At 72.6% G+C, this 57,127-nt stretch carries 52 protein-coding genes (1 of these 52 cut by a window edge); 27 read left to right on the top strand and 25 right to left on the bottom strand.

The features are described 5' to 3' along the window. The 3 genes from AC0AIB_RS16060 to AC0AIB_RS16050 all read right to left on the bottom strand — a co-directional run. On the bottom strand, nt 1–565 hold the 5' portion of the coding sequence (locus AC0AIB_RS16060; RefSeq protein ID WP_328339207.1) for an RNA polymerase sigma-70 factor. The gene continues 392 nt to the left of window position 1, outside the view; the window shows 565 of its 957 coding nt (coding positions 1–565); its start codon is at nt 563–565; its stop codon lies off the left edge, out of view. Between the two features lie 95 nt (nt 566–660). Beyond that, nucleotides 661–1,134 (bottom strand): carboxymuconolactone decarboxylase family protein, encoded by a 474-nt coding sequence (locus AC0AIB_RS16055; RefSeq protein ID WP_465096973.1) that lies wholly within the window; start codon nt 1,132–1,134, stop codon nt 661–663. 115 nt (nt 1,135–1,249) lie between these two features. Next, nucleotides 1,250–1,843 (bottom strand): TetR/AcrR family transcriptional regulator, encoded by a 594-nt coding sequence (locus AC0AIB_RS16050; protein WP_442930491.1) that lies wholly within the window; start codon nt 1,841–1,843, stop codon nt 1,250–1,252. Between the two features lie 58 nt (nt 1,844–1,901). Here AC0AIB_RS16050 and AC0AIB_RS16045 point away from each other — a divergent pair, with 58 nt between their 5' ends. After that, nucleotides 1,902–2,804 (top strand): oxidoreductase, encoded by a 903-nt coding sequence (locus tag AC0AIB_RS16045; protein ID WP_328339201.1) that lies wholly within the window; start codon nt 1,902–1,904, stop codon nt 2,802–2,804. Nucleotides 2,805–2,854: 50 nt separating this feature from the next. On the opposite strand, the gene AC0AIB_RS16040 is transcribed toward AC0AIB_RS16045, so the two are convergent. After that, nucleotides 2,855–3,874, bottom strand: coding sequence for an aldo/keto reductase (locus AC0AIB_RS16040; RefSeq protein WP_465096972.1), 1,020 nt, complete (start codon nt 3,872–3,874; stop codon nt 2,855–2,857). 149 nt (nt 3,875–4,023) lie between these two features. Between AC0AIB_RS16040 and AC0AIB_RS16035 the strand changes: the two genes are divergently transcribed. Continuing rightward, entirely contained in the window at nt 4,024–4,605 is a 582-nt protein-coding gene (locus AC0AIB_RS16035) for a TetR/AcrR family transcriptional regulator (RefSeq protein ID WP_328348897.1), read from the top strand. 55 nt (nt 4,606–4,660) lie between these two features. Here the strand turns inward: AC0AIB_RS16035 and AC0AIB_RS16030 are convergent, their stop codons facing one another. Continuing rightward, nucleotides 4,661–5,713, bottom strand: coding sequence for a hypothetical protein (locus tag AC0AIB_RS16030; protein ID WP_328339197.1), 1,053 nt, complete (start codon nt 5,711–5,713; stop codon nt 4,661–4,663). Between the two features lie 108 nt (nt 5,714–5,821). Here AC0AIB_RS16030 and AC0AIB_RS16025 point away from each other — a divergent pair, with 108 nt between their 5' ends. Continuing rightward, nucleotides 5,822–6,448, top strand: a complete 627-nt coding sequence (locus tag AC0AIB_RS16025; RefSeq protein ID WP_328339195.1) for a TetR/AcrR family transcriptional regulator — start codon at nt 5,822–5,824, stop codon at nt 6,446–6,448. A gap of 198 nt (nt 6,449–6,646) precedes the next feature. On the opposite strand, the gene AC0AIB_RS16020 is transcribed toward AC0AIB_RS16025, so the two are convergent. From AC0AIB_RS16020 to AC0AIB_RS15970, 11 genes are all read right to left on the bottom strand, one after another. Continuing rightward, nucleotides 6,647–7,348 (bottom strand): hypothetical protein, encoded by a 702-nt coding sequence (locus AC0AIB_RS16020; RefSeq protein ID WP_328339193.1) that lies wholly within the window; start codon nt 7,346–7,348, stop codon nt 6,647–6,649. Further along, nucleotides 7,339–8,304, bottom strand: coding sequence for an NAD-dependent epimerase/dehydratase family protein (locus AC0AIB_RS16015; protein ID WP_328339191.1), 966 nt, complete (start codon nt 8,302–8,304; stop codon nt 7,339–7,341). The genes AC0AIB_RS16020 and AC0AIB_RS16015 overlap by 10 nt, the downstream gene beginning before the upstream one ends. Further along, complete coding sequence (locus AC0AIB_RS16010; protein WP_465096971.1) at nt 8,301–9,680, bottom strand: nucleotide sugar dehydrogenase; 1,380 nt, start codon at nt 9,678–9,680, stop codon at nt 8,301–8,303. Before AC0AIB_RS16010 ends, AC0AIB_RS16015 begins: the two co-directional genes overlap by 4 nt. Before the next feature lie 55 nt (nt 9,681–9,735). Then, entirely contained in the window at nt 9,736–10,632 is an 897-nt protein-coding gene (locus tag AC0AIB_RS16005) for an NAD-dependent epimerase/dehydratase family protein (RefSeq protein ID WP_465096970.1), read from the bottom strand. After that, nucleotides 10,629–11,423: a nucleotidyltransferase family protein gene (locus AC0AIB_RS16000; protein WP_328348896.1), complete on the bottom strand. Its 795-nt coding sequence runs from the start codon at nt 11,421–11,423 to the stop codon at nt 10,629–10,631. Before AC0AIB_RS16000 ends, AC0AIB_RS16005 begins: the two co-directional genes overlap by 4 nt. A gap of 48 nt (nt 11,424–11,471) precedes the next feature. Then, a complete protein-coding gene (locus AC0AIB_RS15995; protein ID WP_328339185.1) occupies nt 11,472–12,998 on the bottom strand; it encodes a hypothetical protein in 1,527 nt (508 codons plus the stop codon). After that, complete coding sequence (gene pelF, locus AC0AIB_RS15990) at nt 12,998–14,833, bottom strand: GT4 family glycosyltransferase PelF (RefSeq protein ID WP_465096969.1); 1,836 nt, start codon at nt 14,831–14,833, stop codon at nt 12,998–13,000. Before pelF ends, AC0AIB_RS15995 begins: the two co-directional genes overlap by 1 nt. 46 nt (nt 14,834–14,879) lie before the next feature. Next, a complete protein-coding gene (locus AC0AIB_RS15985) occupies nt 14,880–17,015 on the bottom strand; it encodes an Agd3-related carbohydrate-binding protein (RefSeq protein WP_465096968.1) in 2,136 nt (711 codons plus the stop codon). Between the two features lie 896 nt (nt 17,016–17,911). Continuing rightward, nucleotides 17,912–19,117, bottom strand: coding sequence for an MFS transporter (locus AC0AIB_RS15980; protein ID WP_465096967.1), 1,206 nt, complete (start codon nt 19,115–19,117; stop codon nt 17,912–17,914). 178 nt (nt 19,118–19,295) lie between these two features. Next, entirely contained in the window at nt 19,296–19,955 is a 660-nt protein-coding gene (locus AC0AIB_RS15975) for a DUF3515 family protein (RefSeq protein ID WP_465096981.1), read from the bottom strand. A 51-nt stretch (nt 19,956–20,006) separates the two neighbouring features. Then, a complete protein-coding gene (locus AC0AIB_RS15970) occupies nt 20,007–20,240 on the bottom strand; it encodes an Lrp/AsnC ligand binding domain-containing protein (protein ID WP_067305404.1) in 234 nt (77 codons plus the stop codon). A gap of 120 nt (nt 20,241–20,360) precedes the next feature. Between AC0AIB_RS15970 and AC0AIB_RS15965 the strand changes: the two genes are divergently transcribed. Continuing rightward, nucleotides 20,361–21,299 carry a thiamine-phosphate kinase gene (locus tag AC0AIB_RS15965; protein WP_328339177.1) on the top strand — a complete coding sequence of 313 codons (939 nt, stop codon included), beginning with the start codon at nt 20,361–20,363 and terminating at the stop codon, nt 21,297–21,299. A gap of 22 nt (nt 21,300–21,321) precedes the next feature. Continuing rightward, nucleotides 21,322–21,783 carry a GNAT family N-acetyltransferase gene (locus AC0AIB_RS15960; RefSeq protein ID WP_328339176.1) on the top strand — a complete coding sequence of 154 codons (462 nt, stop codon included), beginning with the start codon at nt 21,322–21,324 and terminating at the stop codon, nt 21,781–21,783. A 90-nt stretch (nt 21,784–21,873) separates the two neighbouring features. Here AC0AIB_RS15960 and rpmB read toward each other — a convergent pair whose 3' ends face one another. Then, nucleotides 21,874–22,065, bottom strand: coding sequence for a 50S ribosomal protein L28 (gene rpmB, locus AC0AIB_RS15955; RefSeq protein WP_007456456.1), 192 nt, complete (start codon nt 22,063–22,065; stop codon nt 21,874–21,876). Between the two features lie 248 nt (nt 22,066–22,313). Here rpmB and AC0AIB_RS15950 point away from each other — a divergent pair, with 248 nt between their 5' ends. Both AC0AIB_RS15950 and recG read left to right on the top strand, forming a co-directional pair. Next, complete coding sequence (locus AC0AIB_RS15950) at nt 22,314–23,960, top strand: DAK2 domain-containing protein (RefSeq protein WP_328339174.1); 1,647 nt, start codon at nt 22,314–22,316, stop codon at nt 23,958–23,960. Next, nucleotides 23,957–26,161 (top strand): ATP-dependent DNA helicase RecG, encoded by a 2,205-nt coding sequence (gene recG / locus AC0AIB_RS15945; RefSeq protein ID WP_328339172.1) that lies wholly within the window; start codon nt 23,957–23,959, stop codon nt 26,159–26,161. The genes AC0AIB_RS15950 and recG overlap by 4 nt, the downstream gene beginning before the upstream one ends. A gap of 1,247 nt (nt 26,162–27,408) precedes the next feature. On the opposite strand, the gene AC0AIB_RS15940 is transcribed toward recG, so the two are convergent. Further along, nucleotides 27,409–28,698, bottom strand: coding sequence for a cell wall anchor protein (locus tag AC0AIB_RS15940; protein WP_465096966.1), 1,290 nt, complete (start codon nt 28,696–28,698; stop codon nt 27,409–27,411). Between the two features lie 298 nt (nt 28,699–28,996). On the opposite strand from AC0AIB_RS15940, the gene rsmD reads away from it, so the two are divergent. From rsmD to mutM, 8 genes are all read left to right on the top strand, one after another. Then, nucleotides 28,997–29,560, top strand: a complete 564-nt coding sequence (rsmD, locus tag AC0AIB_RS15935) for a 16S rRNA (guanine(966)-N(2))-methyltransferase RsmD (RefSeq protein WP_328339168.1) — start codon at nt 28,997–28,999, stop codon at nt 29,558–29,560. Continuing rightward, nucleotides 29,557–30,042 (top strand): pantetheine-phosphate adenylyltransferase, encoded by a 486-nt coding sequence (gene coaD, locus AC0AIB_RS15930; protein ID WP_328339166.1) that lies wholly within the window; start codon nt 29,557–29,559, stop codon nt 30,040–30,042. The genes rsmD and coaD overlap by 4 nt, the downstream gene beginning before the upstream one ends. A 144-nt stretch (nt 30,043–30,186) precedes the next feature. After that, the gene (locus tag AC0AIB_RS15925; protein ID WP_328339164.1) at nt 30,187–30,684 is read left to right on the top strand and encodes an SPFH domain-containing protein; all 498 of its coding nucleotides are present in this window, start codon (nt 30,187–30,189) and stop codon (nt 30,682–30,684) included. 110 nt (nt 30,685–30,794) lie between these two features. Beyond that, nucleotides 30,795–31,358 carry a YceD family protein gene (locus AC0AIB_RS15920; RefSeq protein ID WP_328339162.1) on the top strand — a complete coding sequence of 188 codons (564 nt, stop codon included), beginning with the start codon at nt 30,795–30,797 and terminating at the stop codon, nt 31,356–31,358. 5 nt (nt 31,359–31,363) lie between these two features. Then, a complete protein-coding gene (gene rpmF, locus AC0AIB_RS15915) occupies nt 31,364–31,537 on the top strand; it encodes a 50S ribosomal protein L32 (protein WP_088646032.1) in 174 nt (57 codons plus the stop codon). Nucleotides 31,538–31,645: 108 nt separating this feature from the next. Beyond that, on the top strand, nt 31,646–32,686 hold the full coding sequence (locus AC0AIB_RS15910; protein WP_465096965.1) for a phosphate acyltransferase PlsX: 1,041 nt from the start codon (nt 31,646–31,648) through the stop codon (nt 32,684–32,686). After that, nucleotides 32,683–33,495: a ribonuclease III gene (rnc, locus tag AC0AIB_RS15905; protein ID WP_328339155.1), complete on the top strand. Its 813-nt coding sequence runs from the start codon at nt 32,683–32,685 to the stop codon at nt 33,493–33,495. Before AC0AIB_RS15910 ends, rnc begins: the two co-directional genes overlap by 4 nt. Further along, a complete protein-coding gene (mutM, locus tag AC0AIB_RS15900; RefSeq protein ID WP_328339153.1) occupies nt 33,488–34,345 on the top strand; it encodes a bifunctional DNA-formamidopyrimidine glycosylase/DNA-(apurinic or apyrimidinic site) lyase in 858 nt (285 codons plus the stop codon). Before rnc ends, mutM begins: the two co-directional genes overlap by 8 nt. Here the strand turns inward: mutM and AC0AIB_RS15895 are convergent. Next, on the bottom strand, nt 34,335–35,264 hold the full coding sequence (locus AC0AIB_RS15895) for an endo alpha-1,4 polygalactosaminidase (protein ID WP_465096964.1): 930 nt from the start codon (nt 35,262–35,264) through the stop codon (nt 34,335–34,337). The two genes, mutM and AC0AIB_RS15895, sit on opposite strands and share 11 nt — an antisense overlap. Nucleotides 35,265–35,375: 111 nt before the next feature. Further along, nucleotides 35,376–36,740 (bottom strand): CAP domain-containing protein, encoded by a 1,365-nt coding sequence (locus AC0AIB_RS15890; RefSeq protein ID WP_465096963.1) that lies wholly within the window; start codon nt 36,738–36,740, stop codon nt 35,376–35,378. 375 nt (nt 36,741–37,115) lie between these two features. On the opposite strand from AC0AIB_RS15890, the gene AC0AIB_RS15885 reads away from it, so the two are divergent. From AC0AIB_RS15885 to AC0AIB_RS15875, 3 genes are all read left to right on the top strand, one after another. Continuing rightward, the gene (locus AC0AIB_RS15885; protein WP_067305353.1) at nt 37,116–37,310 is read left to right on the top strand and encodes a hypothetical protein; all 195 of its coding nucleotides are present in this window, start codon (nt 37,116–37,118) and stop codon (nt 37,308–37,310) included. Nucleotides 37,311–37,633: 323 nt separating this feature from the next. Beyond that, complete coding sequence (gene smc / locus AC0AIB_RS15880) at nt 37,634–41,242, top strand: chromosome segregation protein SMC (RefSeq protein ID WP_465096962.1); 3,609 nt, start codon at nt 37,634–37,636, stop codon at nt 41,240–41,242. Continuing rightward, nucleotides 41,242–41,859, top strand: a complete 618-nt coding sequence (locus AC0AIB_RS15875; RefSeq protein WP_328339145.1) for an HAD family hydrolase — start codon at nt 41,242–41,244, stop codon at nt 41,857–41,859. Before smc ends, AC0AIB_RS15875 begins: the two co-directional genes overlap by 1 nt. 90 nt (nt 41,860–41,949) lie before the next feature. Here AC0AIB_RS15875 and AC0AIB_RS15870 read toward each other — a convergent pair whose 3' ends face one another. The 5 genes from AC0AIB_RS15870 to AC0AIB_RS15850 all read right to left on the bottom strand — a co-directional run bounded on the left by AC0AIB_RS15870 (nt 41,950) and on the right by AC0AIB_RS15850 (nt 46,946). After that, nucleotides 41,950–42,471 (bottom strand): DinB family protein, encoded by a 522-nt coding sequence (locus tag AC0AIB_RS15870; protein ID WP_465096961.1) that lies wholly within the window; start codon nt 42,469–42,471, stop codon nt 41,950–41,952. Between the two features lie 69 nt (nt 42,472–42,540). Then, nucleotides 42,541–43,032, bottom strand: a complete 492-nt coding sequence (locus AC0AIB_RS15865) for a universal stress protein (protein WP_465096960.1) — start codon at nt 43,030–43,032, stop codon at nt 42,541–42,543. A 3-nt stretch (nt 43,033–43,035) separates the two neighbouring features. Continuing rightward, the gene (locus tag AC0AIB_RS15860; RefSeq protein ID WP_465096959.1) at nt 43,036–44,655 is read right to left on the bottom strand and encodes an MDR family MFS transporter; all 1,620 of its coding nucleotides are present in this window, start codon (nt 44,653–44,655) and stop codon (nt 43,036–43,038) included. A 116-nt stretch (nt 44,656–44,771) separates the two neighbouring features. Then, entirely contained in the window at nt 44,772–45,209 is a 438-nt protein-coding gene (locus tag AC0AIB_RS15855) for a MarR family winged helix-turn-helix transcriptional regulator (RefSeq protein WP_328339136.1), read from the bottom strand. A gap of 24 nt (nt 45,210–45,233) precedes the next feature. Next, nucleotides 45,234–46,946, bottom strand: a complete 1,713-nt coding sequence (locus AC0AIB_RS15850) for a DUF7800 domain-containing protein (RefSeq protein ID WP_328339134.1) — start codon at nt 46,944–46,946, stop codon at nt 45,234–45,236. 147 nt (nt 46,947–47,093) lie between these two features. Between AC0AIB_RS15850 and ftsY the strand changes: the two genes are divergently transcribed. The 9 genes from ftsY to AC0AIB_RS15805 all read left to right on the top strand — a co-directional run bounded on the left by ftsY (nt 47,094) and on the right by AC0AIB_RS15805 (nt 57,126). After that, entirely contained in the window at nt 47,094–48,275 is a 1,182-nt protein-coding gene (gene ftsY / locus AC0AIB_RS15845) for a signal recognition particle-docking protein FtsY (protein ID WP_328339132.1), read from the top strand. Between the two features lie 7 nt (nt 48,276–48,282). Beyond that, nucleotides 48,283–49,146, top strand: coding sequence for an aminoglycoside phosphotransferase family protein (locus tag AC0AIB_RS15840; RefSeq protein WP_328339130.1), 864 nt, complete (start codon nt 48,283–48,285; stop codon nt 49,144–49,146). A gap of 345 nt (nt 49,147–49,491) precedes the next feature. Next, nucleotides 49,492–50,904, top strand: coding sequence for an ammonium transporter (locus tag AC0AIB_RS15835; protein WP_328339128.1), 1,413 nt, complete (start codon nt 49,492–49,494; stop codon nt 50,902–50,904). Between the two features lie 24 nt (nt 50,905–50,928). Continuing rightward, nucleotides 50,929–51,267, top strand: coding sequence for a P-II family nitrogen regulator (locus AC0AIB_RS15830; protein WP_067307311.1), 339 nt, complete (start codon nt 50,929–50,931; stop codon nt 51,265–51,267). Between the two features lie 13 nt (nt 51,268–51,280). Then, on the top strand, nt 51,281–53,605 hold the full coding sequence (locus AC0AIB_RS15825; RefSeq protein ID WP_328339124.1) for a [protein-PII] uridylyltransferase: 2,325 nt from the start codon (nt 51,281–51,283) through the stop codon (nt 53,603–53,605). A gap of 222 nt (nt 53,606–53,827) precedes the next feature. Beyond that, entirely contained in the window at nt 53,828–55,384 is a 1,557-nt protein-coding gene (ffh, locus tag AC0AIB_RS15820; RefSeq protein WP_328339123.1) for a signal recognition particle protein, read from the top strand. A 65-nt stretch (nt 55,385–55,449) separates the two neighbouring features. Further along, the gene (locus AC0AIB_RS15815; protein WP_328339122.1) at nt 55,450–55,635 is read left to right on the top strand and encodes a hypothetical protein; all 186 of its coding nucleotides are present in this window, start codon (nt 55,450–55,452) and stop codon (nt 55,633–55,635) included. Nucleotides 55,636–55,638: 3 nt separating this feature from the next. After that, nucleotides 55,639–56,028, top strand: a complete 390-nt coding sequence (locus AC0AIB_RS15810; RefSeq protein WP_465096958.1) for a Uma2 family endonuclease — start codon at nt 55,639–55,641, stop codon at nt 56,026–56,028. A gap of 18 nt (nt 56,029–56,046) precedes the next feature. Then, nucleotides 56,047–57,126, top strand: a complete 1,080-nt coding sequence (locus AC0AIB_RS15805) for an amidohydrolase family protein (RefSeq protein ID WP_465096957.1) — start codon at nt 56,047–56,049, stop codon at nt 57,124–57,126. The last annotated feature ends 1 nt before the right edge of the window (nt 57,127 follow it).

Genomic DNA, 57,127 nt, shown 5'->3' with positions numbered 1-57,127 from the left:
GTTCGTCGACGTTGCCGTCGGTCAGCGCGTCGAAGAACCGGGTCGCCAGCCTCTGCCGTTCCTGGCGGTCCGCCTCGAAGCGCGGCTGCCCGGCCGCCATGTGCCGGCGTGCCCGTACCAGCAGTTGCCGGCATGCCGGCTCCGATCGGCCGACCGCGCCGGCGATCTCGTCGAACCCGAAGGCGAACACGTCCCGCAGCACGAACACCACCCGCTCCAACGGGCTGAGCCGCTCCAGCAGCAGCAACGCCGCCATCGACACCGAGTCGGCCAGCTCCACCGACCGTGCCGGGTCCTGGTACGGGTCGTGCAGCAGCGGCTCGGGAAACCACGGGCCCACGTACTCCTCCCGCCGCCTCCGCGCGGAGCGCAACACATCGATCGAGAGTCGGGTCACCGTGGTCGACAGGAAAGCCCTGGTCGACGTGGGCCGGGTCGCTGAGCCGTCAAAGCGCAGCCAGGTTTCCTGCACCGTGTCCTCGGCCTCACCCACACTTCCCAGGATCCGATAGGCGATCGAGAACAGCAGCGGTCGCAGTTCCTCGAACTCCTCGACCTTGGTCACGCGGAACCCCTCCCACCCACTCGTGTGCACCTGCGCGGGCTCCGAGCCCGGTGGCCCGTAGTCGGGACACCGGGCCGGTGGCTGCTGTGGTGCGTTCAGTGGAACTGTCCGGGCTGGTAGGCGCCGGCCGGCTGCCGGGTGATGATGTTCATCCGGTTCGCCAGGTTCATGAACGAGACCAGGAACACCAGCGCGACCAGTTGCTCGTCGTCGTAGTGCTTGGCGGCGTCCGTCCACACCTCGTCGCTGACCCCGCCGGCCGCGTCCGCCACCCGGGTTCCCTCCTCCGCCAGTGCCAGCGCGGCCCGCTCGGCCTCGGTGAACACCGTGGCCTCCCGCCAGGCCGCGACCAGGTTCAGCCGCACCGACGTCTCGCCCGCCGCAGCGGCGTCCTTGGCGTGCATGTCGACGCAGACGGCGCAGCCGTTGATCTGGCTCACGCGCAGCGCCACCAACTCCTGGGTGGCGGTCGGCAGCGGTGACTCCTTCAACGCCTTGCCCGCCGACATCATGTGCTTGAGGGCCCTGCCGGCGGTCGGGGCGGCGAGGAAGTTCAGTCGGGCGTCCATGATGTGCTCCTCTGCGGTCGTTCATGGCTACACCCCCTGAGACGGGGCAGCCCACCGCCCAGTGACATGTCCGAACGTGACCCGCATCTCCCCGCTCGGCGGCTGACGTCGCCCGCTAACGGGGGCGGGACCCCCGCATGAACTGGTCGACGGCGGTCTGGGTGATCCCGTCGAGCAGCTCTGCTGCCACCAGGTTGCCGTTGACCAGGGTGGCGATGCCCTGCAACGTCGCGAACAGCACGATGCCGGCGCGGTCCGGGGGGCCGGGCTCCAGCAAGCCCTGGGCCTGCCCCTGGGCGATCAAATCGTCCATCAGCCCGAACGGCCCGGCGGCGGCGACGACGAGATGGTCGGCCCCCTGGCGGTGCTTGGCCGTGAACATCAGCTCCAGCAGCGCGGCGTCCTCGGTGGCGAACCGCAGGTAGGCGGCGGCCATGGCGTGCAGGCGCGGCCCGAAGTCGTCCCCGGCGGCGGCGAGCGCCGCACACAGTTCGGCGTGCAGCCGGGCGAAGCCGGCCTCGGCGAGGGCGTCGAGCAGCGCCTGCCGGTCGGGGAAGTGCCGGCGTGGCGCGGCGTGGCTGACGCCGACCTCCCGGGCCAGTTCACGCAGCGAGAGCTGGCCCGCGCCGTGTTGACGCAGGCTGCGCTCGGCCGCCGCGAGCAGCGTCGAGCGAAGGTTTCCATGGTGGTACGCGGGCACGACGGTCATCGTAGTCGACAAAAAGTCGTCGTTGCATACATTGTTGTCGCCGGCTACATTGTTTTCCATGACAACATTCACGCCCGCCCAGGTTCCCGCCATGACCGGCCGTACCGTCGTCGTGACCGGGGCGAACAGCGGCATCGGCCGGATCGCCGCCCGGGTGCTCGCCGCCCGGGGCGCCCACGTCGTGCTCGCCGTCCGGGACACCGCGAAGGGCGCTGCCGCCGCCGCGACCATGACCGGCGAGGTCGAGGTCCGCCGGCTCGACCTGGCCGACCTCGCCTCGGTCCGGGCGTTCGCCGAGGGCTGCACCGGGCCGATCGACCTGCTGATCAACAATGCCGGGCTGATGATCCCGCCGCTCGGCCGTACCGCGGACGGGTTCGAGCTCCAGTTCGGCACCAACCACCTCGGCCACTTCGCGCTCACCAACCTGCTGCTGCCGCAGATCCGGGAGCGGGTGGTGACCGTCTCCTCCAGCGGGCACCGGGCCGGGAAGATCGACTTCGACGACCCGAACTGGGAGCGCCGGTCCTACCGGGCGTTCCCCGCGTACGCGCAGTCGAAGCTGGCGAACCTGTTGTTCACCGCGGAGCTGCACCGCCGCCTCACCGAGGTCGGCTCGCCGGTGCGGGCGACCGCCGCCCACCCCGGCCTGGCCGCCACCAACCTGCTCGGGCACCTCGACCACGACCGCTCCCTGTGGAACCGGCTCCAGACGACCCTCGTCAACCGCTTCGCCCAGAGCGAGGCGGACGGCGCGCTGCCCACCCTCTACGCGGCGGTGGCCGACATCCCGGGCGGCAGCTACGTCGGGCCCGACGGATTGCTCGAAGGGCGCGGTGCGCCCAAGCTCGTCGGCCGGTCGAAGGCAGCCCGGGACGGCGCTACCGCCCGTCGCCTGTGGACGGTCTCCGAGGAGCTGACCGGCGTCACCTTCCCACTCGCCGCCCGGCCCACCCGGTAGGCGGTGCGAGTCGGAGCCCCGCGCCGCAGGTGGATCGAGCGGGTGACCGCTCAGCGGCGGCGCAGCGTCGGGTCGAGCAGGGCGGGCGGGGCGTCGTGCTTCTCGTCCGGGGCCAGGTCGACGCCGGGGGCGACGATCGCGTCGATCGCGTCGAGCACGTCGGCGGTGAGCACGGTGTCGGCGGCGGCGAGCTGGCTGCGCAGGTGGTCCGGCGTGCGGGGACCGATGATCGCGCTGGTCACGGCGGGGTGCGCGGTGACGAAGCCGAGCGCGAGCTGGATCAGGGTCAGCCCGGCCCCGTCGGCGACCTTGGCCAACTGCTCGACGGCGTCGAGCCGGGCCCGGTTGGCGGCGACGGTGAGGTCGAAGCGCTGCGGCAGGACGTCGGCGCGGTGGGTGGCGATCTCCCGGCCCGCCCGGACCGCGCCGGACAGCCAGCCCGAGGCGAGCGGGCTCCAGGCGAGCACGCCCAGCCCGTACTGTGCGGTGACGGGCAGCACGTGCGTCTCGATGCCGCGTTGCAGGATCGAGTAGCTGGGCTGCTCGGTGACGTACCGGCTCAGGCGGTGCTCCCGGGCGGCCCACTCGGCCTGCACGATCCGGTACGCCGGAAACGTCGAGCTGCCGAAGTAGCGGATCTTGCCGGCCCGCTGGAGGTCGGTCAGCGCGGACAGCGTCTCCTCGTCGCTCGTGGTCGGGTCCCACCTGTGGATCTGGTATAGGTCGACGTGGTCGACGCCGAGCCGGCGCAGGCTGTCGTCGAGCGCGGTGACCAGCCAACGCCGCGAGCTGCCCTGGTGGTTGCGCTCGTCGCCCATCGGCATGCTCGCCTTGGTGGCCAGCACGACGTCGTCGCGGCGGCCGGCGATGGCCCGGCCGACAAGTTCCTCCGACTCGCCCTGGCTGTACCGGTCGGCGGTGTCGATCAGGTTGATCCCTCCCTCCAGGGCGGCGTCGATGATCGCGGTGGCCTCGTCCTGGCCGGTCCGACCGATGGCGCCGAAGTTCATCGCGCCGAGCGCGAGGGTGCTGACCTGCACGCCGGTGCGGCCGAGGGTGCGGTACTGCATGGCTGTTCCTCCTGGGGATGACGGCGGCCGTCCCCGCGCTGGCGGTCGGCCGGCCGGTTCTGGCATCATGACTCAAGCGGAACAATGTTCCGCTAAGAACTATACGGAACCATGTTCCGCTTGCCAAGGAGGGTGGAGGCGTGGGCGCGATGACCGGCCGCGACGGGGGAGCGGCGTCGCCGGCCCCACGCAAGCGGGCCGACGCCCGGCGTAACGAGGCGACGCTGCTGGAGGCCGCCGCCGCGGCCTTCCTCGCTGTCGGCGTCGACGCGCCCGTCCGCGACATCGCCGCACGGGCCGGCGTCGGCGTCGGTACGATCTACCGCCACTTCCCGACCCGGGCGGACCTCATCGTCGCCGTCTACCGGCACCAGGTGCAGGCGTGCGCCGAGGCCGCGCCGGCCCTGCTCGCCACCAGCGGTACGCCGCACGCCGCCCTGGCCACCTGGATCGACCTGTTCGTCGACTTCCTGGTCACCAAGCACGGCCTGGCCGGGGCGCTGCAGTCCGACGACGCCGCCTTCGAGACGCTGCACGGGTACTTCCTCGACCGGCTCGTCCCCGCGTGCGCCCAGCTGCTCGACGCCGCCGCCGAAGCCGGCGAGATCCACCCCGGCCAGAACGCCCAGGAGTTCCTGTTCGCCGTCGGCAACCTCTGCGCCGGCCGCGCCCCCTACTACGACGCACGCCGCATGGTCGGGCTCCTCGTCGCGGGGCTGCGCCTGCGCTGAGGGGGCAGTGCCCAGTGGCCCGGACACTTGCCCCCTCTGGCCGGGCGTCGTCCGTTCAGCCGCGCCGACCGGCCGACGCGGGTGGGCGGGAGTAGTGCTCGGCGACGGCGGCGAACGCGGCCTTCGGCTCCCAGGGAAGGCCGGGATACGTCTCGCCGGTGCGGCCGTCGAGCACCTTGACGATTCCGGGGCTGGCGAGGTCGAGGTCGTCCCGGGGATCGCCGTCCGGCCGGTGCGGCAGGCTGGGTAGCGCGAAGAGGTGGACGAAGGCGCTGTCGACGCCCTCGCTGTCGAAGATGTCGAGCAGTTCGCGCAGGTATGCGGCCTGACCGTCCTCGTCGCGCTCGTACACTCCGTCCAGTCGCCGGGGCTTCCCGCTGGTCGCGTCGTACTCGATGATCTCCATGCTGCGTGGTGCGACTTCGCCCGCGCCGCGCCAGGTCGCGGTGCCGAAGCCGGTGACGGCGACCGGCTTGGGCTGGTCGACCAGCCGGCGTACGCCGTCGCGGAACTGGTCGGCGACCTCGGCGGACCGGATGAGTTCGACGGTCACCACGTCGAACAGGTCCCAGTCGACGCCCTCGAACGGGATCGCGGCGTAGGTGACCTTGCCGTGGAAGCGTTCGCGGACCGCCGCCACTGTGGTGCGCAGGAACTTGTCGAGGCGGACGCGGACCTCGGCGATGCGCTCGGCGCGGCCGTTCGGGTCGGTAAACAGGTGGTGGAGGCGGTCCGCGAGACGCTCCCCGGCGATGAAGCCACGGTTCATGATGCTCAGCTCGGCGCCGGTGACGAACACGACCTCGGCCCCCGTCGCGCGGAGCCGCTCGGCCCGCTCGGCGCAGTCGAGGAACAGCGCGCGGATCAGGTCGGGTTCCAGCTCCAGTGGATACGGCGAGAACCAGACCTCCAGGCCGAGTTCGGCGGCGGTGCGGGCGGCCGACTCCAGCCGCCCGGGATCGCCGCCGACCAGGTGTACGGCGGTGCAGTGCAGGTCGTCCCGAATGATGGCCAGTTCCCGGCGGACCACCTCGGGGTCCCAGTGCGGTACCGAACTGACGCCGTCGGTGACGAAGCCGGTGTCGTAGGCCATGCCCTTGGCGCGCATGTCGGCCCCTTTCGATCGTGGTGCTCCAAGACGGTTCGGAGGAACCGTAGCACAAACTTGCGCGCACGCAAGTTTGCGTGCACGTACCGAGTGTGCGAAAGTGGCACCGTGAGCAGTCCATCGACGCTGCGGGAACGGAAGAAGCGGGCCACCCGGGAGGCGCTCCAGTCGGCGGCCCTGCGCCTCGCGCTGGAACGCGGGCCGGACAACGTCCGCGTCGAGGAGATCGCCCAGGCGGCGGGCGTGTCGCCCCGGACCTACAACAACTACTTCCCGAGCCGGGAGCAGGCGATCGTCGCCGGGGTCGCTGCGGACCGCGCGGCCGGGATCGCGGGGGCCGTGCTCGCCCGGCCGGCCGGGGTCGGCCTCGGTGACGCGGTCATCGACGCCGTCGTGGGCCTGTACACCGACCCCGGCGACCATCCCCCCGCCGCGCTGCTGATGATCGCCGCCAGCCCCGCGCTGCGCGCCTGCTACGTCGACGCGGTCACCACGATCGACGAACCGCTCTTCGAGGCGGTCACCGCCCGCTGCCCAGGCATCGAACTTCTGACCGCCCGGGTGCTCTCCGCCGCCGTCGGCGCGGCGACCAGGGTGGCGCTGCGGCAGTGGCTGGACGGCACGAGCGAGGTGCCGTCGATGGCCGGGTTCGTGGTGCCGTCCGGGCCACTGCCGGACCTCGTCCGGGCCGCGTTGCTGCCGCTCGCCCCCGCCTTCGACACCGCAACTGCCTGACCCGCCGCCCCGACCCGCTGCCTGCCCGCCGGCCGGACGCCGTCTGCCGCCCGACCGCTGCGGGGAACCCCGCCCCCGTCGGGCGGGAGCCGGTCGTGCGTGGTGCCGACGCACGATCCGGTCCCGGCCCGGCAGGGGCGGGTGCCCAAGCCGGACCGGGCACCGGACCGGCCCGGGCGGACGTCCCGAACGGGGTGGTCAGGTACGGGACAGGGCGCGGTCGCTGACCGAGGACTGGAGCCCGAACTGGCGGGCCCGGCGCTCGGCGAAATCGGTGAGCCCCTGGCTGTCGGCGTAGTCGAGGCTGTAGAGGTCCAGCTCCAACTGGAGCAACTGCTCGGCGATCTGGGCGTGGAACTCCAGCACGTCGGGCGGCCAGGCGGCGTAACCCTGGTCGGTCCACCGGGCCGAGAACGACTCGAAGACGATCCCGTCGACGATCTCGGCCAGCCGGGGCAGCATGCCGAACCCCCGGTTGGCCAGCAGGTACGCCGGCTGGGCCTCCTCCCGGACCGCGGCGACCAGGGTGAGCAGGTGCGGCACGTCCTCCGGGAAGGTCAGCTCGACGTTGAGCGTGTCCAGGAAGAGCCCGGCGAAGCCCTGCGCGATCGCCTGTTTCGCCTGCTTCACCACGTGCGCCACCCAGAGCGGATGGTCGACGTGGACGAACGCGCCACCCCAGTCCGGGTTGCGTTCCTGCCGCTGCCAGGGCGCGGGTGGCCCCTGGTCCTCCGACAGCGACAGGTAGCCGAGCGTCTGCACGTCCTGCTCGGCGAGGTAGCGCAGCTCGGCCGGCCGGTAGAAGTCCGGTTGCAGGACCACCCGCACGTACCTGGTGAGTTCGGGCAGCCGGCCGTCGCCGTAGTAGAAGCAGATCGGGCGTCGGTTCGTCACGTCCATCCGTGCTCCTGGTACCAGGCGAACGTGCTGCGTACCCCCTCTTCCAGGCTGACGCCCGGCTCGTAGCCGGTCAGCTCGCGCAGCCGGGACAGGTCCGGGCAGCGGCGGGCGACCGATCCCGGTGGCGCGCTCCGGGGCACGATGGCGGGGCTCACCCCGGCCACCCGCAGGACCAGCTTGGCCAGGTCGCCGATGTTGGTCTCCTCCCGGTCGTTGCCGATGTGCACGATCTGCCCGGCGGCGGCAGGTGCCCCCATCAGCCGCAGCATCGCCTCGACCGCGTCGTCCACGTGGCAGAACGCCCGGTACTGGTCGGCGCCGGGGACCGGGAACGGGTCGGCCCCGCGCAGGGCACGCAGGGACATCTCCGGGATGACGTGGTCGGCGCCCATCCGGGGGCCGTACACGTTGTGGAATCGGCCCACCACGGTCTCGAAGCCCTTGGCGCGGGCGGTGTGCAGGAAGGCGGCCTCGCCGAGCAGCTTGCTGGCCGCGTACGCGAAGCGGGGGGCCGCGATGTCGGAGATCATCGTCGGCACCGTCTCGGCCGTCGGCACCGGCACCACCCCGGCGGTGACGCCCCCGGCGTAGACCTCGCTGGTGGAGGCGAAGAAGACCCGCTCACCCGGGGCCACCCAGTCGAGCAGGTGCAGCGCGGAGAGGGTGTTGACCCGGATCACCCGGGCCGGATCCTGCTCCACGTTGCGCACCCCGACGACGGCGGCGAGCAGGTAGATCTGGTCCCAGCCGGTCGGCAGCGCGGCCCAGGTGTCCGGGCTGGTCAGGTCGCCGGAGATCACCTGTACGGCCGGATCGGCGCGCAGCCGGTCGAGGTCGGCGTCGTCGCGGCCCCGGGAGAAGTCGTCCACGATAGTCACCTGGTGACCGTCGGCGACGAGACGGCGGGCCAGGTGCAGGCCGATGAAGCCGGCCCCGCCGAGCAGCAGTGCCCTCATGCGGACACCGCCCCGGCGGTCGCCGCGCCGGCGCCGGCGGCAGCGCCGGCCGTACCGCCGTCGTCACCCGGACCGGTCGGTGCGGGCGGCAGGTAGCCGAGTCCGGCGTAGCGCACCCCGGCGGCCATCACCGCGTCGCCGTCGAGCACCCGCCACGAGTCGTAGACGAACGCCGGGGGCGTCGCGCCGAGCACCTCCGGTACCCGCAACGCCCGGTAGTCCGGATGGTCGTTGATGATCAGCACGGCGTCCGCCTCGGTGAACGCCTTGTCCAGGCTGACCGGTTCGCCGCCGTACTGGCGGATCACGTCGTCGGTGACCATCGGATCGTGGCCGAGGACTGTCACACCGGCGGCGGAGAAGACCCGCATCATCGGCTCGATCGGGGTGCCCCGCATGTCGTCGGTCGCCGGCCAGCCCTTGTACGCCCAGCCGAGCACCGCCAGCCGGGCGCCGAGGCTGCGCCCGCGCGACTCGACGAGCATCCGGACCACGGTCTCACCGACGTGGATCGGCAGGTACTCGTTGAGCTGGCGGGCCTTGCCGACGAGGAACGGCCGCCTGTCACCCGCACTGTCGATCATGATGTACGGGTCCTTCGAGAGGCAGCCGCCGCCCACGTACCCGGGCTTGGCCAGATCCGGGCGCGGGTAGTCGACGTTGGTCGCCCGGATCACCTCCAGCGGGTCGAGGCCGTGCCGCTCGGCGATCAACGCGATCTCGTTGCCGAACGCGTAGATCAGGTCGGTGTGGCAGTTGTTCGACAGCTTCACCAACTCGGCGGTCTCCAGCCCGGAGACCGGGACGACGGTGCGTGCCAACCCGTCGAAGAACTCGACCCCGGCGGCGAGGCTCTCGTCGTCCAGGCCGCCTACCACCTGCGGCAGCTCGACGAGTTCCCGCAGCGCCTGGCCCTGGATGGTCCGCTCCGGGGCCATCACCAGCTTCACCCGCTCACCCCAGGCGGCCTGGAGCTCCGGCAGCACCACCCGGCGGCTGGTGCCGACCGGCACCGTGCTGCGCACCACCACCAGGGTGTCCGGGCGGCAACTGGCGGCCACCACCCGGGCGGCGGCGGCCAGGTTCGCCAGGTTGGGGCGGTGGGTCATGTTGTCCACCGGCGTCGACACGCTGATCACCGCCACGTCGACGGTGTCCTTCGGCAGGTCGGCGGCGACGTGGATGCTCTTGCCGAGGTGGGCGGCGAAGACGTCCTCGATGCCGGGCTCGAAGATGTGCGGCCGGCCGTGCGAGAGCGCGTCCAGCACCGCCGGCGAGACGTCCGCGCCGTACACCGTGAAGCCCTTGTCGGCGAGGGCGGCGGTGAGGGTGAGCCCCACGTAGCCCAGGCCCACGACCCCGATCTTCGTACTCATCTGCGGTGTCCTCTCGTGTTACGGGTGTGTCGTGATGGGGGAGCGGTCCGCCGGCTCAGCGTGCGTCGCCGGCGGCCCAGATGTCCTTGATCGACGTCGCCAGGTCGCGCACCGGCGACCACCCCAGCTCGTGGGCGGCCCGGCCGATGTCGGCCTGGATCCAGTCGACCGCCTGCGAGCGCTGCGGCCCGACGCCGGCCTCCCGGATCGCGCCGTCGTAGCCCGCCGCGTCGGCCAGCAGCGCGACGGCCTGCCGGGCGCTGACCGCCCGGCCGCTGCCCGCGTTGACGACCCGGTGCCGCAGCGCGGGCGCGAGCGCCGCCGCCGTGATCAGCGCGGCGAGATCCCGCACGTCGACGAAGTCCCGGTACGCCGACAGCGGTCCCAGGGTGATCTCGGTCGCCCCGTCGGCCAGCGCGGCCCGGATCCGCGCCGCCGCCCGACCGAGCAGGTTCTCCTGCGACATGCCGGGACCGATCGGGTTGAACACCCGCAGCGAGACAGCGTCGACCTCGCCGGCCTCCCCGGCGAGTTGGAACAGCCGGGTCCCGGCCAGGTGGCTCACGCCGTACGCGCTGACCGGTCGGGCCGGTGCCTCCTCGGTGACCGGGACGCGCTGCGGCAGCGGCCCGTACTCGCCGGCCGAGCCGAGCCGGACCAGCCGGGCCTGCGGTGCCGCCGCGGCGGTCGCCTCAAGCAGCTTCGCCGCGACCACCGTGTTCGCGTTGACCAGTTGGGCGGCGGAGCCGGTGAGGGCGCCCACACAGTTGACCACCGCGTCCGGGGCGACCTCGCGCAGCAGCACCGCGAGCGCGGCCGGCTCGCCGTCGAGCAGGTCGTACGTCGCCCGCCCCGGGCAGATCACCTCGGTGACCCGGGGATCCGCGGCCAGGGCGTCGCGGGCGTGCCCGCCGATGAATCCGGACGCCCCGAACAGCAGTACCCGCGTCACGTCAGCTCCCCGGCCCGCACCACGCCCGGCAGGTCGGCGACGGCCAACGGCTCGGCCGCCTCACCGACGGTCACCTCCACCGGCCTCGACCGGGTGGGCAGCAGGATCGGCTTGAGCTGGGGGAACGAGCGGTTCGCCTCGTCGTAGTCCTCCGGTCGGCCGATGTCCAGCCAGAACCCCTCGAACGGGTACGTCCGTGGCTGGTCGCCGCCCGCCAGCAGGTCCAGCACCAACTGGTCGAAGCCGAGGGCCAACCCGGCCGGATACGGGTCGAGCGTCCGGCGGGACATCCCGTAGACACCCATGCTGACCGGGTAGTGCAGCGCCGGCTTCTCCCGGAACCCGACGACCCGCCCGTCGTCCACGTCGAGCACGCCGAAGTCGATCCGGTGCACCCGTTCGGAGGTCGCCAGGGTCAGCCCTGCCCCGGAGAGCTGATGGTCCCGCAGCAGGTCGCCGTAGTCCAGGTCGGTGAGGACGTCGCCGTTCATCACCAGGAACTCGTCGGGCAGCCGGTCCTTCAGGGCGAACAGCGGGCCGACCGTGGACAGTGGTCGGTCCTCCTCGACGTAGTCGATGGCGAGGCCCCACCGGTTGCCGTCCCCGACGAACGCCCGGATCAGCGGGCCGAGGTGGTTGATCGCCAGGGTCACCGAGGTGAACCCGCGCGAGGCGAGCTGGTCGAGCACGATCTGGAGGATCGAGTGGCTGTCCCCGATCGGCATCAGGGGCTTCGGCAGCGTCGTGGTGTACGGCTTCAGCCGCACCCCTTTGCCGCCGGCAAGAATCACCGCGTGCAACCGGACCTCCCCATAGGTCTCGCGTGGACTATCGGTGGACTATCGGTAGTGCCGAACCTGCCCGATCACCGGAAACAGACCGAGCGCGAACAACGCCTGGAGTAGCAGCACGCTGCCCAGGTAGAGCGAGGTGTCGGCGACCGGGTCGTCGCCCTGGCCGAGCAGCGGGGCGACGCCGAGCAGCCCGCCGAGGCCGACGTGCAGCACGACCACCACCGTCATGGCCAGGCAGAGCCAGCCGTACCGGCCCCTACCGACCAGCAGGAAGGCCAGGTAGTACGCCCCGGCGAGGGCCACGTGCGCAGCGGTCATCACCACCCCGGCGGCCGAGAGCCGGCCCAGCTGGGCGAGCACGACGATCAGCACCGCCCCGAGCACCGCCGGCACCGCCAGACAGGCGGCGACCTCCCGGCCGATGGTGCGCCAGATCCCGGCGACGAAGCCGCGCGGGACGCGGGCCCGTCGGGACAGCGCGACCCCGCTCGCCCAGAACCGGCTGGTCCGCCACTCGACGAACCCCATGGACAGGATCAGCGGCACCGCCGCCGCCGCGATGTCCAACCGGCCCAGCAGGTAGGGCGCCTGCGCGTGGAAGAGCAGCACCGCCGAGCAGAACCCGTAGCCGGCGACGCCGAGCAGCCGGGGCGCGGGCGGCCACAGCGGTTCCCGGGCCACCGGCTCCTCGGCCCGGACGGCCTCCCGGGTGGCCCAGAGCCCGGCGGCGAGGCTGGCCAGCACGCCGAGGACCGCCCCGCCGACCGCCCAGAGCCGGGCCGTCGCGCCCCCGTCGAGCAGGAAGACGGCGCCGGAGAGCACCGCCGGGAGCATGGCCGCCGCCAGCCACCACTCACGACTGTGGAAGAGCAGCAGCGTGCTCGCCAACTGGTAGGTCAGTTGGAAGACCATCATGACGGCGAGCGGCAGGCCGCCGTACGGCAGCAGCGCGGCACCGGCCACCGCGCCGAGCAGGGGCGCGGTCAGCGCGGCGATCCGCAGCACCCGGCTGGCCGACCGGACCCGGCCCAGGCCGAGCAGGCGGAACGCCGCGTGGGCGGCCATCCCCGACCAGATCCACCCCACCGTGCCGGCGAGGATCATGCCGAGCACCAGGCCAGGTCGACCCACGACCGCCAGTACGGCCGGGAAGGCGGCGCTGGGCAGCACGTACAGCAGGCCGTGCGAGATCGTCCGCAGGTCGCCCCGCCGGTCGGGGCCGGGCGCGGACGCGGCGGGCGGCCCGTCCACCACCGGCGGGTTGGGCCCCAACCGCCGGAACACCTCCGAGGCGAGGACGAAGACGTCGCGGTAGCCGTACTCGACCTGGGCGGCCCGGTCGGTGTGCCCGTCGGCCTCCAGGGCGGCGGCGACCTGGAGCGCGTCCACCGCCCGGGTCAGCTGGGGGCGGACCCGCTCGACCAGGTCGTCGACCGGATCGGTGGAGATCCGGGGCAGCAGGATCGTGCGTTCGGGACTGTCCGCCCGGTCGTCGGTCCCCGCCTCGGTGGTCATCGTGGCGAAGGGTCGGAACAAGGGGTCGGTGACGTCCGGGTCGTTGGTGCCGGTCATCAACGACCGCCGGTGGCGCGCAGGATGCCGACAGTTGGATCGTCGCCCGCACACGTGCCGTCCGGATACGTGCCGTCCGGGCGCGTTCCGGCGGACTGCGGCAGCTCGGGCCCGGACGAGTTCGGGTCGTGGCGGCTCGGGTACGCGGCGGACGAGTACTGTTCCGGCCCCCGTTGGCGGGGCACCCGGGCGACGACGGGGACGCTTTCGGGCCGGGGCGCGACGGGCACGCTTTCAGGCCGGGCGGCGACGGGCACGGCCTCGGGGCGGGCGGCGACGGCGGCCACCCCGGGGCGGACCGAGCGGTTCGGGACGCGGACGAAACCCTGGGCCTGACCGCGCAGCTGCTTCGGGGCGGGGGACGCGGTCGGGGGCTCGGCGAGCCCCTCGTAGATGTCGCGGTACGCCTGCAACGAGCGTTGCAGGGTGAACTTCTCCAGCACCCGCGCGCGGGCGTCCGCTCCCAGCCGCAGCCGCAGCTCCCTGTCGTTGAGCATCCGTACGCAGGCGTCGGCGATCGCGGCGACGTCCCGTGGCGCGACGACGAAGCCGGTGTCGCCGACCGCCTCGGCGACCCCGCCCACGTTGGTGCACACGGTGGGCCGGCCGCACGCCATCGCCTCCACCACCGTGTAGGGGAAGCCCTCGGAGATGCTGGTGAGCGCCACCAGGCTGCCCGCGTGGTACGCCTCGACGGCGTTGCCCACCCGGCCCTCCAGGACGGCCTGCCCGGTCAACCCGAGTTCGTCGATCAGGGCCAGACAGCTCTCGTGGTAGACCTTGTTGGCGGCCGGCGTCCCACCGAAGATGCGCAGCCGGGCGTTCGGGATCTCCGCGCGGACCACCGCGAACGCCCGGATCAGGGTGTGCAGGTCCTTGAGCGGGTCGATCCGGCCCATGAACGAGATGGTCGGCTCGTCCGGCTCGCCGGCCGCCGGCGGGAACTCGTCCGGGTCGACGCCGTTGTACATCGTCCACATCCGGTCGGGGTCGGCGCCGTTGTGCAGCTGCCAGCGCCGGTTGTACTGCGAGTGCGGCGCGAGCGCGCCGGTGATCAGGTAGGCCGCGCCGGCGAGCGAGCGGAAGAAGCTCAGCACCAGCACCCGGACCGGGTGCGGCGCGTCGTCGTGCAGATAGGAGATGTAGCGTTCGCGCAGGTAGATGCCGTGTTCCGAGAGCACCAGCGGGGTGCCGTACGTCCAGGTGGCGGCCATCCCGACGAGCGTGGACAGTCCGTTCATCGACGAGTGCACGATGTCGGCGCGGACCGGCGGCGCGCTCAGCGGCCGGAGCATGTGCGAGATGAGCCAGGCCGCCTCGAGCGCGTCGGCGACGGTGGGCGTCGGCCCGGTCTCCTCGACCCGCAGGGTGTGCCAGGCCTCCAGCATCATCCGCAGCGCCTCGTTGGAGAGCAGGGCGGCGCTCAGGTCACCGCCGCCGGCGGCGTACTCGAACATGCCGCGCAGGGCGAGCAGGAAGGTGCTCCGGTTCACCGCGCCGGCCTGGGAGCGGGTCGACTCCAGCGGGGTGACCAGCGCCCGCAGGAACACCTCGTACGACTCGACGAACTCCGCGCCGGGGCGGCCGGACGGGACCAGCACTCCCCGGCCCCGCCGGGGGCGGCGGCCTGCCGGCCGACCGCCCCACAACGGGATCGAGTGCACTCGGTCGAGGTTCGCCGGCCGCTCGAACACCGGCTCCTCGGTGCCGTCCACGGTGAGCGCCACGACCTCCCACCGGTAGTCCGGCATTCCCCGGATGAGCTGCTCGCACCAGATGCTCACCCCACCCATCGCGTACGGGTAGGTGCCCTCCGAGACCAGCGCGATCCTCACCAATTGCTCCCGTTCACCTTTGCTGTGCTGATTTCGTCGTGCCGCCCTACAGGCGAGGAGCGGCGGTGAACGTCACGGGGGTGTTCGCCACAAGCGTCACCGGGACGGTGACGTCGCTGCCGTACGTGCCGGCACCCGCGGTGGTCGTGGTCACGCCACCGAGTTGGAGCGAGCCGGCGGCCGGCGAGGTCACCGTGATCTCACCGGTGGTCCGGTCGTAGACCGCCGACGCCCCGGCGCCGAGCGCGGCGAAGTGGGCCGTGCGCGCCCTGGTGTAGGCGGCGATGTCGGTCCACGCCGAGTTCAGCAGCGGCACCGAGTAGTAGGAGCTGTACTTGGTGAGCACCGCACCCGCCCAGTCGGTGACCAGGCTGTTGCCCGAGCCGTAGTCACGCACGTTGGCGACGTGGAACGTGTGCGCGTAGATCGAGCCGGACGTCACGTGCTGTAGCCCCACCGTCGACTCGTAGTCCAGGATCTGCGAGTAGGTGCGGTCGGTGGGCCAGTAGGGGAAGTGGCCGTTCGGACCGTAGAAGGCGTTGTAGAAGTGCGTCTCCTCGGCCTGGTTGGTGGTGTGGTAGGCGATGTTGGTCGGCCAGCACGGCACCACCGCGATGCTCGGGTCCAGCGGGTGCGCGGTGGACGCGTTGAAGTGCGCCGGCACGTGGCTGGCGAACGACATGTTGCCGACAAGCGTGTTGATGCCGAGGTCGCCGGCCGCGTCGATCAGGTCCGGGTTGGACGCGGCGAGGCCGTAGTCGGTGAGCACGCCGCTGGAGTTGTTGTAGACACCGAGGCCGGAGTACTCGGGGGTCTTCAGCACGGCGGCCGGAGGGTTCAACCCGATCGAGGTGCCAGCGGTCTGGTTCGAGCTGATCTCGTCGTGGGTGGTGGCGTAGTCGGTAGTGTTCAGCGCGGGGTGGGTGAGCGTGTGGTTGATCCACCGGAAGTTGTTCTTCAGGCACTTCGTGGTGGCGGTCAGCGTGGTGGCGTCGCCGTTCGGGCTGCACGTGCTGCCGGCGAACGGGTCGATCTCGGCGCCGTTGTAGGGAATGTTGAAGGTGAAGCCGGACGCCAGCGGGTTCGCGGTGCGCAGCGCGGTCTGCTTCGTGTCGAGGTTGACCGCGTCGTGCCCGCTGATCTGCAAGCCGGGGGTGTACTCGATGGTGCCGTCGTCCTTGTAGTGGTCCGAGAAGCTGAACCAGTCGTCGATGTCGACGTTGAGGTGGTGCTTCTGCTCACCGAAGTGCAGGCCCTTGGTCGCCCACCGGAACAGGCCGTAGACCAGCAGGTCCGAGTGGAGCAGGTACTGGTTGGAGGTGAACGTCAGGGCGATCCGCTCCCGACCGTCGGTCGACGTGGTGCGCACGGCCAGCACGTTGGAGCCGTTGGTGAGCAGGGCGTCGGCGTTGCAACCGCTCTTGATCGACGTCTTGTAGACGTAGGACTGCGTCAACGGGATCTGGGCGGTGCTCTTGAGGTAGTCGAAGACCCCGGCGCCGGCGGTGGTCAGCGAGAGCGGCAGGGCGGTGTCGCCGACCGCGGTCTCCCCGGCGGAGTTGAGGCAGTAGTCCTCCGGCCAGGTGCCGTAACTGGTGTAGAGGGCGACCTGCCGCACCTGGAAGTTGCGCTCGTAGGCCCAGAGGGTGGTCCACTCCGTGCTGCTGAGGCCCTCCAGGTAGTTGCCGCCCGACTCGTAGATCAACATGCTGTTGGTCAGCAGGATCGCGTTGTACTTGCCGACCCCGTTGGAGTCGACGAGCGTGCTCGCCGAGAGCGTCTGGCTGGCGGTGTAGATGATGTCGTAGCTCGCGCCGACCCGGTCGAGGGTGGTGGTGAGCGTGGCCACGCCGAAGTCCGCAGTGTTGGTGGCCACGATCAGCGAGCGGAGCGCGACCTTGTCGTTGAGCGCCTGGGTGCCCACCGCGCCACTGCGGGCGCCCGACGGGGACGGGGCGACCTTGACGGTGCCGGACCGGGTGGGCAGCGGCCCGGGTCGGGCCTCCTTCTTGCTCGCGACCTGACCGAGGCCGGGTGCGCTCGGCGGCTGGGCCAGCGTGCTTGGCGCTGTCCGTGGCTGGGCGAGGCCGGCGGTCTGGGTGCCGAGGACGACCGCGAGCGCGGTGAGCCCGGCGAGGGCGATTCGTTTCGCGCGCGGGCGCGCAGGTCCGGTGGGGACCATGTGGTGACCTCCGATGAGGAGAAGAACAATGCCGCAGCTCAGTAGGAGCTGCCGGGTTGCCATCGAAGGCTAGCAATTATTCTTCCGGATTCAGCGTCCGATCCTGTCGCATGTGGAGCATTGACGCAAGCGGGGTGGGATGTTAGCGCCGCACCTGTGACGGCGACTTCCGGTAACGTCTTTTTCGGGGATCGTGAAGTCGGGTCACGTCGGTCTCAGGCACGCTGACGTGCTCTTTTCCGGGAGCACCGAAACATGGCATTCACGTTCGCTTCACAGGGCTGTAGCCGGCGTCGTCCAGAATGTGGTCGGCGATCGGGGTCGGTCGCCCGGGCGCATCGGCCATTCGCTTCGGGTCGGGCAATTGACGTGGGGCAGGTGTGACCGATCAGCCCATGCTGGCCCGCTGATCAGCCGATTGCCGGGCCATCCCTTCGGTCGATCGGGCCGGTGTCGGCCGGCCCGAGGGCTCCGAGGCGGGGCCTACCCGCCGTTTCCGCAGCCAGTGCCCTTGCCGACCCCGGTGGTCGGGCGTCCTGCGTGCCTTTGTGGGGCAATCTCTCGATCGACCGTAGATAGCGGAGAACACCGTTTTCGTTGAGCTTCACGGCCGAGGACGGTCGAACGACCCGTTCGGAAATGGCGAATACCCCAGCGGAGACCGCCGAGTCGGCGAGTGCCGCCGCCTGCTGTTCCCAGCTTCAGGAGTTGCCCAATTCCCACCCGTTGGAACCTGTCCTGATTCGCCGATCAGGACCGCTTGATGAAATCGCTGCAAGCGGACCCGATCGGCGGCTGGGGACTTCTGCGGACGGCAAAATGCAGAATTGGATGTGCACGACCGCCGCCGACTTACCGACCGAACGACCCGGCAAACCCGAACCGGGCCGCCGAAATCACCGCCCGGTCGGCGGTGGCCGCAGGTCGGGTGTCGTGGCCAGCAGAATTGTCGACCCGGCCGCGAAGACGGCCGCACCGACGAGGACCAGGCCCGGTGACGCGTACGCCAGCGACCACCCGAACACCGCGCCGGCCACCACCGGCACCAGGGTTTCGGCGGCGGCCCCGATCCCGGTCAGCGCCCCCTGCACCGTGCCCTGCTCGTCGGGCCGGACCATGCCTGAGAGCCACGACTGTGCGGCGGCACCACCGACCGCGGCGAGCACGCCGACCGCCTGGAGCAGGTGGAGCAGCCAGGGCACCGTCACGAACGCCGTACCCGCCAGCGCGGCCACCCCGAGCAGGCCGCCGACCACCGCGGCCCGCTTGTCCCCGAGTCGGCGCACGATCGGCCCGACGGCCCTGGCCTGGAAGAGCGCCCCGGCGAGCGCCCCCGCCGCGAGCACGGTGCCGACCCGCGCGGTGCCCCAGGCGAACTGGTGGGTGAGGAAGAACGTCCAGGTCGACTGGTGAGTCATCCGGGCGACGTCGGCGCAGAACCGGGCGTACGCGAGCCGCCCGAGCACCGGTCGACGCAGGACGGCGGCGATGGCGGCGACCGGGTTCGCCGTCCGCAGGGTCAACGGGGTGGACCGGTCACCGGGCCGCGACTCGGGCAGCACGAACCAGCCGTACCCGACGTTGGCGAAGGACAGCGCGGCGGCGGCGAGGAACGGCAGGCGTACGTCGACGCTGCCGAGCAGGCCGCCGACGGTCGGGCCGGCGACGAAGCCGAGCCCGAACGCGGCACCCACCGACCCGTACGCACGGGCCCGCGCCTCGGGTGCCGTGACGTCCGCGAGGTACGCGTTGACCACTGTGTACGTGCCCGCGCAGGCACCGGCGAGGGCGTGGAACAGCAGCAGCGTCCACGGGCTGGGAGAGACCGCGTGGGCCAGCCAGTCGACGCCGAGGCAGGTGAGCGAGACGAGCAGGACCGGCCGCCGGCCGTACCTGTCGGAGAGCCGGCCGAGCAGCGGCGAGACGACGAACTGCAACAGGCCGTAGACCGAGCCGAGCAGCCCGGACCAGCGGACAGCGGCGGCGGGATCCTCGGTGACGGAGCTCAGCAGGGCCGGCATGATCGGCACGACCAGGCCGAGCCCGAGCATGTCCAGGAAGACGGTGACGAGGAGGAAGGAGAGGGCGGGTGCCCGGCGCATTGCGGCTCCTGGGTGGTGAGGGGGCAGGGCCCCCTCGCCACCCACGGTCAGCCGCAGGTACGGAGGATCAGATTATCGGTGCCGTCAAACGACTTTCGGGCCGTCACGTCGCCGTCACGCCGGTCCGGGCGGCCGGTCCGCACGCGGACGCGGTTCGGGCGGCCGGGGCGGGACGCCGTCAGCCGCGGCAGCCCGCCGGGCTCTCGCCGCCGGACGGCACGGAGGCGACCACCGCGTCGGAGATCGGGGTGATCCACTGCAACGGCCCCTCGTACGCCCGGGGCACCGTAACGGTGACCGCGGTCTCCCGGTCGAGCGTCGTGAGCACTGTGGCGTCCGACCGCTCGGCGGCATACCAGCAGACCCGGTTGACGATCCACAGGTCGGCGGTGGCGTCCACGGTCGGCTCGGGGCCGCCGCAGGCGACTGTCAGCGCCGGGTCACCGTAGGCGGCGTTCTGCTCCGCGCCGGCGGTCACCGGGCGCTGGGCGAGCTCCCGGACGGTCGCCGGCAACTGCGACACCAGCGCCCGGCACACCACACCGGGTCGCTCGGCCAGCGCCGGGGCGGCCATCTCGACCGGGGTGACGGACTGGGGACGGAGACTGGTCAGCGACGGGCTCGGCGCGGCGGCCGGCGTGTCCGGGGACAGCCTGTCGAAGGTGAAAGCCGCCACGGCCACCGTCACCGGGACGGCGACCAGGGCGGCGAACAACGCGGCCCGCCGGGTCGACCGGTCCCAACCGGCCCGCCGGCCGTCGGCGGCAGACCGGTCGGTCACCTGGTCGGTCGACGGGGCGGCGTCGGGTGCCCCGGTCGCCGGGTCGGCGGTGGCCACGGAGTCGGTCGCGGTCTGCGGGGTCGCTGGGGAGGGAGTCTTCTCGTCCACTTACAGGCGCACCACCGAACACGTGAGGGTGCGGGTGATGCCGGGCACCATCTGCACGTTGCTGACGATGAGTTTGCCGAGCTCGTCGACCGTGTTCGCCTCGGTGAGGACGACCACGTCGTACGGCCCGGTGACGGCGTCGACGCGTACCACGCCGGTAAGGTCCGCGATCAGACCGGCCACGTCCCGCGCCCGGCCCACCTCGGTCTGGATGAGGATGTACGCCTGTACCACGCTCGACCTCCGTCCGTCGCCGCCCAGGGCGGCCCGAAGGGTGAAAATACCCTACGGAGCAGGGGTGATCCCTATCGGTGGTCGAGCCGAAGCAGCTAGCGAGCTTGTCGGAAGGAAGACATGGGTGTCGCGGACGTCGGCGAGTTCGGCCTCATCGACCGGGTCACCGCCCGGCTGACCTACGGATCGTCCTGCCTGCTCGGGCCGGGCGACGACGCCGCCGTGGTGGCCGCCCCCGACCGGCGGGTGGTCGCCTCCACCGACGTGCTGGTCGAGGGGCGGCACTTCCGGCGGGACTGGTCGAGCGCGCGGGACGTCGGGCACCGGGCGGCGGCGGCCAACCTCGCCGACATCGCCGCGATGGGCGCCACCCCCACCGCCCTGCTGGTCGCCCTCTGCATCCCCGCCGACCTGGACACCGCCTGGGTGGAGGAGTTGGCCGACGGGCTGGCCGCCGAGGCGGCGCTTGTCGAGGCGGGGGTGGTCGGCGGGGACATGTCCGCCAGCGCGACCCTGACCATCGCGGTGACCGCCCTCGGCGACCTGGGCGGCCGGCCACCTGTGGTCCGCTCCGGTGCCCGCCCGGGTGACGTGGTGGCGCTCGCCGGGCGCACCGGCTGGGCCGCCGCCGGGCTGACCGTGCTCTCCCGGGGCTTCCGGACCCCGCGCCTGCTGGTCGAGGCGTACCGGCGACCGGAGGTGCCCTATCCGGCCGGGCCGGAGGCCGCCCGGCTCGGTGCCACCGCCATGATCGACGTCTCGGACGGGTTGCTCGCCGATCTGGGGCACCTGGCGAAGGCCAGCGGCGTCGGCGTGGACCTGCGCCGGGACGCCTTCGAGCTGCCCCGGCAGATGCGCGACGCCGCCCAGGCGCTCGGCGTCGACCCGTACACCTGGATTCTGGCCGGTGGCGACGACCATGCCCTGGTCGCCACCTTTCCCCAGGCGGTGGCCCTGCCGCAGTCGTGGCGGGTGGTGGGCCGGGTGGCCGAGGGCGCCGGGGTGACCGTCGACGGTGACGCGTACGACGGACCGGCCGGCTGGGACCACTTCCGGTAAGGGGCGGTCGTACCCTTCACCCGTGAGTGAGATCGAGATCCGCCCGCTCGGCTTCGACGCGCCGGTGGCGCAGACGCTGATCCGGGCGACCCTGGCCGACCTGGGCGTCCGGTACGGAGGCAACGGCGACGAGACCCCCGTCGACCCGACCGAGTTCGCGCCGCCGCACGGCGACTTCCTCGTCGCCCGCCTCGACGGCGAGCCGGTGGGCTGCGCGGGGTGGCGCAGTCACGGCGACGACGACGCCGAGTTGAAGCGGATGTACACCGCCCCGGCCGTCCGGGGGCGCGGGGTGGCCCGCGCGGTGCTGACCGCCGTCGAGGACTCGGCCCGCCGGCACGGACGCAAGCGGATCATCCTGGAGTGCGGTGACCGGCAGCCCGAGGCGATCGCCCTGTACACCTCGGCGGGATACGAGCGGATCCCCAACTTCGGCTACTACGCCGACGCCCCCGGCTGCCTGTCGTTCGGCCGGGTGCTCTGACCGCCGCCGGACACGGGCACACGACGATACCGGCGGGCCGTCGTGGCCCGCCGGTATCGTCGAAGCTGAAGCGGTGGAGGTGCTACCGGGTCAGGCGCGGGTGACCTTGCCGGCCTTGATGCACGAGGTGCAGACCTGGAGCTTCTTGGTGTTGCCACCACCGGCCGGGGTACGCACCGACTGGATGTTCGGGTTCCAGCGGCGGTTGGTCCGCCGGTGCGAGTGGGACACGTTGTGGCCGAAGCCCGGTCCCTTGCCACAGACGTCGCACACGCTAGCCACGGGATACTCCTGAGATTGATACGTTCATGAGGTCGCCGGCAGGCGCTGCCCGGACAACCTGGCCAGGTTACCCGATGGACCCCGGGCCGGCCCAACCGGCCCGTCCCGGCCCGCCGTAGCCGCTTGCGGTGTGCGCCCGGTCACCGTCCCGGGTGCCTCCGCCGGCCGGCGCGCGTCTCCGCCGACCGGCGCGGGGACACGCCGGGCGACCCCGGCGGGTGTCGGTCGCCGCCAGTAGGCTTCTGGCCGTGCTGGACACCCTCGACGACGCCGCGGTACGCCGCTGGTGCGCGAGCGGCCTCGCGGTCCTGCGTCGGCACCAGGGCGAGATCGACGACCTCAACGTCTACCCCGTCCCCGACGGGGACACCGGCACCAACCTCGTGCTCACCCTCACCTCGGCCCAGCAGGCGCTGGCGATGGACCTCGGCACCCTGCCGGAGGACGGCAACACCGCGCACGGGCACGCGTTGCGGCTGATGGCCCGGGGAGCGCTGCTCGGCGCCCGGGGCAACTCCGGGGTGATCCTCTCGCAGATCCTGCGCGGCCTCGCCGACGCCCTCGGCGTCGTACCCGCAGTCGCCGGCCGGGCGCTGGCTGCCGCGTTGCGCGACGCCACCACCGCCGCCTACGCCGCGGTGGCCCGGCCGGTCGAGGGCACGGTGCTCAGCGTGGTCGCCGCCGCCGCGACCGCCGCCGAGCAGGCCGACAGCGACGACCTGCGCACGGTGACCCGGGCCGCCGCCGGTGAGGCCGCCCGCGCGTTGGCCCGTACCCCCGAGCAGTTGCCCGCGCTGGCCCGCGCCGGCGTGGTCGACGCCGGCGGCCGGGGGCTCTGCCTGCTGCTCGACGCGCTGGTCGAGGTGGTCACGGGGGAGATCCCACCCCGGCCGACGCCGGTGACCCGCACGGTCCGCCCGCCGCTGACCGCCGTCCGGGAGACCGGCTCCACCGAGTACGCCTACGAGGTGCAGTTCCTCCTCGACGCCCCGCACGAGGCGGTGACCCGGATGCGCGCCGAACTGGCCACGCTTGGCGACTCGCTGGTGGTGGTCGGGGACGGCGGCTCACCCGCCGAGTCCACCACCTGGAACGTCCACGTCCACGTCAATGACGTCGGGGCGGCGGTCGAGGCCGGGGTGGTCGCCGGCCGGCCGTACCGGATCTCGGTGACCCGGTTCGCCGAGCACCACGCGCCGGCCGAGCAGGCTGCGCCGGCCCCCGCGCCCGGTCCCACCGCCGCCGACGGGCGGGCGGCCGTGGTGGTCGCGGCCGGCGACGGCATCGCCGAGCTGTTCGGTGCCGAGGGGGCGACAGTGGTGCCGGGCAACCCGTCCACCGGTGAGCTGCTGGACGCGATCCGGGCCACCGCCGCCGCCCGGGTGGTGGTGCTCCCCAACGACCCGAACACCCAGGCCGTGGCGAGCGCCGCCGCCAGGGAGGCGCACCGGCTCGGAGTGAAGGTGAGCGTGGTGCCGACCCGTTCGCCGGTGCAGGCGCTCGCCGCCCTCGCCGTCCGGGACCCGCAGCGCCGGTTCGAAGACGACGTCATCGCGATGGCCGAGGCCGCCGGCGCCTGCCGGTACGCCGAGGTGTGCCACGCCAGCCGGGAGGCGCTGACCGTCGCCGGCCCGTGCCGCCCCGGTGACGTGCTGGCCCTGGTCGAGGGCGAGGTCCACCTGATCGGCAGCGACCTGGTCGACACCTGCGCGGCCATGGTCGACCGGATGCTCGGCGGCGGCGGCGAGCTGGTCACCCTGCTCACCGGCGCGGACGCCCCGACCGGTCTCGTCGAGGCGGTCCGGGAGCACGTGAGCCGGCGCTGGCCCTTCGTCGAGGTGCAGGCGTACCCGGGTGGGCAACCGTACTATCCGCTCCTGGTGGGGGTCGAATGACGACGGCCGAACCGGCCACGGTGGACACCGCGCTCAAGAAGCTGGTCGGGGAGAAGACCGCCAAGGCGCTCGCCGGCCACCTCGACCTGCACACCGCCGGTGACCTGATGTACCACTTCCCACGCCGCTACGACGAGCGCGGCGAGCACACCGACATCCGCTCGCTGGACGTCGGAGAGCAGGTCACCGTGCTGGCCCAGGTGCAACGCACGGCGGTACGACCGATGCGGCAGCGTCGGGGCAACCTGCTGGAGGTGACCGTCGGTGACAACTCCGGCGGGACGCTGACCCTGACCTTCTTCGGCAGCCAGGCGTGGCGGGAGCGGGAGCTTCGGCCCGGCCGGTGGGGGCTGTTCGCCGGCAAGGTCACCGAGTTCCGGGGCAGACGGCAGCTCAACGGCCCGGAGTACGTCCTGCTCGGCGAAGGGGGCGAGGGTGAGGTGGCGGCCTCCGAGGAGGTCGAGGAGTTCGCCGGGGCGCTGATTCCGGTCTACCCGGCCGCAGCGGCCGTGCCGACCTGGGTTATCGCCCGCTGCGTCCGGGTGGTGCTGGACACCGTCACCCCGCCGGACGATCCGCTGCCGACGGAGCTGCGGGTCGGCCGGAAACTGGTCGGCATCGGCACCGCGCTACGCGAGATCCACCGACCGTCCAGCAAGGAGGAGCTCTACCGGGCCCGCCGCCGACTCAAGTGGGACGAGGCGTTCGCCGTACAGCTGACCCTGGTGCAGCGCAAGCTGCGGGCGGCGTCCTGGCCGGCGAGGCCGCGCCCGGCGAAGGCGGGCGGCCTGCTCGACGCGTTCGACGCCCGGCTGCCCTACGAGCTGACCTCCGGCCAGCGGGACGTCGCCGTCGAGATCGCCGCCGACCTGGCCGAGCCGCACCCGATGCACCGGCTGTTGCAGGGTGAGGTCGGTTCCGGCAAGACGGTGGTGGCCCTGCGGGCGATGCTCCAGGTGGTCGACGCGGGCGGCCAGGCGGCGCTGCTCGCCCCGACCGAGGTGCTCGCCGCCCAGCACCACCGGGGCATGCTCGACCTGCTCGGCCCGCTTGCCCAGGCCGGTGAGCTGGGCGCGGCCGACGACGCGACCCGGGTGGAGCTGGTCACCGGCTCGCTGGGCGCGGCGGCCCGCCGCCGGGCCCTCGCGGAGGTCGCCGAGGGGCGGGCCGGCATCGTGCTCGGCACCCACGCCCTGCTCTACGAGGGGGTCGACTTCGCCGACCTGGGCCTGGTGGTGGTCGACGAGCAGCACCGCTTCGGCGTGGAGCAGCGCGACGCCCTGCGGTCCAAGGCCGACCAGCCGCCGCACGTGCTGGTGATGACGGCCACCCCGATCCCGCGCACGGTGGCGATGACCGTCTACGGCGACCTGGAGACGTCCACCCTGTCCCAGTTGCCGCAGGGACGGTCCCCGATCGCCTCGCACGTGGTACCGGCGGCCGAGAAGCCGGCCTTCCTGGACCGGGCCTGGCGGCGGGTGCGCGAGGAGGTCGACGCCGGCCACCAGGCGTACGTGGTCTGTCCGCGGATCGGTGAGGGGCCGGCAGTCGAGGAGGAGCCGCCCCGGGAGGACGACAACGGGCGGCGGCCGCCGCTGGCGGTGACCGAGGTGGCGCCGCTGCTCGCCGAGGGGCCGCTGCACGGGCTGCGGATCGGCGTCCTGCACGGCCGGCTGCCCGCCGACGAGAAGGACGCGGTGATGCGCTCCTTCGCCGACGGCAAGCTGGACGTGCTGGTCGCCACCACTGTGGTGGAGGTCGGCGTCAACGTGCCCAACGCCACCGTGATGATCGTGCTGGACGCCGACCGGTTCGGTGTCTCGCAGCTGCACCAGCTCCGTGGCCGGGTCGGTCGGGGCTCGGCACCCGGGCTCTGCCTGCTGGTGAGCGAGGCGGCCGAGGGTTCGTCGGCGCGCGAGCGGTTGGACGCGGTCGCCTCCACCACCGACGGGTTCAAGCTGGCCGAGCTGGATCTGGAACAGCGCAGGGAGGGCGACGTGCTGGGGGCGACCCAGTCCGGCCACCGCTCGCACCTGCGGTTGCTGTCCCTGCTCCGCGACGCCGACCTGATCCGCGACGCCCGCGCCGAGGCGCTCACCCTGGTCGAGGAGGACCCGGAGCTGACGCGTCACCCGGCGCTGGCGGCCTCGGTCGCCGCCCTGGTCGACGAGGAGCGCGCGGAGTACCTGGAGAAGGGCTGACCCACCCCCCGCCCCGCCGTGCCCGTGCCGTGGTCTGCGTCGCCCGTGGTCTGCGTCGCCCGTGGTCTGCGCTGCTCCTTTTGGGCGGCGAGCTGCTCGGCGACGCTCTGTGCGGCGGGGTGCTTCCCTGCGTTGCCGGGTTCTGCTCCGGGCTGCTCGACCATGCTCCGGGGCGGTCCGGTCCCGCTCGCGCCGTGTGACAACCTGCACAGTTAGTGAATGGCAATCGCTGCCCTGCTCAGGGCGGGTTAGCCGGTCGAAGCACATCGTTACTGAGGGCAGCGACGCTTGGTACATCCGCGTCCTTTGGAGCTGATGACGTTAACGGATCACACACCACCCACCACTACAACACCGTTGCGTTAACGCCGTGGGCGGCTGGTCAACCCGGGACAGGAAGTGCCCGATCGGGGAGCGGGGTGGGCCCGCTTGGCGATCATGGAGTTGTGGTGCCGACTTTGGGGGTTTACGGGCGTTCTGTTGCCCACCACAACTCCATGATCGGCGAGGCAGCGGTGGTTGACGAACAGCCGTTCCCCCTAACGCAACGGTGTTGCCCACCACTAGCGCGGCCCGGCCCGGCCCGGCCCGGCCCGGCTCGGCTCGGTCCGGCTCGGTCCGGCTCGGTCCGGCTTGGCTTGGTTCGGCCTGGCCGGCCTGGCCTGGCTTGGCTCGGCTCGATTTAGCTCGGCTCGGCCCGTTCTGGCTCGGTCGGGTATGGGCCTTCGATCTAGTCCCGCCTGTTGGTCCTGTTCGGTTCGGTGGTCCGGTGGTCCGGAGGGTGACTCGTTAACGTCATCAGCTCTACAGGACACCGACGGGGTAACGGTGCCCCCGGTGGGGGCCGGTGATGGCCGGAGCGGCTGTAGGCGTCGGCGACCGCGTCGGCAATCGGATCGGCAATCGGATCGGCAAGGAACGCTGTCCCTGCGCGACGACCAGCAGCGGCACCAGCACCAGCACGGCCACCATCGGATCGGCAATCGAATTGGCTCGGCTCGGTTCGGTTCGGCTTCGGACAGTGCCGGAGGTGGTGCGTCGGGGATCCCGCAGCACCGGGCAATGACGCCCGACCCACCGACGTGCCAGAAGCGACCCCTGGCTCTCGACACCCCACCGTCCGGCGGGGCGACGTCTCTCATCCACCGTCCGGCGGGGCGACGGCTGCGGGGCCACACGACGCAGGCGCGTGCCGACCGGGTAGTCGGCACGCGCCTACGTCGTGGTACGGGTCAGGCGTGTTGCGGTCAGACGGTGAAGCGGATCCGTCGGCGTCGGGCGACGAAGAAGAGCACCACGCCGGCTGCCAGCAGGGTGGCAGCGCCGGCCGCGATGGCACCGGCCGCCGCGCCGGTCACCGGGAGGCCGCCGTCCTGGTCGCCCCCGCCGCTGCCGCCGCCCGTGGACGGGCAGTCCTTCGGCTGCTCCCACTTGAGCGGGCCGCCGGAGTCGAGGTCGCCGGTGACGGTGACGGTGAGGCCCTTGTTGGCCGGGAAGCTGACCGTGCCGGTCCGGCCGGGCTCGACGGTCAGCTTCTTCGGCTCACCCTTGTTGGGGGTGAAGACGGAGGTCAGCGGGGCGCCGTCCTCCGGGTTGCTGATCCGGAAGATCATCTTGTCGCAGTCGGATTCGTAGCTGGCGTCAGGCGTGCCCACCTCGGGCTGCTGGCAGTCCGCCGGCTTCTGCCAGCCGCCGGTGAAGTCCTTCATGCCCGGGGCGGCCACGGTGATCTCCTGCGCCTCCCCGGCGCTGAGCTTCCGGGTCTCGATCTTGCGAAGCGGGACGGTCACCTTCTCGGTGAAGCCACCACTGCCGGTGATGGTGAACGTCGCCTCGGCGTTGCCGCTGCGGTTGACCAGGGTCAGCTCGACGTTGCCGTCGCAGTCGGACTCGGCGATCACCTCGGGCGCCGCCGAGCAGGTGCCCGAGCCGCCGTTGTACCAGGCGCGCGGGCCGGTGGAGCGGGCGCCGATGCCGGACGGGCTGCCGACCTTGCGGTCGCCGTACCGGTCGCTGGTGTCGGTCAGCGGGTCGATCAGCTTGCTGCCGAAGACGAAGTCGACCTGGGTGTAGCAGTTCGGCACCTCGACGGCGAAGTCGAGGGTGGCCACCCCCAGCTCACCCGGGGCCACCCCGGTGAACTTCTTGATCGACTTGTCGAGCACGTACTGCGGCACGGCGAACTTCGCCGACGGCGTCACGTACGACACCAGGGCGAGTTCCTGCTCCTCGCCCCGGCAGAGAGGGCCGTTGGTCAGGGTGATCGAGGCCTTGCCCGCTGGGCCGTCGAAGGTGTGCGTGTAGCGCGCGTCGGCGGCGGCGACGCAGGACGGCGCGGTCGGCTCGTCCGACGGGGTGGTGGCCGTCGCGCTCGGTGTGGCCGTGGCCGTGGCCGTCGGGGTGGCCGTGGCCGTCGGGGACGGCGAGGCCGGGCTGGCACTCGCCGGAGCGGTGCAGGCAAGGACCGTGGCCAGGCCAGCCAGGGCGGCGGCGGTCACGGCGAGCGGTCGCCGGAGCGACAGCTGGGGACGGATCACGCGTACTCCCGGGGTGAAGATGCGTCAGGGGTGCGGCGGGGGGTGGCGTTGCCAGGTCGCGGTGCGCGTGCGGAGCGCCGCGACGGCGCCTCCCGGCGCCCCGGCCGGCGGAGCGGCACCGGCACCGGGCAGACCCTAGTGGGCTCGCCGATCCGGGCACAGCGCACAGCTGGCACCGAAGAGCTTGTTATGTATTTGAGATCATTCATGTACAGGAAGTGATCACTTGAACACGAAGGTGAATGGATCGGACGGTCCGCCCGTCGCGTAGCGTCACAGACATGGACAGGGGGAGACCATGACCCGGATCGTGGCCGGCACGCTCGGTGGCCGGCGGATCGCCGCACCCGCCGGCGCCGGCACCCGACCCACCTCCGACCGGGTGCGGGAGGCGCTCTTCAGCGCCGTCGCCACCGAGGTGGACCTGGTCGGCGCGCGCTTCGCCGACCTGTACGCCGGCTCCGGCGCGGTCGGGCTGGAGGCGTTGTCCCGGGGTGCCGGGCACGTGTTGCTCGTCGAGTCCGATCCCCGGGCCGCCCGGGTGATCCGGGAGAACGTCGCCGTGCTCCGCGCCGCCCCGGCCGCCCGGCTGGTGGCCGGCAAGGTGGCCGCGGTACTCACGGCAGGTCCCGGCGGCGAGCCGTACGACGTGGTCTTCGCCGACCCCCCCTACGCGGTGCCGGACGACGAGATCACCGCGCTGCTGGCCGCCCTGGTCGACCACGCCTGGCTCGCCCCCGACGCGCTGGTGGTGGTCGAACGGTCCACCCGCGGTGGACCGTTGGAATGGGTGCGGGGCATCACCGCCGACCGCAGCCGGCGTTACGGCGAGACCACTCTTTGGTACGGTCGCCGATCATGAGACGTGCGGTGTGTCCCGGCTCGTTCGACCCGGTCACCAACGGACACCTCGACATCGTCGGACGGGCCAGTCGGCTCTTCGACGAGGTGATCGTGGGCGTGCTGGTGAACCAGTCCAAGAGCGGCCTGTTCACCGTCGAGGAGCGGATCGACATGCTCCGCGAGGTGACCTCCTCATACGGCAACGTGCGGGTCGAGTCCTTCCGTGGCCTGCTCGTCGACTTCTGCCGGGCGCAGGAGGCGAGCGTGCTGATCAAGGGCCTGCGGGCGGTCAGCGACTTCGACTACGAGCTGCAGATGGCCCAGATGAACATCGGCCTGGCCGGCGTGGAGACGCTGTTCATGCCGACCAACCCGCTCTACTCGTTCCTCTCCTCCAGCCTGGTGAAGGACGTGGCCAAGTGGGGTGGCGACGTCTCCTCCCACGTCCCCGAGACCGTCCGACAGGCGCTTGCGGCCCGGCTCACCGTCCCCCGTCCCTGACCGTCGTCCGGCAGCGGGCGGCGCGTCGGGCCGGGGTGGTGGCGGCGGTGGTGGCCGGGGCACGACATCATGTGGTGCAGCGCCGAAGCCGGGCGCAGGCCGCATCATGTAGGTCGGCCGACGAACGACAGGAGTGAGGTACCGGTGGACCCGCTCGATCGCATCGACGAACTGATCGCCATGGTGGAGCAGGCGCGCTCCGTCCCGATGTCGCGCAACAACTGCATGGTCGACCGGGGCGAGATGATCGCCGCCCTCGACGAGATGCGCGCCGATCTCCCCGCCGACCTGCGCCGTGCCGCCGCCCTCCTGGAGGAGCGGGACAAGATCATGGACGCCGGCAAGCGGGAGGCCGACCGGATCATCAGCGAGGGTGAGGCGGAACACGCCCGACTGGTGTCGGTGAACGAGATCACGGTCTCCGCCGAGCACGAGGGGGCGCGGATCATCGCCGAGGCCCGCGCCGAGGCGCAGCGGCTGCGTGACGAGGTCGACGACTACGTCGACACCGCGCTGGCGAACTTCGAGCAGTTCCTCACCCGGGCGCTGGCGTCGATCGAGCGCGGGCGGGACAAGATGCACGCGCTGCGGGAGATCGGCACCTTCGGTGGGGACGAGGCGGAACGCCCGCTACCCTTCTGAGCGGCACCTCATCGCACCGACGGACTGGTCGGGCGTCGCCCCCGGTTCGACGATCCGGCGGTCGCCCAGGTAACCTTTTTTGTCGGCCTCTCACCGGCCGGAGTCTGACTATGCCCAAACACTCGCCTTCATCACTCAACCCCAAGGCGCCGCTGGTCCTCGACACGAGGGATCTGCCGCGTCGCCCTGGTGCGTTGCGTACGCTTCGGCGGGTCGTGCCGGCACCGGCGGACCTCGGCGTGGAGTTGATCGGCGTGCCGGCGGGCGCGGACCTCGACCTCGACCTGAGGTTGGAGTCGGTGTCCGAGGGCGTGCTCGTCTCCGGGACCGTCACCGGTCCCGTCCAGGGCGAGTGCGGCCGTTGCCTGCGCGCGATCGACTACTCGGTGGCCGTGAACGTCCAGGAGCTGTACGCGTACGAGAACAGCACCACGGACATCACGACCGACGAGGACGAGGTGGGCCGGATGCAGGACGATCTGATCGACCTGGAGCCGGCGCTGCGGGACGCGGTGGTGCTCACGCTGCCGACCAACCCGCTCTGCCGGGAGGACTGCCCAGGGCTGTGCCCCGAATGCGGGGTGCACTGGGACGATCTGCCGGCCGATCACAGCCACCAGCAGATCGACCCGCGTTGGGCGAGCCTGTCGCAACTGAACCGTACAGAGGAGTAGGAACCGTGGCCGTCCCGAAGCGCAAGATGTCGCGCAGCAACACCCGGTCCCGCCGGGCGAACTGGAAGGCGGCTGTGGTCGCGACCGTGGCCTGCCCGCAGTGCAAGTCCCCCAAGCTGCCGCACGCGGCGTGCTCCGTATGCGGCACGTACAACGGCCGCCAGGTTCTCGAGGTCTGACCTGGACGCCGAGTGACACCCCCGACCACGGGTCGGGTGGCGCGCGCACCCAGACGATCGCCCGGTGCCCCGGCTCCGTCCGACGCCGACCGGCCTGCTCCGGCCGGCGTGGCGACGGAGCCGGGCACCGCGCGGATCGCCGTTGACCTCCTCGGCGGGGACGATGCTCCCGCCGTCGTGGTTGACGGCGCTCTGCGGGCGGTGCGCGCCGACCCGGACCTGCACCTGCTGCTCGTCGGCCCGACCGAGGTCGCGGCCGGGGTGGTCGACGCCCTGACCCCGGCGCAACGGACCCGGATCACGATCCGCGCGACCCGTACCGCCGCCGGGTCGGCCGACCACGCCCCCCGTGCCGACAGCACCGTGCGCGCGGCGGTCTTCGCCGTCCGTGACGGCGCTGCCGACGCGCTCGTCTCCGCCGGGTCCACCGGCGCCACCGTCTCCGCCGCCGCCCTCGGCTTCGGCCGCTGGGCCGACGTGCGCCGACCCGCGCTGGTGGCGACCCTCCCGGCCGTCTCCGGCCCGGTGATCCTGCTCGACGTCGGTGGCTCGCTGGAACCCCGACCTGCCACCCTGGTCCGCCACGCCGCGCTGGGTGCGGCCTTCGCCGCCGTCGCGCACGCCATCGACGCGCCCCGGGTCGGCCTGCTCTCGGTGGGCACCGAGGCCGGCAAGGGGGACCGCCCGCGCCGGACCGCCGACCCGCTGCTCGCCGCCGCACCGCTGCCCTGCGATGCCCGCTACGTCGGCCTGGTCGAGGGGTACGACGTGACGCTGGGCGTCCACGCCGACGTGGTGGTCACCGACGGCTTCACCGGTAACGTCCTGCTCAAGGCCATCGAGGGGGCTTACGCGATGGCCGGGGGACCGCCCGCAAGCGGTGGCGCCCCACGGGCGGCGGCCCTGCTCGGGGTGGCCGGCACCGTGGTGGTCTGCCACGGCGCGGCGACCCCGGACGACGTCGCCTCCGGTATCGCCCTGGCCGCCCACCTGTGGCGTCGCCGGGCCACCGACCGGGTCCGGGAACAGCTCGCCGCCCTCCCGGCCGACGACGGCACCGACCAGGAGCGCGGGGACGCGCCGGCCCGGCCCGCCGGTCACCCGACCGGGTATCCCGTAGTCGTGAACGAAGCAGAGGTAGGGACATGACCAACGACAAGCGGCGGCGTTCGCCCGTCAGCCATCTGGAGGGGGCGTTCGGGGTGACACTCGACGCCGAGCTGTTGGAGCGGGCGCTGACCCACCGGTCGTACGCGTACGAGAACGGCGGGCTGCCCACCAACGAGCGGCTGGAGTTCCTCGGCGACTCGGTGCTCGGCGTGGTGATCACCACGGCGCTGTTCCGCAACCACCCGGACCTGCCCGAGGGGCAACTGGCGAAGCTGCGGGCCAGCGTGGTCAACATGCGCGCCCTGGCCGACGTGGCCCGGGGGCTAGGCCCGGACGGGCTCGGTGCCTACCTGCTCCTCGGCAAGGGGGAGGAGACCACCGGCGGGCGGGACAAGGCGAGCATCCTCGCCGACACCCTGGAGGCGCTGCTCGGCGCGATCTACCTCCAGTACGGGCTGGACACCGCGGCGATCGTCGTCCACCGGCTCTTCGACCCGCTGATGGCCGAGTCGGCGGGCCGGGGCGCCGCACTGGACTGGAAGACCAGCCTCCAGGAGCTGACCGCCGCGCTGGGCCTGGGGGTGCCCGAGTACCGGATCGAGGGCACCGGCCCGGACCACCTGAAGACCTTCACCGCCTGGGTGGTGGTGGCCGGCAACCGTTACGGCGGGTCCGAGGGGCGCAGCAAGAAGGAGGCCGAGCAGCGGGCCGCCGAGGCGGCCTGGCGGGAACTCACCGCGCAGGCCGAGCGGGACCGGTCCGACGCCGTGTCATCCGACGCTGAGCAGCCCGACGGCGTGCAGCCGATGGTGGACGAGGCCGCCGAGGTGGGGTCGGGCCGTGCCTGAGCTGCCCGAGGTCGAGACGGTACGGCAGGGGCTGGCCCAGTGGGTCACCGGCCGGCGGATCGCGACGGTGGAGGTACGTCACCCCCGGGCCGTCCGGCGGCACCTCCCCGGTGCGGCGCACTTCGCCGACGTGCTGGCCGGTCGGACGGTGACCGACGTACGACGGCGGGGCAAGTACCTGTGGCTGCCACTGGACAGCGGTGACGCCCTCGTCGGCCACCTGGGCATGTCGGGGCAGCTGCTGCTCCAGCCGGCCGAGGCGGCCGACGAGCTGCACCTGCGGGTCCGGTTCCGGTTCGCCGACGACGGTCCGCAGCTGCGCTTCGTCGACCAGCGGACGTTCGGCGGGCTCGCGGTCAGCGAGGGCGGGGCCGAGCTGCCCGCCGAGATCGCGCACATCGCCCGCGACCCGATGGACCCGGAGTTCTCCGACGCCGGGTTCGTCGCCGCGCTGCGCCGCCGGCGTACGGAGGTCAAGCGCGCCCTGCTGGACCAGACGCTGCTCTCCGGGGTGGGCAACATCTACGCCGACGAGGCGCTGTGGCGGGCCGGGCTGCACGGTGCCCGGCCGACCGACGCGGTGACCGCCCCCGCTGCGGGTCGGCTGCTCGGGCACGTGCGGGACGTCCTCGGCGAGGCGATCAAGCAGGGCGGCACCAGCTTCGACGACCTGTACGTCGACGTCAACGGGGAGAGCGGCTACTTCGACAGGTCGTTGAACGTCTACGGCCGGGAGGGCGAGCCCTGCCGCCGCTGCGGTGCGCCGATCCGCCGGGAGGCGTTCATGAACCGGTCGTCGTACAGTTGCCCCCGCTGTCAGCCCCGCCCCCGGGGTGCCCTCAGGGGGTGACCCGGAGCCGGTTCGGGGTCGCCCCGGCGGCCGGCTGCCCTGGGGTGGGGCAGGGCTCGCGCCAGGCGTCCAGGGTGCGGTTCTTGCGGATCGAGGCGAAGCCGTAGCCGATCGTGGTCACGCAGAAACGGGCCGGGTCACCGGCGTACTCGACCTGGAAGACCGGCTTGTGCGCGTCGGCGAAGGGGAGCAGCTTGGCGCAGCGGCGCAGCCGGACGCACTCCTCGTCGACCGCGAAGTCGAAGTCCGGCGCGAGCGCGGCCACCTGACCGACGTCACCGACCAGGCCGGGGGAGAGGCCCAGCCCCCGGGCCAGCCCGGCCGTCAGCCGGTTGAACGCCAACTGGTCGTCGAAGTCGAGCGGGAAGCCGGACCGGTGGGCGTACCCGTCGGCGTCGACGAGGGCCACCGCGCCGAACCCCTTGCCCCGGCAGAGCCGGAACCGGTCGGCGAGGACGGGACGCAGCAGGTCCCACCGCCGGACGTCCACCCAACGGCTCCCGGGCCGCCCGGCCGCACCGCCGCCGACCGCCGCCGGGTAGCGGTCGGCGTCCGGATCGGTCCCGGCGTACGTCCCGACGGGGACGTGGCAGACCAGTCGCCGGTCGCGCCGGCGCAGCGCCCCGGTCTCGGCGCTGCTCACCCGGACCGGGTCGAGGAGGAACACGTCGGCCTCGACGGTGGTGTCGACCGGCCCGGTGAGCTGCCACTGCCACCGCCACTGCGGGGCGGCGGCGGGCGGCCAGGGGGTCGGTGCGCCGGGCGGCCCGAGGTCGGGACGGCAGGCGTACACCGGGGTCAGCAGGGCGAGTGCCACGGCGGCCGGCAGCATCCGGCGGGCCGGCTGCCGGTGTGGTGACCGGGCGGACGCGGCAGGCGACCCGCCGCGCGTCGCGGACGCTGGCAGCCGGATCCGCATCGGCAGCTCCCGGGTCCCGTGCGGTGCCCGCCGCACTCCTCACCCGGTCAAACGAACGCCCTCCGGTGACGACGCGGTCACGTCGTCACCGGAGGGCGTGGCCGTCCCCGGTCAGCGCGGGGCGGCGAAGTCCTGCGTCCAGTACGGCCCGTTGCTGCTGGCCACGCCGACGCCGATCTCGGTGAACGCGCAGTTGAGGATGTTGGCCCGGTGCCCGGAGCTGTTCATCCAGGCGGCCATCACCGCGGCCGGGGTCTGCTGGTTCCAGGCGACGTTCTCGCCGTAGGTGCGCCAGGTGTAGCCGGCCCGGTCCAGCCGCTGGCCGGCGTTGCTGCCGTCGCTGCCGGTGTGCGTCATGCTCTCGTGGTCGGCCTGGTCCTGGCTGTGCCGTTGGGCGGCGAGGGTCAGCTTGTCGTCCACCGTGACGGCGGCGCAGCCGGCCTTGGCCCGCTCGGCGTTGACCAGGTCGACGACCTGCTGGGTCTGGCTGCCACCGCCGCCGCTCACCGCGGCCCGGGTGGTGGTCGCCGCGGTGGGGATGGCGCCACCCCTGGTGGTCTGCCGGGAGGCCGCCTGGGTCCGGCTCGGGGTGGGGGTCGGCGTGGCGGTCCGGCTCGGCGACGGGCTCGGGGACACCGTCGACGGGCTCGGTGACGCGCTGGGGGAGGCCGGGGCGGCGGTGGTGGCGCTCGGCGCGGCGTCCGGGATGACCGGCGCGGTGGCCACCGGCTCGTCGAGGGCGGCCCGGTCGGCGGGCCCGTCGTCGTCGGGCAGCAGCAGGGCGCCGATACCCAGGCTCACCACCAGGGTAGCCGCGGCGGCGGCCCCACCGATGAGCAACGGGCGCTTCGACCGGCGGCGCGACCGGGTGCGGTCGGTCGCCACCGGACGCCCGCCGACCGGCACGACCGCCGGGGTGAGCGCGGTGGCGTCCCGGTCGAGGTCGGCGGGCACCGGCACGGCGGCGGCCCGGTACGCCTGCGGCCCGGCCTGTTCGTCCTGCCACGACCCGGTCTGTTCGTCCTGCCACGACCCGGTCTGTTCGTCCTGCCACGACCCGGTCTGTTCGCCCTGCCATGATCCGGTCTGCCCACCGGTCCACTGCCCGGTCGGCTCGTCCCGCCACTGGTCGGTCGGCCCGGCCGACCACTGGCCAGCCTGCTCGTGGCGCCACTGCCCGGTCGGTTCCGTCGGGTGCTGGCCGCGCGGGACATCGGCCCAGGGCTCCCCGGGCGACGCGGAGGGGGTCGGACCGGCCGGGTCGACCCAACGGTCCGGCGTGTCCTCGAAGTGCCGGGCGGAGGCGTCGACCGCACCGGAGTCCGGCTGCGCCGGCCCGTCCTGCACCGGCCCGTCACCGAAGAGGTACGCCGAGCGGGGCTCGGGGCGGTCGGTCAGCCAGGCCGGGTCGTCCGCCGACGGCTGCGGCCGTCGGTATGCGGCGTCCGGGTCGTTCGGATCGGTCCAGCCGTACACGCCTGTCGCCTCCACGGGTCGGTTGCGGGCCGGGGTGACGCTACGGCGGCGACGACAACAGCGGCAACGTGGCTAAGGAAGAGTTAAGGCGGGACAGGCGTCCAGGGTCACCGTACCCGTTTCCGAAGGCGTAGAGTCAAGAAGTCCGGACAGAGAGTGTCCGAGCCTTGCGGCCCCCGGTGTAAGTGGTCAGGGTAGGCGTGGAGATGATCTACGGCCTGCGAGAACTTGACGAACGGCGGGTTATCGCTCAATATATAGGTGTCGCCAGTCGCGCCCAGCCACGCCCGGATCTCAGTGGCCTGGTAGTAGTCGCGAACACGAAATGGGCGCGCGTTGGCCGGCTTTTCCGGCAGCGCATATCAAGGAGTCAGCATGGCGAAGGCCCTCTACGGCCACGTAGGTGCAGCGCCCGACCGGCGTCTGCTCGACGAGGTCACCCGACTGCGTTCCAGGGTGCAGGCCCTGGAGTTCGAGATCACGCGCCTGCGCGCCGACAACGATCGGCTCGCGGCGGCTGCGGCGGAGGTGGACGACCTCCTCCGGCTGGCCGAGCCGGCGCTCACCTGATCTTCGGATCCGCAGAAAACTGAACAGCACCACCGCGAAAAAGCGCGCCGTCACTTCTGTGCCGGCGCGCAGTGCTGTCTCCGACATAATTCCCGATCGCCAATTCGCGATCTTGGCGCCCGATGTGGCACGGCACACCTGATCATTTCCCGACGGAAGGGGCGCACCGGCCGGCCCCACCGGCGCGGGCGGGGACGCGCGGGCACCGCGGAGCCGGGGCGGGTCGCGTGCCGGCCACCACGTACCGACGGGTTAGTCTGCGGGTTCACCAGGTCCGCGCAGCCCGCGACGCCTGCGGTGGTCACCGGACGAGGATCGAGAAGGTGCATCTCAAGAGCCTGACGGTGAAGGGGTTCAAGTCCTTCGCCTCCGCCACGACGTTGAAGCTGGAGCCGGGGATCACCTGCGTGGTCGGCCCGAACGGCTCCGGCAAGTCCAACGTCGTCGACGCCATCGCCTGGGTGCTGGGCGAGCAGGGCGCCAAGGCGCTGCGGGGCGGCAAGATGGAGGACGTCATCTTCGCCGGCACCGCAGGGCGGGCGCCGCTGGGTCGGGCCGAGGTCACCCTCACCATCGACAACACCGACGGCGCGCTGCCGATCGAGTACACCGAGGTCTCCATCACCCGCCGGATGTTCCGCTCCGGCGAGAGCGAGTACGAGATCAACGGCGACTCCTGCCGGCTGCTCGACATCCAGGAGCTGCTCAGCGACTCCGGCATCGGCCGGGAGATGCACATCATCGTCGGTCAGGGTCGGCTCGACGGCATGCTGCACGCCAAGCCGGAGGACCGCCGCTCGTTCATCGAGGAGGCGGCCGGCGTCCTCAAGCACCGCAAGCGCAAGGAGAAGGCGCTGCGGAAGCTCGATGCGATGCAGGTCAACCTCAACCGGTTGACCGACCTCACCGCCGAGCTGCGCCGCCAGCTCAAGCCGCTGGGCCGGCAGGCCGAGGTGGCCCGCCGGGCCGCCGCCATCCAGGCCAACCTGCGCGACGCCCGGCTCCGGCTGCTCGCCGACGACCTGCACACCCTGCGGGCCACCCTGGACAAGGAGATCGCCGACGAGACGGCGCTGCGGGAGCGACGCGAGCAGATCGAGGGCGAGCACGCCGAGGTCCAGGGCCGCCTCGGCGAGCTGGAGGCGGCGCTCGCCGAGGACGCGCCGCTGCTCGCCGCCGCCCAGGACACCTGGTACAAGCTCTCCGCGCTCTCCGAACGGTTCCGCTCGGTGGAGCAGCTGGCCCGGGAACGGCTGCGCCACCTCAGCGCCACCGGCGACGACGAGCGCCCCGGCCGTGACCCCGACCAGTTGGACGCCGAGTCGCTACGGGTCCGCGAGCAGGAGGAGGAGCTGCGCGCGGCGCTCACCGACGACCAGATCCGGCTCGCCGAGGCGGTCGAGCACCGGCAGGAGCTGGAACGCCAGCTCGCCGCCGCCGAACGGGAACTGGTCGCCGCAGCCAAGGCGATCGCCGACCGGCGCGAGGGGCTGGCCCGGCTGACCGGTCAGGTGAACTCGGCGCAGGCCCGCACCACAAGCGCCGGTGAGGAGATCGACCGGCTCGCCGCCGCGCACGCCGACGCCCTGGCCCGCGCCGACCAGGCCCAGGCCGAGCTGGACACGGTCGCCGAGCAGTCCACCGAGGCCGACCGGGACAACGCCGAACTCGACGACCGGCACGCCGAGGCGGTGGCCGTCCACGAGCGCGCGCAGGCCACCGTCCGGGCGCTGACCGACACCGAGCGGGCCGCCGAGAAGGACGCCGCGACCTGGAAGGCCCGCGAGGAGGCGCTCGCCCTGGGCCTGCGCCGCAAGGACGGTGCCGGGGCGCTGCTGGCCCGCGCCGACGAGGTGCCCGGCCTGCTCGGCAGCCTGGCCGGGCTGCTCACCGTCGCCGCCGGCCACGAGGCGGCGCTCGCCGCCGCGCTCGGCGGGCTCGCCGACGCGGTCGCGGTCAGCGGGGTAGACGAGGCCGTCGAGGCGATGCGGCTGCTGAAGATCTCCGACGCCGGGCGGGCCGGCCTGCTGGTCGGCAGTCCCGCCGGCCCCGGCATGACCGGTCCCGCCGACGCGCTGCGCCCCCGGCTGCCGCAGACCGCCCGGTGGGCGCCCGACCTGGTGGAGTGCGCCCCGGAGCTGCGTCCTGCGGTGCACCGGGCACTACGCGACGTGGCGCTCGTCGACGACCTCACCGCCGCCGCCGAGCTGGTCGCCGGCAACCCGGAGCTGCGCGCGGTCACCCCGGACGGCGACGTGGTCGGGGCGTACGCGGCGGCCGGCGGGTCGGCCAAGGCGGCCAGCTTCATCGAGGTGCAGGCCGCCGTGGAGGAGGCCCGGACCAACCGGCTCACCGCCGAGCAGACCGGTGCCGAGCTGCGTGAGCAGCTCGTCGACGCGCGTGCCGAGGTGGCCGCCGCGAAGGAGGCGGTGCAGCACGCCGCCGCCGCGAAACGGGAGGCGGAGAGCCACCGCAACGCCGCCGCCCGGCGGCTGGCCGAGCTGGGCGCGGCGGCCCGGTCGGCGAAGGCGGAGACCGAGCGGCTCGGCGAGAGCCGTTCCCGCGCCGAGGCGGCCCGGGAACGGGACCTGGCAGCCCTCGCCGAGCTGGCGGAACGGCTGCGGCTCGCCGAGGACACCCCGATCGACGCGGAACCCTCCACCGAGGAACGGGACCAGCTCGCCGCGATGGTGCCCCGGGCCCGGCAGAACGAGATGGAGGTCCGGCTCGCGGTGCGTACCGCGGAGGAGCGGGTCGCCTCGATCGCCGGCCGGGCCGACTCGCTGGCCCGGCAGGCCACCGCCGAGCGGGCGGCCCGGGAGCGGGCGGCGGCCCGGCGGGCGGCGCGGACCCGGGGCGCGGCGATCGCCCGCGCCGTGGTCGGCGGCGCCCGCGAGGCGCTGACCCGGCTCGGCACCTCCATCGCGCGTGCCGAGGAACACCGCGACGCGATCGCCCGCGAACGCGCCGCCCGGGAGGCCGAACTCCAGGAGGTACGCGGCGCGGCGAAGCGGCTCGGCGCGGAGCTGGAGCGGTTGACCAGCCAGGTGCACCGGGACGAGGTGGCCCGCGCCGAGCAACGGCTGCGCATCGAACAGTTGGAGGCCAAGGCCGCCGAGGACTTCGGCCTGGACGTGGAGACCCTGGTCGCCGAGTACGGCCCGGCGCAGCCCGTCCCGCCGACCCCGGTGGACGTCGCGGCGGCCGAACGCGACGGCCTGCCGGTGCCCGAGCCGGTCCGCTACGAGCGGCCGGTGCAGGAGAAACGGGCCGCCAAGGCGGAACGGGAGCTGGCCCTGCTCGGCAAGGTCAACCCGCTCGCGCTGGAGGAGTTCGCCGCCCTGGAGGAGCGCTTCAAGTTCCTCTCGGAGCAGTTGGAGGACCTCAAGGCCACCCGGCGTGACCTGCTCACCGTGGTCAAGGACGTCGACGAGCGGATCCTGGAGGTCTTCGCCAGCGCGTTCGAGGACACCGCCCGCGAGTTCGAGCAGGTCTTCACCGTGCTCTTCCCCGGCGGCGAGGGCAGGTTGATCCTCACCGAACCCGACGACCTGCTCGCCACCGGCGTGGAGGTGGAGGCCCGGCCGCCCGGCAAGAAGATCAAACGGCTGTCGCTGCTCTCCGGTGGCGAGCGGTCGCTGACCGCGGTGGCGATGCTGGTGGCGATCTTCCGGGCCCGGCCCAGCCCGTTCTACATCATGGACGAGGTGGAGGCGGCCCTCGACGACGTGAACCTGGGTCGGTTGATCACCCTGCTGGCCCAGCTGCGGGAGAAGAGCCAGCTGATCGTCATCACCCACCAGAAACGGACCATGGAGATCGCCGACGCGCTCTACGGCGTCACCATGCGCAACGGCGTCACCCAGGTGATCAGCCAACGGCTCAACCGGACCGACGACGAACGGTCCGACCGAACTGAGGAGAATCAGTAGTGGCACGGGAACGGCCGACGGCACTCCTGCTCGACTTCGACGGCGTGCTGCGGCACTGGGACCCGGCGGTGGCCGCCGGCATCGAGCGGGAGTACGGCCTCTCCGCCGGGGTGCTCGGCGAGATCGCCATGCACTGGGGGCGGCTCCAACCGGTGCTGACCGGCCAGGTCAGCCACGCCGACTGGGTGTCCAGCGTGGCCGACGCGCTGACCGAGTCGGTCGGCCCGGACCGGGCGCGGGCGGCGGTGGAGCAGTGGCAGCGCTACCGGGGCGAGGTCGACGCCGACGTGCTGGCCTTCGTCCGCGAGGCGCGGGCCGCCGGGATCCGGGTCGGGCTCGGCACCAACGCCACCGACCTGCTCGACACCGACCTCGCCGAGCTGGGCCTGGTCGGCGAGCTGGACGTGGTGGTCAACTCCTCGGTCGTCGGGGTGCACAAGCCGGCCAAGGAGTATTTCCAGGCGGCCTGCGCGGCGTTGGTGACCCCACCGGCCCGGGTGCTCTTCGTCGACGACGAGGACTGGGCGATCCGGGGTGCCCGGGCGGCGGGGCTGTCGGCGTACCGGTGGAGCGGGCCGGAGGGGCTGCGCTACCTGCGGGCGGCGCTGGCCTACTGACCCGGCGCCCGGTGGGCCGGCCGGGGTGGCGGTGCCCGCCGGGCGGGTCGGCGACCGGTGGGCCGGTCCCTGCGGACGCCCGCACCGGGGTCACTCGCCGGTGACGCCGTCGAGGCGTTCCCGGAGCAGGTCGGCGTGACCGTTGTGCCGGGCGTACTCCTCGATCAGGTGGAGGTAGACCCAGCGCAGGCTGAAGGTCCGCTTCTTGGCATGGACCTCGGTGAACGTCTCGTCGAGCGAGCGGCCGACGGTGGCAGCCCGGGCCAGGGCGACCTGCTCGTGGTAGGCGGCGAAGTCGGCCTCGGCGTCGGCGTGGCTGACGTCGAGGTCGGCGCGCGGGTCGTCCACGGAACCGTACGGGTAGTCGACCTGCTGCCCGGCGAAGTTCTCCCGGAACCACCAGGACTCCACCTCGCCCAGGTGCCGGACCAGGCCGAGCAGGGTCAGCGCCGACGGCTCCACGCTCGGGGTGCGCAACTGCGCGGCGGTCAGCCCGGCGCACTTGAGCAGCAGGGTCTGCCGGTGGTAGTCGAGCCAGCTCTCCAGCATGGCCCGCTCGTCGCCGACGGGGAGTTCAGGGGTCCGGGTGATCTCCGGTGCTCGCCAGGTCATGCCGGGCATCCTCGCCCGCCGGTCCGACATTCCGCGACAGGTATTCGTCGCCGCACCGCATGCCCGCGGTCAGGGGACCACGAGGACCGGCCAGCGGCCGGCGCGGACCAGTCGGGTGGCGACCGAACCGACCAGTCGGTGCCCGGCCTGCGCGGAGGAGCCGACCACCACCAGGTCCGCCCGGGACTCGTCGGCCGCCGCGCGGAGTTCGGCGTACGCGTCGCCGCGCCGGCACAGGAACGTCACCGGCAGCCCGAGTTCCTCCGCGCCCCGGCGGCACTCCTGCCGCAGCTCGGAAGTGAGTTCGTCGTGGGTCTGCTGGACCGCACCGGCCACCACCCCGGACATCAGCGCGGTGTAGGCGACCGGGGCGCTGACGAAGACCACCACCAGCCCGGCGTCCTGCCGGCGGGCCAGCCCCGCCGCGTACGACGCGGCCCGCAGCGAGGTCCGGCTGCCGTCGACGCCGACCAGCACGACCCGGGGCCCGTCGGTGCCCCGCTCGAACTCCAGCGGGCGGGCCTGCGGGCCGTACTGCTCGCGCTCGACGGGGGTGCTCACCGGTCAGTCCCGGGTCCCGGTGCGCACCACCGCCGCGCCGCCGCCCGCGACGACGGTGGACTCCTGGTCGACGGTGTCGGTCAGGGCGTCGCCGGTGTGCTGGCGCAGCGGGATCTCCTTGATGAAGATCACCGCGATCAGGGCGATCAGCCCGAACGGGGCGGCGGCCAGGAAGATGTCACCCGCGCCGTGGCCGTAGGCGCTCTCCACCACGGTGCGGATCGGACCGGGCAGACTGTGCACGTCCGGCAGCACACCGCCGCTGCCCGAGCCGGTGCTCGGAATGCCAAGCGCGGCCAGGCCGTCGGCGATGTAGTCCTTGACCCGGTGGCCGAGCACCGCGCCGAGCACGGACACGCCGATCGCGCCGCCGAGGCTGCGGAAGAACGCCACCACCGAGCTGGCCGCGCCGAGTTCGTGCGTGCCGACGGTGTTCTGCACGGCGAGGACGAGGTTCTGCATGGTCATGCCGAGGCCCAGGCCGATCAGCGCCATGTAGATGGCGAGGTGCCAGTACGGGGTGTCGTAGCGGATCGTGCCCATCAGCGCGAAGCCGGCGGTGAGCAGCGCCGACCCGGCCACCAGGTAACGCTTCCAGCGGCCGGTGTTGGTGATGATCCGGCCGACCACGGTGGAGGAGACCAGCAGCCCGAGGATCATCGGCATGGTCATCAGGCCGGACATGGTGGGGGTCGCGCCCCGGCTGATCTGGAAGTACTGGCTGAGGAAGACCGAGGCGCCGAACATTCCCACGCCGACGGCGATGCTGGCGACGACGGCGAGGGTGATGGTCCGGTTGCGGAACAGCCGGGGCGGGATCATCGGCTCGCTGGCCCGGTTCTCCACCCGGACGGCGAGCACACCGAGGGCGACCGCACCGGTCACCATGACGGCGCTCTGCCAGGAGAGCCAGTCGTACTTGTCGCCGGCCAGGGTGACCCAGATCAGCAGCAGCGACACGGCGGCGGTGATCAGGGTCGCGCCCCACCAGTCGATCTTCACCTGGCGCTTGACCACCGGCAGGTGCAGGGTCTTCTGGAGCACCACCAGGGCGGCGATGGCGAACGGCACGCCGACGTAGAAGCACCAGCGCCAGCCCAACCAGGAGGTGTCCACGATGACGCCGCCGATCAGCGGGCCGCCGATGGTGCCGAGGGCCATCACCGCGCCGAGGTAGCCGCTGTACCGGCCGCGCTCGCGGGGCGCGATCATCGTTGCCATGATCACCTGGGCCAGGGCGGTGAGGCCGCCGGCGCCGACGCCCTGGAGCACCCGGCAGGCGATGAGCTGCTCGGTGGACTGGGACAGGCCGGCCAGCACGGAGCCCAGCACGAAGATGGTGAGGGAGAGCTGGACCAGGATCTTCTTGCTGGTCAGGTCGGCGAGCTTGCCCCAGATCGGGGTGGTGGCGGTCGTCGCCAGCAGGGTCGAGGTGACCACCCAGGTGTAGGCGGACTGCCCGCCCTTGAGCTCGGTGATGATCCGCGGCAGCGCGTTGGAGACGACCGTGGAGGAGAGGATCGCGACGAACATGCCAAGCAGCAGTCCGGAGAGGGCCTCCAGGATCTGCCGGTGGGTCATCTCGACGCCGGTCGCCCTGGTGGGCGCTGTCGCCTGGGTCATCGTTGCTGCCTCCGGTGGTGAAAAGGGTGCCTCGGGCAACCGTAAGCTTTTGTTGCCTCAAGCAACAACCGGACGTGACGAGACTCTATTCCGCCCGGGGAAGCGGGCGCGGCGGGTCAGAAGGTCTCGTTGAACCGGTGCATGAGGCGCGCGAACTCCTCGACGTCCCGCTTGGGCCACTTCTCCATGGACCTGTTGATCTGGTCCATCCGGGCCGCCCGGGCCGCGTCGAACCGCCGGGTGCCCTCCTCGGTCAGCCGCAGCTGCGCCGCCCGCCGGTCGGCCGGGTCCGGATCGCGGCGCACCAGGCCCAACACCTCCAGCCCCTGGATCTGCCGGCTCAACGTGCCCTTGCCGATGCCCAGCAGCACGGCCAGGTCGGTGAGCCGGGTGGAACCGGACCGGCGCAGCCAGAGCAGCAGGCCGTAGGCGTTCGGCTCCAGGTTGGGGTGCACCTCCCCGGCGATCTCCCAGGACAGCGCCCGGCCCCGGCGGAGCAGCGCCGCCAGTTCGTGCTCCAGCACGCGCAGCGTCTCCGGCAGATGATCGTCCACGGGGCAAAGGTTACGTGCCGTTCGTCACTTCGCCGAGGAAAGTTGCTGTCTGGCAACTTCCCGCAGGTGCCCGTCGCTTGTGGTGCCCTCGATCAGCACCTCGGCGTCCCGCCCGGTGTGACGCAGCGTGCTCACCGCGTTGCCGAAGTACGGGCCGGCCAGCTTCTTCCAACGCACCGTCGGACGGCGTACCCCGGCGGACCGGGCCAGCGCCCGGGTGGCCGCCGCCGGCCCGGAACTCCAGCCCAGCTTCATCAGCGGACGCATCGCCGCCGGCACCTGGTTGTGGATCGGCGAGCAGGTGAGCTGGTGCACCGGGGTACGTACCGCCGGGTCGTCGAACCGGGCCCGGGCCACGTACGAGTGGTGCACGTCGCCGGAGAGCACGCTGATCGACGCCGGCGCCGGGTAGGCGGGCCCGGCGCCGACCCGGTCCCCGGGGGTGCTCGGTCCGCCGCTGCCCAACCGGGCGAAGAGCGCGCCGAGGGCGTCGAACGAGCGGCGGAACGCGGCCCAGTGCTCCAGGTCGAGGGCGCGGCGCAGCTTCTCGGCGAGCCCGGCCACCCACGGTCGGCCGGAGTCGGCCAGCTTCTCGTTCCACGCCTCCACGTGGTGGATGCCAGGCGGCAGCAGCCAGGGCAGCGACGCCCCGATCACCAGGTGGTCGTAGACGCCGTGGGCCCGGTCGAGGAACCAGGACCACTCGCCGGCGGGCAGCATCGCCCGGCTGCCCGGTTCGAGTACCCGGCTGCACCTGTTGTCCAGCATGACCAGCCGGGTCCGGCCCAGGTCCAGCGCGTAGCTCCACTGGTACTGCACGGCCCGCCAGCGCTCGGTGTCGTGCGCCTCGTCGGCCTCCCTGTCGACCCGCTCACCGAACTCCCGCAGCACGTCGGTGGCGTCCCCGGCGGCGACCACCTTGGCGTAGATCGGGTCGGCGGCGATCTCGTCCGGGGCCAGGTTGCCCAGGTGCTGGTAGACCCAGTAGGAGGCGAGGCCGCTGCGGATCCGCTCGGCCCACCAGGCCTGAGCGCGCATGTCGGCCCGCCACGACCGGGAGGTGTTCCAGTCGTCGATCACCTCGTGGTCGTCGAAGATCATCACGTTCGGCACGGTGGAGAGCAGCCAGCGGATCTCCGGGTCGCGCCACGACTCCAGATAGAGCTTGGTGTACTCGTCGAAGCTCACCACCTGGTCGGCCGGGGCGTCCTGCGGCCGCCGCCGACGCCGCTTGAGCAGGCGCTTGACCGTGGGCGACGTGACGTCGGCGTAGACCTGGTCACCGAGGAGCACCAGCAGGTCGGGCAGGTCGTCCGGGTCGGGCGCGGCCATCAGCCGCCGGGCGTACGCGTCCAGCGCGTCCGGGGGCAGCCGGCGGGCGGTGTTGTGCTGGGTGGTCTCCCGGCACGACCCGAAGATCAGGCTGACCGGCTGGTCCCGGTCGTCGGCCGCCCTGGTCCGGATCACGCTGGGCGGGAAGCCGTCCCGGGCCACCGGCCAGACCAGCTCGTCGTCGACAAGCACCTCGTAGCTGGTGGCATGGTCCGGGGTGAGCCCCTCCACCACCACCAACGCGTAGTGGTGCTCGTACGCGGAGAAGGTCGGCGCGGAGCCGGAGGCGCCGTCGGCCGTGCGGACGGTGACCACCGCGGGCCCGCTCGTCTCCACCCACACCGTTGCCCGGGTGCCGACGACCCGGCGCAGCAACGGGCCGATGAGCAGACGCGGCTCGGGCATGGGTGGCACCTCCGAGGAGAAGACGATTCATCTTTTCTACCCGTGGGCGGGTGGGTCACCCCCGGCAGCGGCGAGCGTACCCGCAGCTCGCTCGGGTCCGGAGGCGGTGAGTGGGACGCCGTCGCCGGCATCTGACAGGATTTCGGCATGACGGACTACCTCCTCGTCGCACTGGCCCTGCTCGGTGTGCTGATCCTCGGCGGCCTCGGCCTGGTGGTGCCCCGGCTGCGCCGGCGGGCCGAACCCCCGCTGCCGCAGACCGAGGTCGACACCCGGGCCGAGGAGGAGCTGGCCGGGCCGCCCGTCGAGGCGGCGGAGTCCGACCTGTCCACCGGTGTCCTGGTCGAGCCGCCGATGGTCGAGGCCCCGCCGCTGGAGGTCCCCGAGCCGACCGCCGGCCGGCTGGTCCGGCTGCGGTCCCGGCTGGCCCGCTCGCAGAACGCCTTCGGCAAGGGCCTGCTCGGCCTGCTCGCCCGGGACCACCTGGACGAGGACGCCTGGGAGGAGATCGAGGACAGCCTGATCACCGCCGACGTCGGCATCGACGCCACCCGGGACATCGTCGACCGGCTCCGCGAGCGGACCCGGGTGCTCGGCACCCGCTCCGCCGGTGAGCTGCGCGATCTGCTCGCCGCCGAGCTGGTCAACGCCCTCGATCCGGGCCTGGACCGGTCGCTGCGCACCACCGGCCGCGACGGCCTGCCGGCGGTACTGCTGGTGGTCGGGGTCAACGGGGCCGGCAAGACCACCACCTGCGGCAAGATCGCCCGGGTGCTGGTCGCCGACGGGCGCTCGGTCACCCTCGGCGCGGCCGACACCTTCCGGGCCGCCGCCGCCGACCAGCTGGAGACCTGGGGCGGCCGGGTGGGCGCCGAGACGGTCCGGGGCGCGGAGGGCGCCGACCCGGCCAGCGTGGCCTTCGACGCGGTCCGCCGGGGCATCGACGCCGGCACCGACACCGTGCTCATCGACACCGCCGGCCGCCTGCAGAACAAGATCGGCCTGATGGACGAGCTGGGCAAGGTCAAGCGGGTGGTGGAGAAGCACGGCCCGATCGACGAGACCCTGCTGATCCTGGACGCCACCACCGGGCAGAACGGGCTGGAACAGGCCCGGGTCTTCACCGAGGTGGTCAACGTGACGGGCGTGGTGCTGACCAAACTCGACGGGACGGCCAAGGGCGGCATCGTGATCGCCGTACAGCGCAAGCTCGGTATCCCGGTCAAGCTGGTCGGCCTCGGCGAGGGCGCGGACGACCTGGCCCCGTTCGACCCGGCGCAGTTCGTCGACGCGCTGCTCGGCACCGAGCCGCTCTCCCGGGACGCGTAACCTCGCGGTGAGCAACGACGATCGCGCGTACGCCGGGTGGCGTGACCCCCGCCATGCGGCGCCGGGCCTGGGGAGACCGTACGTGACCTCGCAGGAGATCCCGCTGCACGGCGGGAACGTGAGCACAGTGGTCCGGGTCGGCGACACCGTCCGGCGTAACGCCGGCCCGTGGACGCCCTCGGTACACGCCCTGCTGCGCCACCTGGAGTACGTCGGGTTCACCGGCGCACCCCGGGCGCTGGGCATGGACGAGCGCAACCGGGAGGTCCTGTCCTACCTCGAAGGGGAGTGCGGGGAATATCCGCTGGCCCCGCACTGGGTCACCGACGAGGCGCTGGTGACGGTGGCCACCATGCTGCGGATGTTCCACGACGCCCAGTACGGGTTCGCCCCGCCGCCCGGCGCGGTGTGGCGCTCGTTCGGGCCGCCGCCGCCGGACACCGAGGTGATCTGCCACCACGACGCCGCCCCGCACAACGTGATCTGGCGGCCTGACGGCACCCTCGGCCTGATCGACTTCGACCTCGCCTCGCCCGGCGCCCGGATCTACGACGTGGCGTACGCGGCCTGGACCTGGGTGCCGATCTTCGCCGACCGGGACTCGATCACGCTCGGCTGGAAGAACCCGGACCGGCCGCGCCGGCTGCGGCTCTTCGCCGACGCGTACGGGTTGATCCCCCGGGACCGGCACCGGCTGATCCGGACCATCCGCAAGCGGGTCGTCGACCACGTGGAGGGCATCCGCCGGATGGCCGCCGCGGGCGAGCCGGCGTTCGTCCGGATCGTGCACAAGGGTCACCTTCGTCGCCCGATGCGCGACCTGCGCCTGCTCGACTACGAGCGGCACGCCCTGGAGCACGCCCTGCGCTGACCGAGGCCCCTCTCCTGCGCGTCGAGCGCGGCTCCTGCGCGCGCCCGGCCCGGCATGCCCCACGCGAGCCAGGCCCGGTAGCCCCGCGCGCCGATCGCCCGGACCACCCCTCCGATTGGTCGTCATCGGGGAAAGAGTGGCCGTTCGTTGCCGAACGGCCACTCTTTCGTTTTCCGATTTTCATGATCGAGGTTCTTCACACGCCGGAAACAACCCGTCACGTGTCGGAAATCGAGGGGGGTCGGTGCAGGAAACAGCGGCCCACCAAGCTCTCGGCCAACCGGCGTACGGGCGACGCTGCCCCGGAAGCCGCGAAGGAGGGAACTTCACTTTTAGGAGGCCAGCGTGCCTGAAGCACCGACGATCGACGGCGGCAACACCGTTTGGCTGCTGGTTTCGACCGCTCTCGTGCTGCTCATGACCCCGGGACTGGCGCTGTTCTACGGCGGCCTCAACCGGGCCAAGGGCGTGCTCAACATGATGATGATGAGCTTCTCCGCCATCGGGCTCATCTCTGTTCTGTGGTGGTTCTACGGTTTCAGCATTGCCTTCGGGACCGACGTCAACGGTTTCTGGGGCGACCCCGGTGCGTACCTCGGCACCAAGACCTTCCTCGCCGAGACCGACCTGTGGGGTGCCACGGCGGAGAACCCCAGCGGCATCGGCGTACCGCTGTACGTGTTCATGGCGTTCCAGATGGTCTTCGCGGTGATCACCGTCGCGCTGATCAGCGGGGCGATCTCCGACCGGGCCAAGTTCGGCGGCTGGCTGCTGTTCGCCTTCGGCTGGGCCACCCTGGTCTACTTCCCGGTCGCCCACTGGGTGTGGGGCGGCGGCATCATCGGCGCCAAGATCCACGCGTTGGACTTCGCCGGTGGCACCGCGGTGCACATCAACGCCGGTGCGGCGGCCCTCGCCGTCGCCCTGGTGCTCGGCAAGCGGCTGGGCTGGCCCCGTGAGGGTATGAAGCCGCACAACATCCCGCTTGTCGCGCTCGGTGCCGGTCTGCTCTGGTTCGGCTGGTTCGGCTTCAACGCCGGGTCGGAGCTGACCGTCGACTCGGTCGCCGGGTTGGCCTTCATCAACACCCAGCTCGCCACCGCCGCGGCGGTGCTCGGCTGGATCGCGGTGGAGTGGATCAAGGACAAGAAGCCGACCATGGTCGGTGCCTCGTCCGGTGCCGTCGCGGGTCTGGTCGCCATCACCCCGGCCTGTGGCTTCATCGCCCCCTGGGCGGCAGTCCTGCTCGGCATCGTCGCCGGTGTGGTCTGCGCGCTGGCCATCAGCCTGAAGTACAAGCTCGGCTACGACGACTCGCTCGACGTGGTCGGCGTGCACTTCGTCGGCGGTTGGATCGGGTCGCTCTGGCTCGGCCTGTTCGCCACCAACTCGGTCAACGCCGCGATCAGCGACGTGGTCGGCGCCTCCGACGGCCTGTTCTACGGCGGCGGCGTGACCCAGTTCGGCCGCCAGGCCCTCGCCGGCCTGATCGTGACCGTCTGGTCGTTCGGTGTCGCCTGGGTGCTCGCCTTCGTCATCGACAAGACCCTCGGTTTCCGGGTCAAGGCCGACGACGAGGTCGAGGGCATCGACATCAGCGAGCACGCGGAGAGCGGTTACGACCTCTCCCCGAGCACCGGCGGTGCCGGTGGTGGGGCGTTCGCGATGGCCGGGATCACCCCGGGCGGCGCGAAGTCGGCCTCCCCGGAGGCCCCCGAGCCGGCCACCGCGCCGGTGGACGAGAAGGTCGCCGGTTAAGTTCGGAGAATGGAGGGCTTGGACATGAAGCTGGTGACCGCGGTCATCAAGCCGTACCAACTGGACGCGGTGAAGGAGGCCCTGCACGCCCTCGGCGTGGCCGGGCTGACCGTCAGCGAGGTCCAGGGGTACGGGCGTCAGAAGGGGCACACCGAGGTCTACCGGGGTGCCGAGTACACGGTCGAGTTCCTGCCCAAGATCCGGGTCGAGGTGCTCACCGACGAGATGGACGTCGACAAGGTGGTCGACGCGATCGTGGCCGCCGCCCGGACCGGCAAGATCGGCGACGGCAAGGTCTGGGTGACCGGTGTGGAAGAGGTCGTCCGGGTCCGTACCGGCGAACGCGGCCTCGACGCCCTGTAGGAGGACCCACCAGATGACCTCGTCGATCAAGAGGAATGCGTCGGGCGACACCGGCGACGGGGACGCAAACCTCTTGGTCGACGGGGTCGTCCGGGTGCCCGGGGGGATCGGGGAACCGGCCCGGGTGACCCGGGCGGGGGCGTTCGACACGTGGCTGCGGGGGTTGCTGCCGGGGCGGGAGGGCATCGCGCTGGTCGCCGTCGGTGGCCTCGGCCGTCGGCAGTGCGCCCCGTACGGCGACCTCGACCTCGTGCTGCTGCACGCCGGGGTGGCCGGGGTGGACGAGTTGGCCGCCTCGCTGTGGTACCCGATCTGGGACGCCGGGGTCCGCCTGGACCATTCCGTGCGTACCCTCGCCGAGGCGTTGTCGGTGGCCCAGGACGACGTCAAGGTCGCCCTCGCCCTGCTCGACGCCCGGTTCGTCGCCGGCGACCCCAGCCTCGCCGACACCCTCGTCCGCACCGCCACCGACCACTGGCGGCGGACCGCCGTCCGTCAGCTGCCCGCCCTGCGGGAGATCACCGAGGTGCGCTGGCGTACCCACGGCGAGCTGGCCTTCCTGCTCGAAGGCGACCTCAAGGAGGCCGCTGGCGGGCTGCGTGACGTGGGCATCCTGCGGGCCATCGCCACCGCCGGGATCACCGACGCGCTGCGTCCCGCCGTCCGCGCCGCCCACCTGCGGCTGCTGGACACCCGCGACGCCCTGCACCAGCAGGTGGGCCGCCGGGTCGACCGGCTGGTCGCCCAGGAACGCGCCGGGGTCGCCGCGCTGCTCGGCCTGCGCCAGCCGGCGTCCGAGGCCACCGACGCCGGGGCACGGGCGGAGTCCGGCGACGGCGACGCCCTGCTGCGTCGGGTGGCCGGTGACGCACGCACCGTCAGCCACGCCCTCGACGACGCCTGGCGGGCCGCCGACCGCCTCCGCTCCGGCCGCCGCCGGGGTGCCGACGGCCGGCCGCTGCGCCGGCCGGTGGCCCGGGACGTGGTCGAACACGACGGGGAACTGGTGCTCGCCCGGACCGCCATCGGGGCCCGCCCCGACCCGAGCCTGTCGCTGCGGATCGCCGCCGCGGCGGCCAGCACCCGGCTGCCGATCGCCCGCGCCACCTGCGAGTGGCTGGCCGCGTACTGCCCGCCGCTGCCCGCGCCCTGGCCACCGGCCGCCCGGGCCGCGTTCGTCACCCTGCTCGGTGCCGGCCCCGGCCTGGTGCCCGCCTGGGAGACCTGCGACAGGTACGGCCTGATCGACGGTTGGCTGCCCGAGTGGACCCGGCTGCGCAGCCTGCCCCAGCACAACCCGGTGCACCGGTTCACCCTCGACCGGCACCTCGTGCAGACGGCCCACGAGGCGAGCCGGCACACCCGCGACGTCGAGCGCCCGGACCTGCTGCTGATCGGCGCGTTCCTGCACGACATCGGCAAGGGGCTGGGCGGCGACCACTCGACCGTCGGTGCGCCGCTGGCCGAGGCGGTGGCGACCCGGATCGGCCTGCCCGCCGAGGAGGCGGGGCTGATCGGCACGCTGGTGCGGCTGCACCTGCTCCTGCCCGACGTGGCCACCCGGCGCGACCTGTCCGACCCGAAGACGATCGCCGGGGTGGCCGAGCGGGTCGGTGACACCACCACGTTGGACCTGCTGCACGCCCTGGTCCGGGCCGACGCCGCCGCCACCGGCCCGGCGGCCTGGTCGGACTGGAAGGGTCGGCTCGTCGCCGAACTGGTCTCCCGGGTACGCACCGCACTGGACACCGGCGCGCTGCCCGCGCCACCGGCTCCGGATCCGGCGCTGGTGGCCGGGCCGCTACCGGCCGTACACCTGACCGAGGAGGTGGTGGCGGTGGCCGCCGCCGACCGGCGTGGGCTGCTCGCCACGGTGGCCGGTTGCCTGGCCCTGCACCGGCTTGAGGTGCTCGCGGCCGACGCCTCCACCGTCGACGGCCGGGCCCTGGTGGAGTGCCGGGTGCAGCCCCGCTACGGGCTGGCCCCGGACCCGATCGCGCTCAGCACCGACCTGCGGCGCGCGGTCAACGGTGACGTCTCGGTGACCCAGCGGCTGCGGGGGAGGGCCCTCGCCGCGCGGGCCGAGGGGGCCGCTCCCCGGGTGGTGTGGCACCGGGAGGCGGCCACCGACGCGGTGCTGCTGGAGTTGCGCGCCGCCGACGCCGCCGGCCTGCTCTACCGGGTGACCTGCGCGTTGGACGAGGCCGGGGCGCAGGTCCGGGCGGCCCGGATCTCCACCCTCGGTGGCGACGTGGTGGACGCCTTCTACCTGGTGGGCGGCTGGCCCGACGACGCCGAGCGGGCCCGGTTGGAAGCGGCGGTGCTGGCCGCCGTGTGAGTGCGCGGACGGGGCGGCCGGCGGTGCGGGTGGATGGGTGGGGATGCTGTGGAGCTGATGACGTCGACGGATCAGGGCGGTCCGGGCGGTGGCTGGGCGGGCCGGAGCGCGGTGGCTGGGCGGGGCCGGAGCGCGGTGGCGGGTGGCGGGCTACCCTAGCGGTGGCTGGACTTCTGCCCGGCCGCGTTGTGCCCGCCGGAAAACGACAAACGGGATGTTCGCGTGTTTGACACCTTGAGTGACCGCCTGTCCGGAATCTTCACCAAGCTCCGCGGCAAGGGCCGGCTCACCGACGCCGACATCGACGCCACCGCGCGCGAGATCCGCCTCGCGCTGCTGGAGGCGGACGTCGCGCTGCCGGTGGTCAAGGGATTCATCGCGAACGTCAAGGAGCGGGCCCGCAGCGCGGAGGTCTCCCAGGCGCTCAACCCGGCCCAGCAGATCGTCAAGATCGTCAACGACGAGCTGATCAACGTGCTCGGCGGCGAGGGGCGACGGCTCCAGTTCGCCAAGCAGCCACCGACGGTGATCATGCTGGCCGGTCTCCAGGGTTCGGGCAAGACCACCCTGGCCGGCAAGCTGGCCCGCTGGCTCAAGGCCCAGGGGCACCAGCCGCTGCTGGTCGCCGCCGACCTGCAGCGCCCCAACGCCGTCGGGCAGCTCCAGGTGCTCGGTGGCCGTGCCGGCGTCGAGGTGTACGCCCCGGAGCCCGGCAACGGCACCGGCGACCCGGTGCAGGTCGCCCGCGCCTCGATCGAGCACGCGAAGCGGGCCGCCCGGGACATCGTCATCGTCGACACCGCCGGCCGGCTCGGCATCGACGCCGAGATGATGCAGCAGGCCGCCGACATCCGCGACGCGGTCGACCCCGACGAGGTCATCTTCGTCATCGACGCGATGGTGGGTCAGGACGCGGTCCGTACCGCCGAGGCGTTCCGCGACGGCGTCGGCATCACCGGTGTGGTGCTGTCCAAGCTCGACGGTGACGCCCGGGGTGGCGCCGCACTGTCGGTGCGGGAGGTCACCGGCCAGCCGATCCTCTTCGCCTCCACCGGCGAGAAACTGGAGGACTTCGACGTCTTCCACCCCGACCGGATGGCCAGCCGGATCCTCGGCATGGGCGACGTCCTCACTCTGATCGAGCAGGCCGAGCAGGCCTTCGACTCCGATCAGAAGGAGAAGATGACCGCCAAGCTGATGGGCGGTGAGCAGTTCACCCTGGAGGACTTCCTCGACCAGCTCATCGCGGTGCGGCGGATGGGCCCGATCGCCAACGTGCTGGCCATGATGCCCGGGATGGGGCAGATGAAGGACCAGCTCGCCGAGCTGGACGACAAGCACTTCGACCGGGTCACCGCGATCATCAGGTCGATGACCCCGGCCGAGCGGACCAACCCGAAGATCATCAACGGATCCCGGCGGGCCCGCATCGCCGGTGGCTCCGGGGTCACCGTGATGGACGTCAACCAGCTGCTCAACCGCTTCGCCGACGCACAGAAGATGATGAAGCAGATGGGCGGCATGATGGGCCTGCCCGGCGGGGGTCGCCGCAAGGCCACCAAGTCGCCCAAGAACAAGCGCAAGGGCACCAAGGGTGGCAACCGGCCACGCGGTGGTGCGGGGGCCGGGCTGCCGGGCGGGTTCCCCGGTGGCATGCCGCAGCTTCCCCCGGGGATGGACCCGGGAGACCTGGCCGGGGGTCAGGGCCTGCCGCCGGGCTTCAAGCTGCCGAAGATCGACTTCAACAAGCTCGGCAAGGGCGACAACCGTCCCCGCTGACGCGTGTCGGTGGCGGTGGGTGACGATTCCGGAGCCTAGGGTGGTTGCCGCCCCCAGGAGATGTCATGACCGCGGCCCCGATCCTGCCCGAACGGCACGAGTGGACGGTCGACGACCTCGGCGACCTGCCGCAGGACCTTCCGTACGAACTGATCAACGGAAGGTTGATCGTGCCGTCGCCGACTGCCATGCACCAAGAGCTGTGTGTCGAGCTGCTGCTTGCGCTTCGAGTCAACTGCCCGCCGGAGTAGCTGGTGAGCTTCGACCTGTCGATGCGGGTGGACCGCCGCAACGAGCCGCGTCCCGACGTGGTCGTCATTCGTCGCAAGCACGCCGGCCGATCGCCGGTCCCGGTCGAGGACGCACTGCTCGCCGTGGAGGTGGTCTCGCCCACCTCCACCTTCCGCGACATGTACGACAAGGCGAAGGTCTGCGCGCACGCCGGTGTCCGGTCCTACTGGGTGCTCGACCCGCTCCAGGACCGGCTCACGCTCACCGAGTACACGCTCGGTGCCAACCAAGAGTACGAGCAGGTCACCCACACCGATGACCTCTTCGTCACCGAGCAGCCGTGGAAGGCCTCCGTCGACCTGCCGGCGTTGACCGCCCGGAAGAACGACCTGCTCGCCCCCGACGGGCAGTGATCGGGTAGGACTGTGCGCATGGCTCTGCATGTGCGCGGTGTGCTCCTGCCCGACGACGAGGTACGCGACATCTGGCTCGACGCCGACCGGGTCACCTTCGACCCGGTGCCCGGGGCGGAGACGGTCGTCGACCGTGGATTCGTGCTGCCCGGTCTGGTCGACGCCCACTGCCACCTCGGCATCGCCCGGGGCGGCACCCCGATCACCTCCCTCGACCAGGCCCGGAAATCGGCCCGTACCGACCGGGACGCCGGGGTGCTCGCGCTGCGGGACGCGGGCTCGCCGTACCCGTACCCCGAACTCGACGACGAACCGGAGCTGCCGCGACTGGCCCGCGCCGGCCGGCACGTGGCCCCGCCGAAGCGCTACCTGCGCGACATCGGCCTGGAGGTCGACGCGGCGGAGGTGGCCGCGACCGTGGCCGCGCAGGCCGCCGCCGGGAACGGCTGGGTCAAGCTGGTCGGCGACTGGATCGACCGCGGCGTCGGCGACCTCGCGCCGGCCTGGGACGCCGACACGATGACCGCCGCGGTGGCCGCCGCACACGCCGCCGGGGCACGCGCCGCGGTGCACACCTTCAGCGAGTCGGCGGTGGAGATCATGGTGCGGGCCGGGGTGGACTCGGTGGAGCACGGCACCGGACTGAGCCTCGACCTGATCGACCTGATGGCCCGGCAGGGCACCGCGCTGGTCCCCACGATGATCAACATTCGGACCTTCGGCGGCATCGCCGACCGGGCCCGCCCCCGGTTCCCCGGGTACGCCGACCACATGCTCGCCCTGCGGGACGGCTTCCCTGCCGTGGTCCGCGCCGCCCACGAGGCCGGGGTGCCGATCTACGTGGGCACCGATGCGGGCGGCGGCATCGACCACGGACTGGCCGCCGAGGAGATGCTGCTGCTGCACGAGCAGGCCGGCATGTCGGCGGTGGACGTCCTCGCCGCCGCCTCCTGGCGGGCCCGGGAATGGCTCGGCTTCCCCGGCCTTGTCGAGGGTGGGCTGGCCGACCTGGTCGTCTACCCGGAGGACCCGCGCCGCGACCTGAGCGTGGTGCGCAACCCCTCCCGCATCATCCTGCGCGGCCGGGTGGTCCGCTGAC

Source organism: Micromonospora sp. DSM 43699 (genome assembly GCF_055517075.1).
This window is presented reverse-complemented; position numbering and strand designations above follow the sequence as displayed.

What these genes read in the sequence shown, in the direction of transcription:
- AC0AIB_RS16055 (WP_465096973.1), bottom strand. Translation starts at nt 1,134, where the DNA reads ATGGACGCCCGACTGAACTTCCTCGCCGCCCCGACCGCCGGCAGGGCC.
- AC0AIB_RS16050 (WP_442930491.1), bottom strand. Translation starts at nt 1,843, where the DNA reads ATGACCGTCGTGCCCGCGTACCACCATGGAAACCTTCGCTCGACGCTG.
- AC0AIB_RS16045 (WP_328339201.1), top strand. Translation starts at nt 1,902, where the DNA reads ATGACAACATTCACGCCCGCCCAGGTTCCCGCCATGACCGGCCGTACC.
- AC0AIB_RS16040 (WP_465096972.1), bottom strand. Translation starts at nt 3,874, where the DNA reads ATGCAGTACCGCACCCTCGGCCGCACCGGCGTGCAGGTCAGCACCCTC.
- AC0AIB_RS16035 (WP_328348897.1), top strand. Translation starts at nt 4,024, where the DNA reads ATGACCGGCCGCGACGGGGGAGCGGCGTCGCCGGCCCCACGCAAGCGG.
- AC0AIB_RS16030 (WP_328339197.1), bottom strand. Translation starts at nt 5,713, where the DNA reads ATGCGCGCCAAGGGCATGGCCTACGACACCGGCTTCGTCACCGACGGC.
- AC0AIB_RS16020 (WP_328339193.1), bottom strand. Translation starts at nt 7,348, where the DNA reads ATGGACGTGACGAACCGACGCCCGATCTGCTTCTACTACGGCGACGGC.
- AC0AIB_RS16015 (WP_328339191.1), bottom strand. Translation starts at nt 8,304, where the DNA reads ATGAGGGCACTGCTGCTCGGCGGGGCCGGCTTCATCGGCCTGCACCTG.
- AC0AIB_RS16010 (WP_465096971.1), bottom strand. Translation starts at nt 9,680, where the DNA reads ATGAGTACGAAGATCGGGGTCGTGGGCCTGGGCTACGTGGGGCTCACC.
- AC0AIB_RS15995 (WP_328339185.1), bottom strand. Translation starts at nt 12,998, where the DNA reads ATGACCGGCACCAACGACCCGGACGTCACCGACCCCTTGTTCCGACCC.
- AC0AIB_RS15985 (WP_465096968.1), bottom strand. Translation starts at nt 17,015, where the DNA reads ATGGTCCCCACCGGACCTGCGCGCCCGCGCGCGAAACGAATCGCCCTC.
- AC0AIB_RS15980 (WP_465096967.1), bottom strand. Translation starts at nt 19,117, where the DNA reads ATGCGCCGGGCACCCGCCCTCTCCTTCCTCCTCGTCACCGTCTTCCTG.
- AC0AIB_RS15965 (WP_328339177.1), top strand. Translation starts at nt 20,361, where the DNA reads ATGGGTGTCGCGGACGTCGGCGAGTTCGGCCTCATCGACCGGGTCACC.
- recG (WP_328339172.1), top strand. Translation starts at nt 23,957, where the DNA reads ATGACGACGGCCGAACCGGCCACGGTGGACACCGCGCTCAAGAAGCTG.
- rsmD (WP_328339168.1), top strand. Translation starts at nt 28,997, where the DNA reads ATGACCCGGATCGTGGCCGGCACGCTCGGTGGCCGGCGGATCGCCGCA.
- coaD (WP_328339166.1), top strand. Translation starts at nt 29,557, where the DNA reads ATGAGACGTGCGGTGTGTCCCGGCTCGTTCGACCCGGTCACCAACGGA.
- AC0AIB_RS15920 (WP_328339162.1), top strand. Translation starts at nt 30,795, where the DNA reads ATGCCCAAACACTCGCCTTCATCACTCAACCCCAAGGCGCCGCTGGTC.
- rnc (WP_328339155.1), top strand. Translation starts at nt 32,683, where the DNA reads ATGACCAACGACAAGCGGCGGCGTTCGCCCGTCAGCCATCTGGAGGGG.
- AC0AIB_RS15895 (WP_465096964.1), bottom strand. Translation starts at nt 35,264, where the DNA reads ATGCGGATCCGGCTGCCAGCGTCCGCGACGCGCGGCGGGTCGCCTGCC.
- AC0AIB_RS15885 (WP_067305353.1), top strand. Translation starts at nt 37,116, where the DNA reads ATGGCGAAGGCCCTCTACGGCCACGTAGGTGCAGCGCCCGACCGGCGT.
- AC0AIB_RS15870 (WP_465096961.1), bottom strand. Translation starts at nt 42,471, where the DNA reads ATGACCTGGCGAGCACCGGAGATCACCCGGACCCCTGAACTCCCCGTC.
- AC0AIB_RS15860 (WP_465096959.1), bottom strand. Translation starts at nt 44,655, where the DNA reads ATGACCCAGGCGACAGCGCCCACCAGGGCGACCGGCGTCGAGATGACC.
- AC0AIB_RS15850 (WP_328339134.1), bottom strand. Translation starts at nt 46,946, where the DNA reads ATGCCCGAGCCGCGTCTGCTCATCGGCCCGTTGCTGCGCCGGGTCGTC.
- ftsY (WP_328339132.1), top strand. Translation starts at nt 47,094, where the DNA reads ATGACGGACTACCTCCTCGTCGCACTGGCCCTGCTCGGTGTGCTGATC.
- AC0AIB_RS15830 (WP_067307311.1), top strand. Translation starts at nt 50,929, where the DNA reads ATGAAGCTGGTGACCGCGGTCATCAAGCCGTACCAACTGGACGCGGTG.
- AC0AIB_RS15825 (WP_328339124.1), top strand. Translation starts at nt 51,281, where the DNA reads ATGACCTCGTCGATCAAGAGGAATGCGTCGGGCGACACCGGCGACGGG.
- AC0AIB_RS15815 (WP_328339122.1), top strand. Translation starts at nt 55,450, where the DNA reads ATGACCGCGGCCCCGATCCTGCCCGAACGGCACGAGTGGACGGTCGAC.
- AC0AIB_RS15805 (WP_465096957.1), top strand. Translation starts at nt 56,047, where the DNA reads ATGGCTCTGCATGTGCGCGGTGTGCTCCTGCCCGACGACGAGGTACGC.